49 protein-coding genes (1 of these 49 running past the window's edge) are annotated in these 57,671 nt (G+C 71.7%); 31 read left to right on the top strand and 18 right to left on the bottom strand.

The window, feature by feature from the left end:
- The 3 genes from FXF51_RS07695 to FXF51_RS07685 form a co-directional block, all read right to left on the bottom strand.
- On the bottom strand, positions 1-191 hold the start of the coding sequence (locus tag FXF51_RS07695) for a pyridoxal phosphate-dependent aminotransferase (RefSeq protein ID WP_148433575.1). The gene continues 1,369 nt to the left of window position 1, outside the view; 191 of the gene's 1,560 nt are visible here — the first part of the coding sequence; it begins with the start codon at positions 189-191; its stop codon lies beyond the left edge, outside the window.
- A gap of 23 nt (positions 192-214) precedes the next feature.
- Positions 215-1,027, bottom strand: a complete 813-nt coding sequence (locus FXF51_RS07690) for a TauD/TfdA family dioxygenase (RefSeq protein WP_187414244.1) — start codon at positions 1,025-1,027, stop codon at positions 215-217.
- Positions 1,028-1,119: 92 nt separating this feature from the next.
- Positions 1,120-2,073 (bottom strand): LLM class flavin-dependent oxidoreductase, encoded by a 954-nt coding sequence (locus FXF51_RS07685; protein WP_148433573.1) that lies wholly within the window; start codon positions 2,071-2,073, stop codon positions 1,120-1,122.
- Between the two features lie 90 nt (positions 2,074-2,163).
- Between FXF51_RS07685 and FXF51_RS07680 the strand changes: the two genes are divergently transcribed.
- The 5 genes from FXF51_RS07680 to FXF51_RS07660 are packed head-to-tail and all read left to right on the top strand — an operon-like array spanning position 2,164 to position 6,721.
- Positions 2,164-3,159, top strand: coding sequence for an aldose epimerase family protein (locus FXF51_RS07680; RefSeq protein WP_222871174.1), 996 nt, complete (start codon positions 2,164-2,166; stop codon positions 3,157-3,159).
- A 40-nt stretch (positions 3,160-3,199) separates the two neighbouring features.
- The gene (locus FXF51_RS07675) at positions 3,200-3,682 is read left to right on the top strand and encodes a cupin domain-containing protein (RefSeq protein ID WP_148433571.1); all 483 of its coding nucleotides are present in this window, start codon (positions 3,200-3,202) and stop codon (positions 3,680-3,682) included.
- Entirely contained in the window at positions 3,679-4,200 is a 522-nt protein-coding gene (locus FXF51_RS07670) for a hypothetical protein (RefSeq protein WP_148433570.1), read from the top strand. Before FXF51_RS07675 ends, FXF51_RS07670 begins: the two co-directional genes overlap by 4 nt.
- A gap of 11 nt (positions 4,201-4,211) precedes the next feature.
- Positions 4,212-5,417 carry a radical SAM protein gene (locus tag FXF51_RS07665; protein ID WP_148433569.1) on the top strand — a complete coding sequence of 402 codons (1,206 nt, stop codon included), beginning with the start codon at positions 4,212-4,214 and terminating at the stop codon, positions 5,415-5,417.
- Positions 5,414-6,721 carry a nucleotide disphospho-sugar-binding domain-containing protein gene (locus FXF51_RS07660; protein ID WP_148433568.1) on the top strand — a complete coding sequence of 436 codons (1,308 nt, stop codon included), beginning with the start codon at positions 5,414-5,416 and terminating at the stop codon, positions 6,719-6,721. The genes FXF51_RS07665 and FXF51_RS07660 overlap by 4 nt, the downstream gene beginning before the upstream one ends.
- Here FXF51_RS07660 and FXF51_RS07655 read toward each other — a convergent pair.
- Complete coding sequence (locus tag FXF51_RS07655; RefSeq protein ID WP_262379365.1) at positions 6,698-8,260, bottom strand: class I adenylate-forming enzyme family protein; 1,563 nt, start codon at positions 8,258-8,260, stop codon at positions 6,698-6,700. The two genes, FXF51_RS07660 and FXF51_RS07655, sit on opposite strands and share 24 nt — an antisense overlap.
- Between FXF51_RS07655 and FXF51_RS07650 the strand changes: the two genes are divergently transcribed.
- Both FXF51_RS07650 and lexA read left to right on the top strand, forming a co-directional pair.
- A complete protein-coding gene (locus FXF51_RS07650) occupies positions 8,255-8,557 on the top strand; it encodes a phosphopantetheine-binding protein (RefSeq protein ID WP_187414243.1) in 303 nt (100 codons plus the stop codon). The two genes, FXF51_RS07655 and FXF51_RS07650, sit on opposite strands and share 6 nt — an antisense overlap.
- A gap of 49 nt (positions 8,558-8,606) precedes the next feature.
- The gene (gene lexA / locus FXF51_RS07645) at positions 8,607-9,266 is read left to right on the top strand and encodes a transcriptional repressor LexA (RefSeq protein ID WP_148433566.1); all 660 of its coding nucleotides are present in this window, start codon (positions 8,607-8,609) and stop codon (positions 9,264-9,266) included.
- Here the strand turns inward: lexA and FXF51_RS07640 are convergent.
- The 5 genes from FXF51_RS07640 to FXF51_RS07620 form a co-directional block, all read right to left on the bottom strand.
- Entirely contained in the window at positions 9,197-11,107 is a 1,911-nt protein-coding gene (locus tag FXF51_RS07640) for a DUF2264 domain-containing protein (protein WP_148433565.1), read from the bottom strand. The genes lexA and FXF51_RS07640 overlap by 70 nt on opposite strands.
- The gene (locus FXF51_RS07635; RefSeq protein ID WP_222871171.1) at positions 11,104-13,413 is read right to left on the bottom strand and encodes a polysaccharide lyase 8 family protein; all 2,310 of its coding nucleotides are present in this window, start codon (positions 13,411-13,413) and stop codon (positions 11,104-11,106) included. The genes FXF51_RS07640 and FXF51_RS07635 overlap by 4 nt, the downstream gene beginning before the upstream one ends.
- Positions 13,410-14,687 (bottom strand): M60 family metallopeptidase, encoded by a 1,278-nt coding sequence (locus FXF51_RS07630; RefSeq protein WP_148433563.1) that lies wholly within the window; start codon positions 14,685-14,687, stop codon positions 13,410-13,412. The genes FXF51_RS07635 and FXF51_RS07630 overlap by 4 nt, the downstream gene beginning before the upstream one ends.
- Before the next feature lie 112 nt (positions 14,688-14,799).
- On the bottom strand, positions 14,800-15,855 hold the full coding sequence (locus FXF51_RS07625) for a LacI family DNA-binding transcriptional regulator (RefSeq protein WP_222871170.1): 1,056 nt from the start codon (positions 15,853-15,855) through the stop codon (positions 14,800-14,802).
- A 25-nt stretch (positions 15,856-15,880) separates the two neighbouring features.
- The gene (locus FXF51_RS07620; protein ID WP_148433562.1) at positions 15,881-16,855 is read right to left on the bottom strand and encodes a hydroxyacid dehydrogenase; all 975 of its coding nucleotides are present in this window, start codon (positions 16,853-16,855) and stop codon (positions 15,881-15,883) included.
- A 215-nt stretch (positions 16,856-17,070) separates the two neighbouring features.
- Between FXF51_RS07620 and FXF51_RS07615 the strand changes: the two genes are divergently transcribed.
- The 7 genes from FXF51_RS07615 to FXF51_RS07585 all read left to right on the top strand — a co-directional run bounded on the left by FXF51_RS07615 (position 17,071) and on the right by FXF51_RS07585 (position 28,491).
- Positions 17,071-18,051, top strand: coding sequence for an ABC transporter permease (locus FXF51_RS07615; protein WP_222871169.1), 981 nt, complete (start codon positions 17,071-17,073; stop codon positions 18,049-18,051).
- Positions 18,052-18,061: 10 nt separating this feature from the next.
- On the top strand, positions 18,062-18,937 hold the full coding sequence (locus FXF51_RS07610) for a carbohydrate ABC transporter permease (protein ID WP_222871168.1): 876 nt from the start codon (positions 18,062-18,064) through the stop codon (positions 18,935-18,937).
- A 28-nt stretch (positions 18,938-18,965) separates the two neighbouring features.
- On the top strand, positions 18,966-20,621 hold the full coding sequence (locus FXF51_RS07605; RefSeq protein WP_148433561.1) for an extracellular solute-binding protein: 1,656 nt from the start codon (positions 18,966-18,968) through the stop codon (positions 20,619-20,621).
- Between the two features lie 2 nt (positions 20,622-20,623).
- Complete coding sequence (locus FXF51_RS07600; protein WP_222871167.1) at positions 20,624-22,000, top strand: M1 family metallopeptidase; 1,377 nt, start codon at positions 20,624-20,626, stop codon at positions 21,998-22,000.
- A complete protein-coding gene (locus FXF51_RS07595) occupies positions 21,997-24,204 on the top strand; it encodes a right-handed parallel beta-helix repeat-containing protein (RefSeq protein WP_222871166.1) in 2,208 nt (735 codons plus the stop codon). The genes FXF51_RS07600 and FXF51_RS07595 overlap by 4 nt, the downstream gene beginning before the upstream one ends.
- A complete protein-coding gene (locus FXF51_RS07590) occupies positions 24,201-25,412 on the top strand; it encodes an alpha-L-fucosidase (protein WP_148433560.1) in 1,212 nt (403 codons plus the stop codon). The genes FXF51_RS07595 and FXF51_RS07590 overlap by 4 nt, the downstream gene beginning before the upstream one ends.
- Before the next feature lie 244 nt (positions 25,413-25,656).
- Positions 25,657-28,491, top strand: a complete 2,835-nt coding sequence (locus FXF51_RS07585) for an AfsR/SARP family transcriptional regulator (RefSeq protein ID WP_148433559.1) — start codon at positions 25,657-25,659, stop codon at positions 28,489-28,491.
- 44 nt (positions 28,492-28,535) lie between these two features.
- Here the strand turns inward: FXF51_RS07585 and FXF51_RS07580 are convergent, their stop codons facing one another.
- Positions 28,536-29,441 (bottom strand): hypothetical protein, encoded by a 906-nt coding sequence (locus tag FXF51_RS07580; protein ID WP_187414242.1) that lies wholly within the window; start codon positions 29,439-29,441, stop codon positions 28,536-28,538.
- 234 nt (positions 29,442-29,675) lie between these two features.
- Here FXF51_RS07580 and FXF51_RS07575 point away from each other — a divergent pair, with 234 nt between their 5' ends.
- The 3 genes from FXF51_RS07575 to FXF51_RS07565 all read left to right on the top strand — a co-directional run bounded on the left by FXF51_RS07575 (position 29,676) and on the right by FXF51_RS07565 (position 35,687).
- Positions 29,676-32,978: a glycosyl hydrolase family 95 catalytic domain-containing protein gene (locus FXF51_RS07575; protein ID WP_187414241.1), complete on the top strand. Its 3,303-nt coding sequence runs from the start codon at positions 29,676-29,678 to the stop codon at positions 32,976-32,978.
- Positions 32,979-33,101: 123 nt separating this feature from the next.
- A complete protein-coding gene (locus FXF51_RS07570) occupies positions 33,102-33,734 on the top strand; it encodes an acyl-homoserine-lactone synthase (protein WP_148433557.1) in 633 nt (210 codons plus the stop codon).
- A gap of 84 nt (positions 33,735-33,818) precedes the next feature.
- Positions 33,819-35,687 carry an ABC transporter ATP-binding protein gene (locus FXF51_RS07565; RefSeq protein ID WP_148433556.1) on the top strand — a complete coding sequence of 623 codons (1,869 nt, stop codon included), beginning with the start codon at positions 33,819-33,821 and terminating at the stop codon, positions 35,685-35,687.
- Here the strand turns inward: FXF51_RS07565 and FXF51_RS07560 are convergent.
- The 3 genes from FXF51_RS07560 to FXF51_RS07550 all read right to left on the bottom strand — a co-directional run bounded on the left by FXF51_RS07560 (position 35,676) and on the right by FXF51_RS07550 (position 37,915).
- Positions 35,676-36,824: a GDSL-type esterase/lipase family protein gene (locus FXF51_RS07560; RefSeq protein WP_148433555.1), complete on the bottom strand. Its 1,149-nt coding sequence runs from the start codon at positions 36,822-36,824 to the stop codon at positions 35,676-35,678. The genes FXF51_RS07565 and FXF51_RS07560 overlap by 12 nt on opposite strands.
- A gap of 30 nt (positions 36,825-36,854) precedes the next feature.
- Positions 36,855-37,427 (bottom strand): TetR/AcrR family transcriptional regulator, encoded by a 573-nt coding sequence (locus FXF51_RS07555; RefSeq protein WP_148433554.1) that lies wholly within the window; start codon positions 37,425-37,427, stop codon positions 36,855-36,857.
- A gap of 65 nt (positions 37,428-37,492) precedes the next feature.
- Positions 37,493-37,915 (bottom strand): hypothetical protein, encoded by a 423-nt coding sequence (locus FXF51_RS07550; protein ID WP_148433553.1) that lies wholly within the window; start codon positions 37,913-37,915, stop codon positions 37,493-37,495.
- A gap of 171 nt (positions 37,916-38,086) precedes the next feature.
- On the opposite strand from FXF51_RS07550, the gene sigJ reads away from it, so the two are divergent.
- Positions 38,087-38,980, top strand: coding sequence for an RNA polymerase sigma factor SigJ (sigJ, locus tag FXF51_RS07545; protein WP_262379347.1), 894 nt, complete (start codon positions 38,087-38,089; stop codon positions 38,978-38,980).
- Between the two features lie 41 nt (positions 38,981-39,021).
- Here the strand turns inward: sigJ and FXF51_RS07540 are convergent, their stop codons facing one another.
- Positions 39,022-40,293: a pectate lyase gene (locus FXF51_RS07540; protein ID WP_148433552.1), complete on the bottom strand. Its 1,272-nt coding sequence runs from the start codon at positions 40,291-40,293 to the stop codon at positions 39,022-39,024.
- Between the two features lie 257 nt (positions 40,294-40,550).
- On the opposite strand from FXF51_RS07540, the gene FXF51_RS07535 reads away from it, so the two are divergent.
- The 9 genes from FXF51_RS07535 (at position 40,551) to FXF51_RS07495 (ending at position 51,657) form a co-directional block, all read left to right on the top strand.
- Positions 40,551-41,327: a hypothetical protein gene (locus FXF51_RS07535; protein ID WP_148433551.1), complete on the top strand. Its 777-nt coding sequence runs from the start codon at positions 40,551-40,553 to the stop codon at positions 41,325-41,327.
- Positions 41,328-41,569: 242 nt separating this feature from the next.
- A complete protein-coding gene (locus tag FXF51_RS07530) occupies positions 41,570-41,911 on the top strand; it encodes a histone-like nucleoid-structuring protein Lsr2 (protein ID WP_148433550.1) in 342 nt (113 codons plus the stop codon).
- A gap of 114 nt (positions 41,912-42,025) precedes the next feature.
- Positions 42,026-43,246 carry a cytochrome P450 gene (locus FXF51_RS07525; RefSeq protein ID WP_148433549.1) on the top strand — a complete coding sequence of 407 codons (1,221 nt, stop codon included), beginning with the start codon at positions 42,026-42,028 and terminating at the stop codon, positions 43,244-43,246.
- A 102-nt stretch (positions 43,247-43,348) separates the two neighbouring features.
- The gene (locus tag FXF51_RS07520; protein ID WP_148433823.1) at positions 43,349-46,966 is read left to right on the top strand and encodes a nitrate reductase subunit alpha; all 3,618 of its coding nucleotides are present in this window, start codon (positions 43,349-43,351) and stop codon (positions 46,964-46,966) included.
- Positions 46,966-48,519 carry a nitrate reductase subunit beta gene (gene narH / locus FXF51_RS07515; protein ID WP_148433548.1) on the top strand — a complete coding sequence of 518 codons (1,554 nt, stop codon included), beginning with the start codon at positions 46,966-46,968 and terminating at the stop codon, positions 48,517-48,519. Before FXF51_RS07520 ends, narH begins: the two co-directional genes overlap by 1 nt.
- A 34-nt stretch (positions 48,520-48,553) precedes the next feature.
- Positions 48,554-49,351, top strand: coding sequence for a nitrate reductase molybdenum cofactor assembly chaperone (narJ, locus tag FXF51_RS07510; RefSeq protein ID WP_262379346.1), 798 nt, complete (start codon positions 48,554-48,556; stop codon positions 49,349-49,351).
- Complete coding sequence (gene narI / locus FXF51_RS07505; RefSeq protein WP_148433547.1) at positions 49,348-50,040, top strand: respiratory nitrate reductase subunit gamma; 693 nt, start codon at positions 49,348-49,350, stop codon at positions 50,038-50,040. The genes narJ and narI overlap by 4 nt, the downstream gene beginning before the upstream one ends.
- A gap of 43 nt (positions 50,041-50,083) precedes the next feature.
- Positions 50,084-50,446: a hypothetical protein gene (locus tag FXF51_RS07500; protein WP_187414240.1), complete on the top strand. Its 363-nt coding sequence runs from the start codon at positions 50,084-50,086 to the stop codon at positions 50,444-50,446.
- Positions 50,443-51,657: an MFS transporter gene (locus FXF51_RS07495; protein WP_148433545.1), complete on the top strand. Its 1,215-nt coding sequence runs from the start codon at positions 50,443-50,445 to the stop codon at positions 51,655-51,657. Before FXF51_RS07500 ends, FXF51_RS07495 begins: the two co-directional genes overlap by 4 nt.
- Before the next feature lie 47 nt (positions 51,658-51,704).
- On the opposite strand, the gene FXF51_RS07490 is transcribed toward FXF51_RS07495, so the two are convergent.
- Positions 51,705-53,108, bottom strand: coding sequence for a nitronate monooxygenase (locus FXF51_RS07490; protein WP_262379345.1), 1,404 nt, complete (start codon positions 53,106-53,108; stop codon positions 51,705-51,707).
- 351 nt (positions 53,109-53,459) lie between these two features.
- Positions 53,460-53,585 carry a hypothetical protein gene (locus tag FXF51_RS62430; RefSeq protein ID WP_262379344.1) on the bottom strand — a complete coding sequence of 42 codons (126 nt, stop codon included), beginning with the start codon at positions 53,583-53,585 and terminating at the stop codon, positions 53,460-53,462.
- A 179-nt stretch (positions 53,586-53,764) separates the two neighbouring features.
- Between FXF51_RS62430 and FXF51_RS07485 the strand changes: the two genes are divergently transcribed.
- The 3 genes from FXF51_RS07485 (at position 53,765) to FXF51_RS07475 (ending at position 55,948) form a co-directional block, all read left to right on the top strand.
- A complete protein-coding gene (locus tag FXF51_RS07485; protein ID WP_148433544.1) occupies positions 53,765-54,112 on the top strand; it encodes a DoxX family protein in 348 nt (115 codons plus the stop codon).
- Between the two features lie 112 nt (positions 54,113-54,224).
- Positions 54,225-54,662 carry a hypothetical protein gene (locus FXF51_RS07480; RefSeq protein ID WP_148433543.1) on the top strand — a complete coding sequence of 146 codons (438 nt, stop codon included), beginning with the start codon at positions 54,225-54,227 and terminating at the stop codon, positions 54,660-54,662.
- Positions 54,663-54,739: 77 nt separating this feature from the next.
- Positions 54,740-55,948: a low temperature requirement protein A gene (locus FXF51_RS07475; protein WP_148433542.1), complete on the top strand. Its 1,209-nt coding sequence runs from the start codon at positions 54,740-54,742 to the stop codon at positions 55,946-55,948.
- Between the two features lie 3 nt (positions 55,949-55,951).
- On the opposite strand, the gene FXF51_RS07470 is transcribed toward FXF51_RS07475, so the two are convergent.
- Positions 55,952-56,611: a cyclase family protein gene (locus FXF51_RS07470; RefSeq protein ID WP_148433541.1), complete on the bottom strand. Its 660-nt coding sequence runs from the start codon at positions 56,609-56,611 to the stop codon at positions 55,952-55,954.
- A gap of 30 nt (positions 56,612-56,641) precedes the next feature.
- The gene (locus tag FXF51_RS07465) at positions 56,642-57,385 is read right to left on the bottom strand and encodes an SDR family oxidoreductase (RefSeq protein ID WP_148433540.1); all 744 of its coding nucleotides are present in this window, start codon (positions 57,383-57,385) and stop codon (positions 56,642-56,644) included.
- A gap of 83 nt (positions 57,386-57,468) precedes the next feature.
- Between FXF51_RS07465 and FXF51_RS07460 the strand changes: the two genes are divergently transcribed.
- Positions 57,469-57,671 (top strand): Rrf2 family transcriptional regulator (locus FXF51_RS07460; protein ID WP_148433539.1); only part of this gene is annotated, 203 nt, incomplete at its 3' end.

The raw sequence follows: 57,671 nt of genomic DNA, 5'->3' as shown, positions 1-57,671 counted from the left end.
ACCCGGCCGAGCCACAGGTCGCGCAGCTCCAGCGGGTCCTCCGGATTGCGGGCGCGGGCGTAGACGTCGAGCATCCGGTCGTCGACGGCGGGCACGAAACCGTCGGCGAAGCCGTCGCGGCCGGCGAAGGAGACAGGCGCTCCGGGGACCGCGGGAAGGCGGGCCGGACGTACGGACTCGAATAACCGCATGGCGTGTCCTTGAGGCTCGGCGATCACATGATGCGCAGCCGCTTGAGATGGCGCGGGGCAGCGGAGGTCGCGGCCGCCGGCGGGCTCGCGGTACGCCCGTGGAAGAAGGAGGTGTTGTCGATCACGACGATCATGCCCCTGGCCCAGTGGACGCCTGTGGCGGACGTGCCGTACATGGCGGCCAGCAGGCGGAGCACGGCCCGGTTGACGTCGTCCGCGTCCTGCCCCAGATGGGTCCACTGCAGGGTCTGGGAGAGGAAGTCGCGGAAGGAGAAGACCGGCCGGCCGTCCACCGTGCGCAGGATGTGCGGGCCCTCGGCGCTGTGGCGGTACCGGGTCCGGCGCAGCGTCGCCGCGGCCTCGGGCCCGATCCGGCTCTCCACGGCGGCCATGGGCACCAGCACCGTCTGCGAGGCCGTCGGGTCGTGCCCGGGGGCGACGCACATCAGGACGATGTAGCGCGGTTGCTCGGCGGCCTTCCTGCCGCTGCTCTCCGTGTGCAGCGACAGGGAGTTCGTCGCGAACGGCTGGAGGGAGACGTCCGCGGTGGTGGCGTGCTCGCGGCGGAGGTTGAGGATGACCTCCTCCTCGACGTACGGCAGGACGGCCGGATCCTTCTCCGGCATCGCCTCGCCGAGCATCGCGCCGAAGGCCAGGAACTGCCGCGCGGGCAACGGCTCGTCCAGTTGCACGACGGCGCAGCCGGTCGAGGCCAGGCAACGCAAGGCGTCGTGGGCCGGGCCGCCGAGAAATGCGGCGGCCGTCGCGTGAATTATCGGTGTCGCGGGCGGCGGCAGAACGCCGCCGCCGTCGAGCAGCTTTTCTCTGGAGGTCACATGCTGGTCGGCAGAATTCTCTGTGAATGCACCATGATGCATAACTCACACTCCCCGTGAACCCGAGTGCATGCTATCCAGCCCGCCGCCCGCTAACTTCTTGTGGCGTGCGCTCTCTCCCGGAGTTCCGGCACGACGCGAGTTGCGAAAAGCTCGATCGTCTGCCAGTCGAGCGGCGGCCGGCAGCCGAGCAGGAAATCCCGCACGCCCGCCTCCGCATAGGGCAGCAGGCCGGCGACGCATTCTTCCGGGGTGCCGAAGGTGAGATATTCGGCGAGGTCGGGGGAGCCGGGCGGAAGCAGGGCGAGCCGCTCCGCGCGGCGCCGCCGGGCCTCCTCGGGGGTCGGCGCGAGCACCGCCCTGAACGTGATCGACTGGCGGATCTCCTCGGGCCGGCGGCCCTCCTCGGCGCAGTAGCCGGCCAGCAGGCCCACCTTGCGGCGGTAGCCGTCCAGGTCGCCGGCCAGGGTGTTCCAGACGTCGGCGTGCCTGGCCACGACGCGCAGCCTGCGCCGCTCGCCGCCGCCGCCGATCACCAGCGGCAGCCGCCGCTGGATAGGGCGCGGGCGCAGGTAGGCGTCGGTCAGCCGGTAGTGCTCGCCGTGGAAGGTGACCCGCTCGCCGTCCCACAGCCTGCGCAGGATCCCGCAGTATTCCTCCAGCATGGTCAGGCGGGTGCCTGAGTCGGGGAAGGGCAGGCCGAACTGCTCGTAGCCGAGGTCGGGGCCGCCCGCCCCGACGCCGAACTCCAGCCGGCCCGACGAGATGTGGTCGATGGTGGCGGCGGCCGCGGCGGCCACCGCAGGGTGCCGCCAGGTGACCGCGGACACCAGCAGGGCGCAGCGCACCCTGCTCGTCCTGGCGGCCAGCGCGGCCAGCAGCGCGGGGCCGTCGAAGCAGGGGCCGTCGGGCCCGCCGAGCGGCGGCCGGTAGTGGTCGAACAGCGAAACCCAGTCGAAGCCCAGTTCCTCCGCGCGCTGCCAGAGGCCGAGACACTCCTCGAAGGTGCTGTACTGCTGGCCGGAGTGAACGCCGAATCGGAGCATGACTCCCCATTGATCTCGTTCGGGCCGGGGTGGTCCAATGTGTCACACGCAGGTCCGGCAGGCCACGACCGGAGGTTCCACGTGCGAATCGTGCGCACGCCAGTCGGCAGGACGAACGGCGCGGACGTGCACGCGTACACGCTGGACGCGGGCAACGGCTTCGCCGCCACCGTGTGGACCTACGGCGCCACGCTGGTCGAGGTCCTCGTCCCGGACCGCGCGGGCCGGGTCGGCAACGTCGTGGTCCGGCTGCCCGACCTGGACTCCTACGCGGACCGCCGCCGCACCGCCTACGTCGGCGCCACCGTCGGGCGCTACTGCCGCTGCGTCTCCGGCGGCCGGTTCTCCCTCGACGGCGTGGAACACGAGCTGGACCGCAACGAGGGCGGGCACCACTTCCACGGCGGCACGCTGGGCTTCGACGGCCACGTCTGGGAGGCCGACGCGGAGACGCGCGGCGACCGGCTCGTCCTGCGCCTGACGCTGGAGAGCCCCGACGGCGATCAGGGCTACCCCGGCGACGTGACGGCCGAGGCGCGCTACGAGCTCGGCCCCGACGGGCGGCTGGTCTTCGCGTTCGGCGCGGTCACCACGGCGCCCACCATCGTCGGCCTCACCAACCACGCCTTCTGGAACCTGTCCGGCGGCTCGGAGCCGGTCGACGGCCACCGGCTGGCGCTCAACTCCCGCCGCACCGTCGCCTTCGACGACGACCTCGTCCCGCTGCCCGGCCCGCCGCGCGACATCACCGGCACCGCGCTCGACTACACCAGGCCCAGGGACCTGGCCGGGGCGCGGCTCGACGACTTCTTCGTGCTGGACGACCCCGCCTGGGCGGCCGAGCTGTCCCACGAGGCCAGCGGCAGGACCATGTGGGTGACCACCGACCAGCCCGGCGTCGGCGTCTACTCGGCCGACCATTTCCACCGGCCCAGGGCCGGGCTCTGCCTGGAGGCGGGCGCCTGGCCCGACGCGCCCAACAGGCCCGACTTCCCCTCGGTCCGCCTCGACCCCGGGCAGCGGTACGTGCACCGCACCGTGCATGAGTTCCCCACCGCCAGGAGCCGTTCGGAGAGAGCACGATAGCGGTTGTCGGCGGCCGGACAGGCCGACTAGCGTCCGGCTCATGTTACTAACGGGGAATACTCCCATCGAACTGGGAGGAAACCAGGTACGATTCGATCCCGACACGCACATTCGAAATGTCTACGACCGCCCCCAGAGCTTTCTCTACGACTCCGACGGCGTCGTACTGAAAGGAATTCGCGGAACGGCCGGCGCGGCCGAGCTGATCGAGCGGGGCGTGGAAGTCGGAGCCGATCGCATCACCATGGAAAGCGGCGCCGAATTCGAGCTGCACACGCATCCGGGCGCGCACATCCTGTACGTGCTCAGTTCACGCGGCTATATCCACGTGGACGGCGTCGACTACGAGATGGTCGCCGGTGACACGGTTTTCGTGCCGGCCGACTACGCGCACGGGGTGAAGACCAACCACGCGGTACGCGAGCCGCTGGAGCTGCTCTCGTTCGGCGTGCCGCACCTGCCGATCGACTCCACGCAGCGGATGACGGTCGTGAAGCCGGCCATGGCGGCGGACCGGGCATGACCCGGCCGGGCGGCGCGGCCTGGACGTGGGAGGACGGCCAGGACGCGGCCGAGCTGCACGAGCTCCTCGTCCTGTGCGACGCCCACCAGGCCGCGCGATCGGGGACGGCCGCCCCCGCCAGGCGGGTCGAGACGACCGAGGCCCTGGTGTCGCGCGGCTGCGTGCACGTGCTCAGGCACGGCGGCAAGGCGGTCGCGTCGTTCACCCTCAGCGGGTCGCCCCCGTCGGGGCTGGACACGGCCGCCTTCCCCGCCGCCCGCGACCCCGTCTACCTGAGCAGGCTGGCGGTCCTGCCCGAGCTGCTGGCCGGAGGCTCCTTCGCGGGCGTGCGCTGCGTCAGGAAGGCGATCAGGCTGGCCGGCGACGCGGGGGCCGACGTGCTGCGCGCGGAGGCCAACCCCGACCTCACCGACACCAGGACCATGCTGCTGGGCCTCGGCTTCGAGCAGCAGGGCCCGGTCCACGCCGATGAGAGCGGCAGGCGCTACGTCTACCTCCAGAAGTTCCTACGGCAGTGAGGAACGCTTCGATGAACACCTATGTGGCGCCGGACCTGGTGGCCGAGCTCGCCGCCGGCGGCCGGCCCGTCGTGCTCTTCGGCGCGGGCGACATCGGCGTGCTCGCGCACGAGGCGCTGACCCGGCTCGGCGTGCCGGTCACCTGCTTCGCCGACGGCCGGCAGAGCAAGCAGGGGCAGACCCTGCGCGGCCTGGACATCAGGGCGCCGGAACGGCTGACCGAGCTCCCCGCCGACTCGCACATCTTCCTGTGCGGCAACTACCTGCACACCATGACCGCGCGGCTGCGCGCCATGGGCTTCACCGAGATCCACGACTGCGTCGCGCTGCTCGACGGGTTCGACTTCCGCGGCTCCGACACGGGCATGGACCTGGTGCTGATCGAACGCAAGATCGCGCTGCACAAGCAGGAGTGCATGAAGGCCGGGGAATCGGCCGACGACCCGCTCGTCCTGAAGTACCTGGACGTCGTGGTGACCGAGGCGTGCTCGATGAAGTGCCAGGACTGCTCCAACCTGATGCAGTACTACACCAAGCCCCGGCACAGCGACCTCGACCTCCTGGACAGCGCGGTGGACCGCATCGTCGAGGCCATCGACGGGATCTACGAGTTCCGGGTGCTGGGCGGCGAGCCGTTCGTCAACCCGCGCGTGCACCGGGTGATCAGCAAGCTGACCGGTTACGAGCAGGTGCAGAAGGTGGTGATCTACACCAACGCCACCATCGTCCCGCGCGGCGACAACCTCGACTGCCTGCGCCACGACAAGGTCATCGTGGAGATCACCAACTACGGCGCGCACTCCAGGAAGCACGACGAGCTGGTCGCGACGCTCAAGGAGAACGGCGTCACCCACCTGTCGAAGATCCCCGTCTGGACCGACTCCGGGCGCATCAGGTTCGTCGAGCGCGGCGACGCCGAGCTCGACGACATGTTCCGCAACTGCTGCGTCAACGACGTGCTGACCCTGCTCAACGGCAAGCTCTACCGCTGCCCGTTCTCCGCCAACGGCACCAACCTGGGCGCCATCCCGGAGGATCCGGCCGACGTGGTGGACCTGACGTCCGGCAGGTCGGGGGCCGCCCTGCGGGCCGACATCCGGCGCCTGTACGGCAGGACGACGCACCTGCGGGCGTGCGGCTACTGCAACGGCCGCGACTACCGCACGCCCAGGATCGAAGCCGCCATCCAGATCCGCAAACCGCTTCCCCTCGTATGAGCCCGGGGGCGAGCGGCGTCAGGGTCGCGGTCTTCCCCATCGACGCCGTCGGCCACGTCAACCCGCTGCTGCCCATCGTGCAGGCCCTCGCCGCCCATCCGGCGGTCGCGGAGGTGCGCAGCTTCGGGGCGGGCTCGCTCGGGCGGGCCTTCACCGCGGCGGGCGCGTGCCACGTTCCCGTCGAGACCCCGGCGGCCCTCCCGCCGCCGCCTGGAGTGTCGGAGCTGGCGTACAAGAGCTTCGTCCTGCCGCTCGCGGTCACCGAGCGGATGACGGCGCGCGTCGCGGAGTTCCGTCCAGACGTCGTGCTGTACGACGTGTTCTGCGTGCACGGGCTGGTCGCCGCGCGGGTCTTCGGCCTGCCGTCGGCGTCGCTGGTCACCTTCCCCGGGTACGGCGCGCTCGGCGAACAGTTCGTGCTCCAGCACGACGGCGGCCGGCTCGCCCCGGCCAACCGGCGCTATCAGGAGCTGTACGGCCTGGACCCGCTGGGCGAGGGGTTCCTGCCCGTGCTCTTCCCGTCGCCGGACCTGTCGATCGTGACGGCGATCGAGTCGCTGTCCAGGCAGCCGGACCCGGCGACGGCGCCACGGCTGCACGCCGCGCTGTCGCGCCACGACGGGACCTGCGCGTTCGTCGGCCCGTCGGTGGGCGAGATCAGAATCGGCTCAGGGCCCTCCGGCCAGGGCTTCCCCTACGAGGTCCTGGACGCGGCGCGGCGGGCGGGCCGCTCGATCGTGCTGTTCTCCCTCGGCACCGTGCTGACCGGCTTCAGGCTCCACTCGCCGGTCGGCGGGGCGCCGAGCGGGCGCGCGTACCTGACGGCCCTGCTTCGCCACCTGGTCCGCGCGCTCGGCGACCGCGACGACGTGCTCGTCGTGGCCGCGACCGGCTCCGCGCTCGCCGCCGAGCCGAAGTGGCCGGACAACTTCGTGGTACGGCCCTTTCTCCCGCAACGGGAGCTCCTGGACGGCTACGCCGACGCGTTCATCACCCACCACGGCACGAACTCCACCACCGAAAGCATCCTCGCGGGCGTCCCGATGATCTCGGTGCCCGGCGCCGGCGACCAGCTCCCGAACGCCGAGATCGCCATCGCGGGCGGGGCGGCGGTGGCGCTCTGGGACCCGCACGACGTCTACGCCACGCTGACCGCCGACCGGCTGGCCAGGGCCGTGCGGCAGGTGCTGGACGAGCCGTCGTACCGGCAGGCGTGCCTGACCCTCAGGGACCGGATGACCGCGGCGGGCGGCGCGCCGCGCGCCGCCCGGCTCGTGGCGTCACTCGCCAGGAGCCGGTTGTGACGCGGCGAGCAGGCGGGCCAGCTCGGGCCGCCGGATCTTGCCCGTCGCGGTCCTGGGGATCGCGTCGAGGCGGACCACCCGGTTCGGGACCACACTCTGGGCGAAGGCGGCGAGCAGATGCGGACGCACGTTGACCGTCTCGGGCGCGTCCCCCGTGTGGACGACCGCGGCGACGATCTCCTCCCCGAGGAAGCGGTGCGGGGTCGCCACGCAGGCGGCGTCCCTGACGTACGGCACCGACCGCAGCACCTTCTCCATCTCCTCCAGCGACACGGACTCGCCGCCCACCTTGGCGATGTTCTTCAACCGCCCGGTGACGAAGAAGAAGGCCCGGCCCGAATCGTCGCGCAGCTCGAAGCCGAGGTCCTGCGAGTGGAACCAGCCGCCCTCGAACGCCTCCCGCGTCGCCTCCGGGTTGCCCGCGTAGCCGTTCATGACGTTGTGGCCGCGCATGCAGATCTCCCCGACCTCGCCGGGGGCGGCCCGCTCGCCGTCCTTGGTCAGCACGGCCACCTCGTTGCCGTGCACCGCCACCCCGATCGACGGGACGTCCGCCCCGGTCACGAAGCGCGCGACGTCCTCCTCCGGCAGGCCGGGCGGCATGGTGGTGGAGAAGTTGGTGGTCTCGGTGAGCCCGTACCCCTGGAGGACGCGGGCGCCGAGCCGCTCCCGGACGGCGCGGGCGGTCGCGGCCGGCAGCGGGGCCGCGGCGGAGACGAAGTACTCGAACCCGGCGGGCAGCGAGGGGCGCCGCCACGTGGCCGTCAGCGTCTCCAGGATGCTCGGCACCACGCTGGCGATGCGCGGACGACACTCCTCGATGAGGCGCGGATAGGCGAACGGGTCGAACCTGTCGGCGAGGATGACGTGCGCGCCCGCCATGAACGTTGCCATCAGCGAGAAGTGCACCCCGTTGACGTGGTGCACCGGCAGGCAGCCGAGCAGCCGGTCGCCCGCGGCCAGCCCGTGGTGGCGGCGGACCGCCTCGGCGTTGGACACCACGTTGCGATGCGACTGGGCCACCAGCTTCGAGGCGGCGGTGGAGCCCGACGTGCCGAAGTAGAACACGTCACCGTCAGCGTTCGTCCTGGACTTCTCGACCGGCCCGGCGTCGGGCAGGTCGTACGGCTCGGGGATCGGGATCGCCCCGGCGTAGGCGTCCTCGGGCACGGCGGCGGATCTCAGGACGGCCGTCACGCCGAGCGCCTCCGCCTGCTCGCGCAGCCGCGCCTCCGGGTCGGCCGGGCTGAGGAACAGCACACGATATCCCGCGCGCACCGCGGCGAAAATCGTCAGCACCGACGTCAGCTCGTTCCGCGGAATGAGGCCGACCGTTTCGCGGGCGCCCAGCTCGTTTTTCAGCCAGTACGCGAGACGGCGGCTGCAGTCGTCGAGCCGCCGAAAGGAAAGCGTCATCCGCTCACCCGCCACGGCCGGTTCGCCGGTGATGTACGGGGCGTCGGGGCGGGCCCGGAGATGCTCGTCGAAAAAGTCGGTGAAGCATGCGCGCGCAGGCGCGGAGGAGGGGTAACGATGCACGTCGGCCACGGATCATCAGCCCTTGTCGGAAGTGATCGATCGACCGAGGATAACACTGTGGATGAGCTTCATGAAATAGTCACGAGTCTTATCGAGAAAACTCTGGGAATGGGCGTCGGAGAGCTCGATCCGGACACCGAACTGAACGCCGCCGGGCTCACCTCCCTGCGCATGGTGGAATTGATGACGGAGCTGGAGGAGCGCCTTTCCATCGAATTCCCGGACGAAATGATCGAGCCGGGAACGTTCCGCAGCGCCCGGTCGCTGACCGGCGCGGTGCGCCGCCTCGTCCCCTGAGCGCGGTCGGTCACCCCGGCGGGCCCGCGATGGCCCTAGCATTTCGCAGGTGACCAGCTACGACGATCATGACGCCTTCGAGTACGCGGACTTCTCGGCCCTGCCGCAGCGCCAGCAGCGCATCCTGGCCACGATCCGGGACTGGGTGGCGAGGTACGGCTACCCTCCGAGCACCCGCGAGCTGGGCCGCGCCGTCGGGCTGCGCTCGCCCTCGTCGGTGTCGAAGCACCTGAGGAGCCTGGAGGAGCAGGGCCTGCTGCGCCGGGGCACGACGATGACCAGGTCGATCGACGTGCGCCCGTTCCTGCGGCCGGCGGAGCGGGAGCGGCCCGCCGACCTGGTGAGCGTGCCCGTCGTCGGTGACATCGCGGCCGGCAGCCCCATCCTGGCCGAGGAGCACCTGGACGAGGCGCTGACCCTGCCGCGCGACCTCACCGGCCGCGGCACGGTGTTCGGCCTGCGGGTCCGGGGCGACTCGATGATCGACGCCGCGATCTGCGACGGCGACATCGTGGTGGTCCGGCAGCAGCCCGAGGCGCACTCGGGGCAGATCGTCGCCGCGATGATCGACGGCGAGGCCACGGTCAAGGTGTACCGGCGGCGCGGCGGGCACGTCCACCTCGAACCCCGCAACCCCGCCTACGACGTCATCGACGGCGACGAGGCCGTGGTGCTGGGCATCGTGGTGTCAGTCCTGCGCAGCGTCTGAGGCAGCGTCTGAGGCAGCGTGACGGTGGTGCCGCCGGGGAAGGTGACGGTGACCGCGTCGTCCGAGACCCGCACCGTGACGGCCTCGCGCAACGCGCCAGGGTGCACCTCGTCGCCGGACAGCACCACGAGGGAGACGTGCAGCCCGGGCGTGCCGGAGTGCAGGCAGGGGATCGCCGAATGCGGCCCGAACGCGTTCGACTCGACCTCCCGCGCCACGCTCACCTCGTCCCACCCGTGCAGGCCGATCACGGCGGAGGTGAGGCCGTCGGCGCGGCGGGCCAGCGCCCAGCCCTTGCCGGTGACCGTGGCGGGCGGATCGGCGTCGGCGAGGGCGTAGCCGCCCTCGCGCACCGCGTGGCCCTGCCCGTCCGCGACCTCGTGCACCCGCACCTCCCACGGCCCGCACACGGCCGAGGTCGTCGTGATCACGGCTCCCGTCCCGGTCTCGTACGAGGAGGCGGCGGTGTCGCCGCCGCAGGACAGGGCCCGGATGGCGGTGCGGCGCGAGGGGACGCCGTCCGGCGCGAGGAGGGCGAGGTGGTTGTCGAGGGTATGCGGCCAGGCGTGCTCGGCCGACTCAGGCCCCGTGCGCGTGGAGTAGGCGAGCTTGGCGTAGTGCGGGTCGTCGGGCGGCGCGCCGTGGTCGCTGCCGTGGTTCAGCAGCCGGACGATCCCGTCGTGACGGGTGCCGTGCAGGAGCAGCCCGGTGGCCGGGACGGCGGCGGTCACGTCGTGCTCGTCGATGGGCAGCGGCTGCTCGCGCTCGGTCCACACGGGGTGGTCCGGCGGCAGCAGCAGCCCGAGGAACGCCTTCGAGGCCCAGTACGGCGACGCCGGCCCCGAGTAGGCCTGCGTCGCGGGCAGGAACCGCTCGTACCAGCCGAGGGAGAGCAGCCCGTCGGGCGAGGGGACGCCGCGTTCCGCGAAGTGGCGCACGACGGAGGAGGCCAGCTTGCGCGTCTGCCCGGGGCTGAGCGGGGTGGCGTCGGCGAGCGCGCCCAGCCAGACGGGCGCGACGGCGGCGAAGCGGTAGGTGAGCGAGCGGCCCTGGTGGATGGGCGCGCCGTCGGAGCCGAAGAAATGCTGATATGTCTGGAGAAAATCGTGCAGCCGCCCCCGGTAGGTCTTGGCCCGCTCGGCGTCCCCCGACATGCGGGTCCACAACACCGGATACAGGTGCAGCGCCCAGCCGCAGTAGTAGTCGAAGTTCCTGGAGCCGCCGTCGGTGTACCAGCCGTCGCCGACGTACCAGTCCTCGATCCGCTCCAGGCCGCGGTCGATCTCCCGCTGCTCGTACGGCCCGCCGACGGACTTGAGGAACTCCTCCGTCACCGTCTGGAACAACATCCAGTTGTTGTCCCAGGTCCGCTTGCCGACGAACCCGCCGAGCCAGCCGACCACCCGCTCCCGCACGCCGTCGTCGAGCCGGTCCCACAGCCACGGCCGGGTCTCGTGCAGGCCGATCGCGATCGACGCGGCCTCCACCAGTTGCTGCGAGCAGTCGGTCAGCACCGGCCAGGACTCGCCGCTCGACGGGTCGGTGCCCGAGGCGAGCCCTCTGGCGTACCGTTCGACGAGGTGCGGCACGTTCCCGTCCGCGCCCGCGATGCGGAACGCCGCGGCCAGGAACGTCCGCGCGAACCCCTCCAGGCCGTCCAGCACCACCCCCGACCAGCTCGCCCGCCCCGGCAGCCGGTACTGCGCCAGCCCGGGGGAGGCGTACGGCGTGACGGACTCCAGCAGGTGGTCGGCCAGGGACTCCCAGTGGGCGCGGGTCCAGCCGGTGCGCGAGGAGAGCACGCGGTCGGACGGCGGGAGCGGAAGGTAGGGAGGGATCATGTTCGGCCTTTCCGGCCCGTGGCCAGTACGGCGGTGTGCGTGCGGCCGGCCGAGCCGGTCAGGTCCACCGTGACCTGGGGGCGCTCGCCCGTCGTCACGGTGACCGTATCGTCGGCCTCGATCAGGTGGTGCGCCGGGTGGGGGAGAGCGATCGTGGCGGTGGTGGTGGCGCGGCCCGGGTCGGACACCGCGACCGTGATCCGTCCGGCCGCCCGCCGGATCAGCACCGCGCAAGGAACCGACGCCGAGATCCCGCCTGCTTCCTGGGGCGTCCAGAAGATCGCCGCGATCAGCTCGCCGCCGCCCGCCGAGCGCCCTCGCGCCCGTACGGCCTGCGCGCCGCCCGTGTTGGCGAGGATCTCGACCCCGTCGAAGCCCTCGGTCCGCTCCCGGGTGGCGAGGGGCAGCACGATGTAGGCGTAGGCGGCGTCCGACGGGTCGGCCCCGTGGTCGAACCAGAGGGTGGTGTAGTCGCGGGCCACCGGATCGGCGGTCCCCTTGGTGCTCGGCCCGTCGTTGATCTCCAGCCAGGCGCCGGTGCGGCGTTCCCTGAGCGTGCGCGGCACGGACCCCGAGGGGAAGACGTAACCGGCGACACCGCCGAGGTGGGCCCAGCCGTCGCCGACGGTCAGGGCGGCGGCGGTGGCGCGGTTCTCGACCACGGTCTCGATGGGGCGGCCGTCCAAGCTGGTGATGCCCGCGCCCAGGCAGACGACCGCGTCGTCCAGGCACACCCAGGCCTTCCTGGCGGTCAGCGTGGTGCCCGGCGCCGCCAGGTCGAGCCCCGCCACGCCGTACCCGTCGGCGGCGGCGCCGCCGGCCCAGGCGTTGCCCGGCCGGAACGTGCCCGTGCCGCCGGAGGAGACGGCGGGGTCGCGGCGGCGGGTGTCCACGGTGGTGCCGGCCAGCCGGTGGGAGTCGACCGTCGGCCAGTAGTCGTCGCTGTAGTGGCCAAGGTCGAGGTGCAGGTAGGTGGCGCCGTCGCCCTGGTACCAGGCGCGGTAGTTCTCGCCGTTGCCGCACTCGTACATCGCGATCCGCCGCGACGACAGGCTGATCGCGTACGACCAGGACGGGCGGCGGTGCACGACCCTGTCCATGGCGGCGAACACGCGGTGGCCGCGCGGGCGCGGCGCCGCGGTCACCGTGCCGTCGGACAGCAGCGCGGCGGCCCTGGCGGTGGCGGCGACGTCCGCGGCGTCGAGGAAGCGGCCCCGCCGGATCCACCCCTTGGCCAGTCGCCTGAACCGGGTGGCGTAGGGCTCGCCGGCGCCCGCGGCCAGGTGCAGGATCGCGTCCACGGCGTCGCGCCCGGCGTCGTGGTCGCGGTTGAACTGCCGGGACACGGCCCGGCCGCGCACGCTGTCCATCATCAGGCCCTCGTGGATCCACGGGGCATAGGCGTTCTCGACCGCGTCGAGCACGACGCGCACGGCCGGATCGGTGACCTGCCACGCGCTGCCGCCGAGCAGCCCCAGGACGGTGGCGAGCGACTGGAGCAGCACCACCCCGTACGACCCGGTGTAGGCGACCACGTCGTGCTGGACGAACGACCCGTCGGCGTAGAACCCGTCGCCCGAGGTGACGTGGCCGAACAGGGTGTGCCTGCCCGCGTCGCGCGTGTCGGACAGGCCGTCGCGGGCCAGCGCGAGCCTGCCGGAGTCGGCGCCGACGATGCCGCGCAGGGCCACGATGAGCGCCTTGTCGGCCCGGTTGGCGCCGGTCTCCGCGAAGTCGGTGAGGTTGGTCCTGCGGTCGGGGTTCGGGCAGAAGCGGTCCACGGCGCGGATCCAGGCCGCCCGCTGCTCGGCGGTGGTCGCGTCGTACATGACGACGGCCGTGTCCATCAGGGCGCGCGGGGCGCCGATCTCCCAGTGCCACCAGTTGCCGGTCTCGCGCCTGCTCTCGTTGTAGGCGCGTTCGTGGAGGAAGTCGAGGCCGCCGAGGATGTCCTGGGCAGCGGACGCGTTCCCGTGGGTGGTGGTGCCGGGGCTGGCCCAGGCGACGGCGAGGGTGCGCAGGCGCTGGTAGCTGCCCGCGATGTCGTCTGACACGCCGGTGAGGGGCAGGTCGGGCCAGAGGTGCGTGCGGCCGGCGGACAGGTTCATGCCCGTCCGGTACGCCTGCGCGGCGGCGTCCAGCCGGGAGAGGGGAGCGGCGAAGACGGGGTCGCCCGGGTCGATGGGGCCGCCCGTGATCAGGGCGGCGGCCTTGGCGCGCAGCTCGGCGAAGGGGTCCTGGCCGGGTGGCACGCTCAGGAGCGGCGCCGCGGCCAGGCCGCCGATGAACGCACGCCGGCTGGTCACGGCTCGACCAGGCGGGTCAGGTCCGTGCTGGGCTGCGGCAGACCGAGCGCGGCCACCTGCGCGAGGTACTCGTCCATGATCGGCGCCCCCCAACGCTGCCAGAAGGCGGTCAGGTCGGCGCGGGCGATCCTGGAGGTGTAGAGCGCGAGGTAGCCCCAGCGCTTGGCCGACTCGGTGTAGTCGGAGGCGGGCCGCTCGGCGCGCACCAGGCGGTGCAGCCGGGGGTGGAAGTCCTCGCCGAAGGCCAGTTCGAGCTGCCGGAACGGGACGAGCTTCTCGTAGGCGCCCAGCTTGAGGTAGTCGGCGGCGGGGAGCTTGGCCAGGGCGGAGGCGAAGGCGCCGTTCGTGACGAGGTTGGACGGCCGGCCGAGGGTGCGCTGGGCGGCCAGGGCGTAGATGTTGACGGTGACCTCGGTGAGGTCGTTCGGCTTGTAGGCCATCTGCTGGTGCTGGTGGCCGAGCTCGTGGTAGACGCCCCAGCCCCTGGTGCGCAGGCCGTCCACGGTGATGAGGCGGTCGAGGTAGGTGCGCGGGTAGGCGGTCCAGCCGTGCGTGGCGTACGCCCCGGCGCCCGCCGGCATCCGGGGGGCCTCGACGAGGTGGAAGGGCAGCGGGGAACGTTCCGATCGGGAGAGCCCGGAGATCGCGGCGTGCGAGGCGATGATGGTTTCCAGGAGCCGGAGCAGGGCGGCGTGGTCCTGGTCGCGCCAGGCGAGCGCGCCGTCGCGGGTGACCGTCACGATGGCGCGCCCGGACACCAGCTCGACCTGGGGCGCGCCGGTGAGCGTGTCGAGCTGCCGCTGGAAGTCGTCCGCGCTGGTCTCGCCCAGCCTGAACGTGGGGACGCGCACCCCGCCGGAGCGGAACCTGACCCTGGCGCGCTGCCCGTCACCGATGAGCGACAGGTAGACCAGGCCTCCGCCGGGGTCCGTGACGGTGTTGAGGCCGGCGGTCAGCGGGTAGGCGCGCGGGTTCTTGTACGCGACGTCGGCGTGGGTGTCGGGCGCCCCGACGTGCAGGGTGGGCAGGAGCCCGTCGGGCGCGGCCACCTCGACGGTCAGCGGGGCGCCGGCGGGCAGGTGCACGCCGGTGGGGTGGAAGTCGGTGGTCCTGAGCGCCTGCTGGAGCCGGAGGCGCTCGTCCTCCGCGCCGGGCCTGGCCCTGAGGGCGAAGGTGCGAGAAGGAGCGGTGGTGGCGAGGGCGGGCCTGGCGAGCAAGAGGGCCGCGCCCGCGCCGCCCGCGACAAGGAGGGATCTGCGACTGAGGGGGGTCATGGGAGGGAGTTTGTAAGCGCTTTCTATGACGGTCAAGGGCTTACCGGATCTTTCTACGGCTTTCTGCCCCGCTTCTACCGGCGGGTTCGTCCCGCTGAGGGGTAAGCGCTTGCTATCGCAAAGGGGCGACCGACGCCCGGACCACGATGTGCGTGCCCACCACGGCCGTCGTCTGCACGGGGGAGAGGTAGTCGTTGTCCTCCGTGACGTCCAGCCCGACGCGCACCGCCTGGCGCCCCATCTCCTCCAGCGGGATGCGCACCGTGGTGAGCTGGGGCCGCAGCTCCTGCGCGATGGGCACGTCGTCGTACCCCACCACCGACATCCCCTCGGGCACGGACACCCCGGCCAGCTCCAGTGCCTGCATCGCGCCCGCCGCGACGGTGTCGTTGGCGCAGAACACGGCGGTGAAGTCGAGCGGCTCGGCCAGCAGCGCCCGCATCCTGTCGTAGCCGAACCTGCGGTTGAGCTGGCCGGTGTGGATGAGGGCCTTGTCCTGGGGCAGGCCGCGGAAGCGCAGCGCGCGCCGGTGCCCGGCGAGCCGGGCGATGGTGGTGGACAGGTGCGGCGGCCCGCCCAGGAAGACGATCCGCCGGTGCCCCTGCGTGATCAGGTAGTCGGTGATGGCGAAGGCGCCGCCCTCGTTGTCGTACTCGACGGTCCTGGTCGGCACGTCCTCGCCGAGGGAGGGGCGCCCGCACAGCACGAGCGTGGAGCCGCTGGCGTGCAGCGCGCGCGCCCTGCGCGCGACCTGCGCGGCGTAGGAGCGGTCCTCGTAGGCGCCGCCGACCAGGATCACCGCGTCGGCGCGCTGCTCGTGCAGCAGGTCGATCAGCGCCAGCTCCTGCTCGTGGCTGCCGTGCGTGCAGGAGACCATGCACAGCCTGCCGTGCTTGGTGGCCTCACGCTCGACCCCCCGGGCGATGTAGGCGTAGAAGGGGTCGATCAGGTCGCTGATGATGATGCCGACGGTCCTGTTGGTGGCTCCCGCCAGGGCTCTGGCGTGCGCGTTGGCGACGTACCCGAGGTCGGCGATGGCCTGCTCGACCCGCTGCCTGGTCGCGGCCGAGACGGGGTAGTTGCCGTTGATCACCCGGGAGACGGTGGCGCTGGAGACCCCGGCGCGCGCCGCCACATCGGCCATGGTCGCCAGGCTCTGCTCGGTCACGTCCCCTCCTTTCCGTGGCTGACGATCATGCCATCCGGTCGAGCTCGGCACGACGGATCTCGTGGAGCAGCGGCTCGCCGGCGGTGTACCGGGCGATCTCCGCGAGCGTCGACTCGGCCAGCCGCGTCAGCTCGTTGCCCTGGGCACCGGCGAGGTGCGGGGTGACGAACGCGTTGGGCAGGTCGAACAGCGGATGACCGGCCGGCAGCGGCTCCGGGTCGCTGACATCAAGTATCGCGTCCAGCCGGCCGCTGCGTACCTCCTTGACCAGTGCCTCGGTGTCGATCAGCCCGCCGCGCGCGGTGTTGACGACCACCGCGCCGTCCCTGAGCAGCGACAGCCTCCTGGCGTCCAGCATCCGGTACGTCTCGCGCGTCTCCGGCGCGTGCAGGCTGACCACGTGCGACCGTTCGGCCAGCGTGTCGAGGTCCACGGCGGCGCCGCCGAGCGCGGCGATCTCCTCGGCCCCGGCGTACGGGTCGTACACCAGCACCTCGGCGTCGAGCCCGCGCAGCAGCTCCATGACCCTGCGCCCGATCCGGGACAGCCCGATCAGCCCGACCGTGATGCCGCGGGTGCCGAGCCAGGGCAGGCCGCTGAAGTCGCGCCGGTCCCCCGACTCGCGGTAGCGGTGGGCGAGGGTGAAGGCGCGCTTGGCGCCGAAGACGATGGCGGCGTAGGCGAACTCGGCGACGGGCACCGCGTTGGCGTCGGCGGCGCTGGTCACCCGCACGCCGCGGTCGAGCACCTCGGGGTCGAGGAAGGTCTTCACGGTGCCGGCGGCGTGCGCGATGAGGCGCAGGCCGGGCGCCCGGTCGAGCAGGTCGGCGCCGATCCTCGGGCAGCCCCAGCCGGTGACGAGGACCTCCGCGCGGGCCATCGCGCGCAGCGCTCCGGCCGAGCTGGTCTCGTGCAGCACCTGGTCGTGCACCTCGGCCAGGTCGGCGAGCCTGCGCAGCGTCGCCTGCCCGAACACCTCCTCCCGGACTCCTGGCGCCATCGCGAGGACGGCACGGGGCCTGAGCGGGGCTTGCGGAGGTTTCACCGGCAGCCTCTCTGATAGTAAGCGCGTTCTATGCATCGAGGTCGCACGTTAGGACTTCACCTGCGGAAAGGTCAAGCAGAGACAGGATAAATCGGACGATTTTCCGGTGTAGGTCTTGACGGAAGCGAAAGCGCTTACTAATTTCCTCGCCAACCGGAAGGACCCAGCGCATGACCGCTACCCTCGACGCTCCCCCGACCGCGTCCGCCTCCGAGCGGCGACAGGCGCCACGCAAGCCGCCGCTGTGGCGCCGCGTCTGGCGTGACCGGGTGATGCTCCTGCTGGCGCTGCCCGGGCTGCTCTATTTCCTGGTCTTCCACTACGGGCCGCTGTTCGGCTACGTGGTCGCCTTCAAGGACTATCAGCCCTACATCGGGTTCGTGGACAGCCCCTGGGTGGGGCTGCGGAACTTCGCCAGTGTCTTCGGCGACCCGGGCGTCTGGAACGCCCTGGGCAACACGCTCAAGATCACCCTGACCCAGCTCGTGCTGTTCTTCCCCGCCCCCATCGCGCTCGCGCTGCTGCTCAACAGCGTGCTCAACGACAAGGTGCGCAGGTTCGTGCAGAGCGTGGTCTACCTCCCGCACTTCATCGGCTGGGTGATCATCGTCTCGGTGTTCCAGCAGATCCTCGGCGGCGCGGGCGCGCTGCCGACGTTCCTGGAGAGCGTCGGGCTGCCGCGCTACGACATGATGACCGACCCGGACGTCTTCCCGCTGCTGGTGACGTTGCAGGTGATCTGGAAGGACGCGGGCTGGGCCACGATCATCTTCCTGGCCGCGCTGCTCTCCATCGACCAGGGCCTGTACGAGGCGGCGGCCATGGACGGAGCGGGCAGATGGCGCCGCCTCTGGCACGTCACGCTGCCCGGCATCACCCCGATCATCATCCTGCTGCTCATCCTCAACCTCGGCAGCATCCTGTCGGTCGGCTTCGAGCAGATCCTGCTCCAGCGCGACAACGTCGGCCCCGACGCGGGGGAGGTGCTGGACACCTTCGTCTACTTCAACGGCGTCAAGGACGGCCAGTGGGGCGCCGCCGCCGCGGTCGGCCTGGTCAAGACCATCGTCGGCACCGCGCTGGTGCTCGGCGCGAACAAGGTGGCCCATCTGTTCGGCCACGAGGGGGTGTACCGAGGTGCCGACAAGTAGCCGCTCCGACATGCGGCCGGCCTGGATGGAGCGGCCTTCGACGCCGGGCCTCGTCGTCAAGGGGGTGATCCTCACCGCCGTCGTCCTGCTGGTCGCCTACCCGTTCGTCGGCGTGATCGGCACCAGCCTCTCGACGGAGAGCGACATCGCCAGGAGCGGCGGGTTCGTCCTGTTCCCGACCTCACCGAGCCTGTCGGCCTACTCGACGATCTTCAACGGCGGCACCGTCACGCGGGCCCTGCTGGTCAGCGTGCTGGTGACGGTGGTCGGCACCTGCGCCAGCATGCTGGCGACGATCGGCATGGCGTACGGGCTGAGCCGCCGCGAGGTGACAGGCTCCCGCTGGATCCTGCTGGTCGCCCTGCTCACCATGCTCTTCAACCCGGGCCTGATCGCCAACTTCCTGCTCGTCAAGCAGGTCGGGCTGATCGACTCCTTCGGCGCGCTGATCCTGCCCAGCCTGGTCAGCGCGTTCAACCTGGTCGTGCTCCGCTCGTTCTTCATGGGCCTGCCGCGCGAGCTGCTGGAGAGCGCGCGCATCGACGGAGCCGGTGACTTCGGCATCCTCGTCAGGATCGTGCTGCCGCTGTCGAAGGCGGTGCTCGCGGTCATCTCCCTCTTCTACGCCGTCGGCTACTGGAACGCCTTCTTCAACGCCCTGCTCTACCTCAACGACTCGGACAAGTTCCCGCTCCCGCTCATCCTGCGCACCTTCGTCCTCCAGGGCAGGACGCTGGAGGCCCTGGCCGCCGCCGAGGCGCCCGCGCCGGTGCAGGCGATCCAGATGGCCGTGCTCGTGGTGGCGATCGTGCCGATCCTGCTCGTCTACCCCTTCCTCCAGCGCTACTTCACCAAGGGTGTGCTCACCGGCGCCATCAAGGGCTGAACCCCCCGACCTCCAAGGAAAGCTCCCCATGAGAGAACTCGTGTCCCGCCGTGGCTTCCTGCGCCTCGGCGCCGCCGCGGCCGCCTCCACCGTGCTGGCGGGCTGCGGCGACGGCTCGCCCGCCCCGGCCGCCAAGGCCCAGGGCCTGAGCATCAAGCTGCCTGCCCACACGCCGCTGACCGGCGCGCTCAAGCCCGACCTGCCCGGCAACGCCACCGGCGTGCCCGATGGGTACTTCACCTACCCCAAGGAGCTGTTCAAGGCGGTGGCCAAGCCGCCCATGTCGGGCGGCACCGTGAGCATCGCCGTGCAGACGTTCTCGCCTCCCCCGCCCGGCAGGGGCGACAACCCCGCCTGGCAGGAGGTCGAGAAGCGGCTCGGCGGGACCGCCGACATGCAGCCGGTCACCTCCGACGACTGGCCGACCAAGTTCAACACGATGGTCGCCGGCGGCACGCTGCCCGACCTGTTCACCTACGTCTCCACCCAGGGCGTGAACAACCTGCCCGCCTTCGTCGCCAGCCAGTGCACCGACCTGACGCCCCTGCTCGGCGGCGACGCGGTCAAGGCGTACCCGAACCTGGCGGCGATCCCGCAGGTGTTCTGGAAGCAGGGCATCGTCGGCGGCAAGCTGTACGGCATCCCCGTGCCGCGCAACATGGTCGGCGGCCTCGGTTTCTACCGGGCCGACATGTTCGCGCAGGCAGGCGTCACCGACCTGGCGCAGATCACCGACCTGGACCGGCTGTCCGAGTTGCTCAAGGAGGTCACCAGGCCCAAGGACAACCAGTACGGAGTGGTCGCCTACACCGGAGGGCTGTACGGCCTGTCGATCTTCTCGCAGCTCTTCGGCACACCCAACCTCTGGCGGCTGGAGAACGGCAAGCTCGTCCACCAGATCGAGACCGAAGAGTACAAGGCCACCGTCGAGTACGTGCGCAAGCTGCGCGAGGCAGGCGTCATCTACCCCGGCTCCGAGGGCTTCGACGGCCTCAAGCGCAAGAACGAGTTCAACGCGGGCCGCGCCGCGCTCGTCTACGACGGCCTGCCCGCCTACCTCGGCCCCACCGGCTACCTGCAGACCTCGAAGAAGATCGACCCGAAGGCCGACCCCAGGCCGATGATCCCGATCGGCCAGGCCGCCAAGGCACACCTCAACAACATCGTCGTCTCGATCACCATGATGAGGAAGAGCGACGAGACCCGCGCCAAGGAGCTGCTGCGGGTGGCCGACTTCTTCGCCTCGCCGTTCGGCAGCGAGGAGTACACGCTGTTCAACTACGGCGTCGAGGGCGCCGACCACACGCGCGACGACAAGGGCAACCCCGTGCTGACCGAGCAGGGCAGCAGGGACACCACAGTGCCGTGGAAGATGCTCGCCGCGCCCACCCAGGCGCTGTTCGACTCCTCCTCGGCGGACGCCGTGAAGATCATGCACGACGCGATCAGCAAGATGATCGCCGTCGGCGTCGAGGACCCGACCGTCGGGTTGTACTCGCCCGCCAACGAGAACAGCTACGAGTCGCTCTACACGATGCGCATCGACCGTGTCACCTCCATCATCGCGGGTCGCGCTCCCCTCAGCGACCTCGACAACGTGATCAAGGAGTGGCGGGCGAAGGGCGGGGACAAGGTCCGCGCCGAGTTCGAGGAAGCGCTCAAGCAGACACCGAAGGCAGGCTGACCGTGAAGAAGCACCTTCTCTTACTCGCCGCCGCCGCGCTGCTCAGCACGGCCGCCGCTGTTCCGGCCACCCCGTCGCCCGGCTCGCCGGGGCTGGGCGACCCGCTCTTCCCGACCCTCGGCAACGGCGGCTACGACGTGCGCCACTACGACGTCTCCTTCGACTTCACCCCGGTCACCTACGACTTCTCCGGCACGGTCGCGTTCACCGCGAAAGCCACCCAGGCGCTGTCGTCGTTCAACCTGGACACCGACGGGCACGTCATCGAGTCGGTCACCGTCAACGGCGAGCCCGCCGCCTGGTCGCTGTCCCCCGGCCAGAGCGGGCAGGAGCTGACCGTCACCCCGGCCGCGCCGCTGCGCGAGCACGTGCCGTTCAAGGCCGAGGTGCGCTTCCACGGCAACGGCAAGGCGCCGCGTGCCGGGCTGACCGGCTGGCGCTTCGGCCCCGACGGCGGGTTCGCCGCCGCCGCCCAGTCGAGCAGGGCCGACACGTTCTTCCCCGTCAACGACCACCCCTCCGACAAGGCCACCTGGACCTTCCGCGTCACCGCGCCGGAGGGGTACGTCGCCACCGCCAACGGCGAGCTCGCGAGCAGGCGCGGGAACGTGTGGCGGTTCGAGGAGCGCGAGCCGATGGCGTCGGAGCTGATCGGCCTGGCCGTGGTGAAGGGCACCTACCTGTACGGCGAAGGCCCGCACGGCCTGCCGTTGCGCCACGTCGTCCCGCAGGGCCAGGAGGAGCGCTACGGCCCGATCGCCGCCGAGACCGGCGCGCAGATCGCCTGGGCGGAGGCGAGGTTCGGCCGCTTCCCCTTCTCCACCTACGGCATCCACATCTACCCGGGTTACAGCGACGCGCTGGAGAACCAGACGCTGTCGCTGTTCGGCACCGGCTGGTTCGACAAGCCCACGTACTCCAACACGATGGTGCACGAGCTGGTACACCAGTGGTTCGGCGACTCCGTCACGCCCGCCACCTGGCAGGACGCCTGGCTGAACGAGGGCCCGGCCGTCTACTACGCCGCCCTGTGGGCCGAGGAGCACGGCGGCCAGCCGATGGTGGAGCGGATGCGCACCGTGTACGGCAAGCTCGACGCGGTCCGCGCCAAGGACGGCCCGCCCGGCAAGCCCAAGGCGCTGGGCGGCTACAACATCTACGACGGCGGCGCCCTCGTCCTGTACGCGCTGCGCACCGAGGTCGGCGACGCCGCCTTCGACCGGATCATGCGCAGGTGGGTGCAGCGGTACAAGGACGGCAACGCCTCCACCGAGGACTTCATCGCCCACGCCGCCGCCACCACGCGCCGGCCCGGCCTGGACCCCTTCCTCCGCGCCTGGCTCTACGGCGCCCAGAACCCCCCGCTGGAGGGCCTGTGAACGGCACGATCGCGCTGGTTCTCCTGCTGTCCATGACCCCGGCGGCTGCACCGGGCCCGAAGGTCTACCACGCCGCTCCCGACGGCCGCTCCGCCGCCTGCAGCCGCCCGAACCCGTGCTCGCTGGAGACCGCCAGGGACAAGGTGCGCCAGGCCGTCGCGGGCGGGATGGACCGCGACGTGGAGGTCCGGCTCGCCGGTGGCCGATACGCGCTGACGGAACCCCTGGTCCTGGACGAGCGGGACTCCGGATTCGAGGGCCACACGGTGACCTGGACCGCCGCGCCCGGGGCCAGGCCGATCCTGACCGGCGGCGTGCCCATCACCGGCTGGCGACGGCAGGGCCGCTTCCAGGTGGCTTCCGTGCCCGAAGGCGTGGAACCGCGCCAGCTCTTCGTCGGCGGCGCCCGCGCCACCCGCGCCCGCGGCGCCTCGTGCCCGGCCTCCGTGTGCGACGCGACCACGACCGGGATGACCGGCGCGGTCGCGAGCGGCGTGGCGGGCTGGCAGGACGCGCCGGAGGCCGAGGCGGTCATCAAGGTCAGGTGGCGCAACTACCGCTGCCGGATCGACCGCGTGGACGGCGACGTGATCTCCTTCGCCCAGCCGTGCTGGACGAACTCCGCGAGCGGCACCGGCCGCACCGGCCCCGCCTGGGACACCACGACCGTCGACTCCTCCCGCTACAGCGGCGTCGCCTTCTTCGAGAACGCCCGCGAGCTGCTCGATGAGCCGGGCGAGTTCGTCTACGACCGTACGGACCGGACCATCACGTACCTGCCCAGAGCGGGCGAGAACCTCGCCGACGCCGTCGTTCCCTCGACGGAGACGCTGCTGCGGATCGACGGCGCGAGCCGCGTCAAAATCGCGGGCCTGGGCTTCCAGCACGCCGCTTATCACCAGCCCGGCACCGACGAGGGCTACGCGGGCACCCAGGCGGGGCTCACGCTGACCGGCGCCACCGGCCCCGAGGACCACGCGGGCCGCTACTACACCAAGCCCGCCGCGGCCGTCGTCGTGAACGGCGGCAGTGACGTGACGATCACCGGGGCCGCCTTCGCGCACCTCGGCGGCGCGGGCGTGATCCTGCAAGCCGGCACCAGGGACTCGGCGGTCACCGGCTCGACGTTCACCGACCTGTCGTCCGGCGCGGTCTACGTCGGCGACACCGAGCCCAACCCGCCGGCCGAGCTGCGTGGCGAGCGCAACACCGTGGCCCGCAACACGATCACCCTGGCCGGCAGGGAGTTCACCGACGCGGTCGGGATCTGGGCCGGCTACGAGACGGGCCTGCGCGTGGACCACAACACGCTGGAGCGGCTGCCGTACTCCGGCATCTCCGTCGGCTGGGGCTGGAACCAGCCCGTCGCGCAGAGCCCCGGCATGCGCGACAACCAGGTGACGAACAACCGGATCGTGGACGCCATGATGGTCGCCGACCAGCAGCACGACGGCGGCGCCATCTACACGCAGGGGCCACAGCCCGGCACGGTGATCTCCGGCAACTACGTCAACCGGTCCGCGTACGGCAACACCGAGCGCGACGGCAACGGCGTCTACCTGGACGAGCAGAGCTCCCACATCAGGGTCGAGGGCAACGTCATCACCCGGGTCGGCTACAAGTGGATCTCCAACTGGGCCGGCTACGGGATCGAGAACCTCGCCACGGGCAACTGGACCGACACCACCGCGCCCGCCCTTTCGGGGCGCGGCTCCCAGCAGGTGGACAACTTCACGGCGCTGGAGCTGCTGCCCGAGGCCGCGCTGCGCGTCGCCGCCGCGGCCGGTGCCAGGCCAGGCGAGGTGGAGCAGCTCGTACCCGACCTCGCCAGGACGGGTAGCGCCACCCAGTCCGCCACCGAGGGGACGGCGAGCGCCGCCAACGCCATTGACGGCTCCACCGTCACCGACAGCAGGACCACCTCGGCGGCGGGCTCGTGGTGGCAGGTGGACCTCGGCGAGGTGCGCGCGATCGGCGCGGTCGAGCTCTGGAACGACGCGAGCATGACCACGGCCGACGTCCAGGTGCTGGTCTCGCGCACGCCGGACTTCGCCGAGGCGACCGTGCTGCCGCTGCCGGGCAAGGTGCTGCGCCCGTCGCCGGTCACGGTGGACGCCGAGGGCCGGTACGTACGGATACAGCGCACCGGAACGGGACGGATCGGGCTCGCCGGAGTCGCGGTCCATGAGAGGGACAGGACATGAGCTGGTTCACCGAGGCCCGATTCGGGCTGTTCATCCACTGGGGGATCTACGCCGCCGCCGCGCGGCACGAATGGGTGCGCTCGTACGAGCGGCTCACCGAGGAGCAGTACCGCCGCTACTTCGAGCACTTCGACCCCGATCTCTACGATCCCCGGGTCTGGGCGGAGGAGGCGGTCGGCGCGGGGATGAAGTACGCCGTGGTGACCAGCAAGCACCACGACGGGTTCTGCCTGTGGGACTCGGACCTGACCGGCTACAAGGCTCGGCGCGACCTGCTCGCCCCGATGCTCGACGCGTTCAGGGAGCGGGGCCTGCGCACCGGTCTGTACTACTCGCTGCTCGACTGGCACCACCCGGACTTCCCCAACGACCTCTACCACCCGCAGCGGGACGAGGACCTGGGCGAGCGCGACATGACGAAATATGCGGACTATATGCACGGCCAGGTCCGCGAGCTGCTCACCCGCTACGGCGACATCGACACGATGTGGTTTGACTTCTCCTACGAGGGCCGCGGCTTCGGCGCCAAGGGCCCGCGCGAATGGCGCTCCGAGGAGCTGGAGCGGATGGTCCGCGAGCTGCGGCCCGGCATCCTCGTCAACAACCGGCTCGGCCTCGGCACCGGCGACTTCACCACCCCCGAGCAGGTCATGCCGCCCGGCGGGGTGCCCGGCCACACCGCGTGGGAGTCCTGCCAGACGCTCAACGGAAGCTGGGGCTACCACCGCGACAACCAGGACTGGAAGCCGGTGGACCTGCTGATCAAGATGCTCGTCGACACCGTCTCCAAGGGCGGCAACATGCTGCTCAACGTGGGCCCGAACGCGCGCGGCGAGTTCGAGCCGCGGGCCGTCGAACGGCTGCGCGGCATCGGGCGGTGGATGCGCCTGCACTCCCGCTCCATCCACGGCGCGGGCGCCTCGGCGTACGAGCCGCCGCAGGACTGCCGCTACACCCAGCGCGGCGACCGCCTCTACCTGCACCTGCTGTCGTGGCCGATGAAGTACGTGCACCTCGCCGGGCTCGGCGGCAGGGTGAAGTACGCCCAGTTCCTGCACGACGCCTCCGAGGTGCCCATGATCACGATCGATCCCGCGGAGCCGTTCCACCACTACCTGCGCGGCCTGCCGGACGACACGCTGACACTGCAGCTCCCCATCACCCGCCCGGACGTCACGGTCCCGGTGGTGGAGCTGTTCCTGGCCTGAGCCTCAGGCGACGCCACGTCGCCGCCCTGCCCAGGCTGCTGAGCAGGCGCGACTCACAGCCGTAACAAACGGGCCGAAAAGCCGCCGATCCCGAGGGGCGGAACGGGCCACGCCGCCCCTCGGGCGTCCCCTATGATGCTTGCCCTGATCAGCTGATGCCTGCGCGAGCGGGATTCGCGTTCTCGCCGTTCCCCGCGAGGCGCCGGTCCCGGCAGAGGAGACGAGCGCGTCGCCGTGGTACCCCATGAATGATCCTGAGCTGCGGTTCTCGGTGCTCGGCCCCGTACGGGCGTGGCGCGACGGCGCCGAGGTGGACGTCGGCTCGCCGCAGCAGCGGCTGGTCCTGGCGGTGCTGGCGGTGGCCGGCGGCAGGGTGGTCGCCCAGGACCAGTTGCTCGACGCGATCTGGGGCGAGGCGCGCCCGCGCAGCGCCATCGGCACCCTGCGCACCTACGTCTCCCGGCTGCGCTCCGCGCTCGGCCCGGAAGCGATCTCCTCCGTCGGCAGCGGCTACGCGCTCACCGCCGGCGCCTGCGACCTCGCCGTCCTGGACGAGCTGGCACGTGAGGGACGGCACGGCGAGGCGCTGGCGCTGTGGCAGGGGGAGCCGCTGACCGGCCTGGACGGCGGGTACGCGCACGCCCAGCGGGCGCGGCTGGCGGAGCGGCGGCTCACGCTGCTGGAACGCAGGCTCGGCGAGGACGTCGAGCAGGGCAGGCACGCGGAGGTCGTCGCCGAGCTCACCTCGCTCTGCGCGGAGCACCCGGTCAGGGAACGCCTGGCCGGCCTGCTGATGCTGGCGCTGTACCGCTCCGGCAGGCAGGCCGAGGCGATCGGCGTGTTCACCGACCTCAGGAAGCTGCTGGCCGAGGAGCTGGGCGTCGACCCGTCACCGGAGCTGGCGGAGCTGTACCGGCGGATCATCTCCGCCGACCCCGCGCTCGGCGCCGAACCGGAGGGCACGGGCAAGGCCGCGACCCCCGTGCCGCGCCAGCTTCCCGCCGACATGACGGACTTCACCGGCAGGGAGCCGGACGTCGAGCAGGTGACGCGGGCCCTCCAGGAGGGCAACGGCTCGGCGCTGGTCATCTCGGCCGTGGCGGGCGCCGGCGGCATGGGCAAGACCACGCTGGCCGTGCACGTGGCGCACCGGCTGGCCGCCGCCTACCCCGACGGCCAGCTCTTCGTGGACCTCCAGGGCGCGGGCCCGCGCCCGCTGACGCCGGAGGCCGTGCTGGGCGGGTTCCTGCGCGCGCTGGGCGCCGACATGGCGGCGCTGCCCGAGGAGCTGGACGAGCGGGCCGCGCTCTACCGCTCGCTGCTGGCGGAGCGGCGGGTGCTGGTGCTGCTCGACAACGCGGCGAGCGCGGGACAGGTGCGCCCGCTGCTGCCGGGCACCGCCGGATGCGCGGTGCTGGTGACCAGCCGGGCCAGGCTGTCGGCGCTCTCCGGCGCGCGCCACCTCGGCCTGGAGGCGATGCGCCCGGAGGAGGCGCTGGAGCTGCTGGCCAAGGTCGTGGGGCAGGAGCGGGTGGCCGCCGAGCGGGAGGCGGCGCAGGAGCTGATGCGGGCCTGCGGGTACCTGCCGCTGGCGATCAGGATCGTGGCCTCGCGGCTGGCGGCGCGCCCCGGCTGGAGCCTGGCCAGGCTGCTCGGCCGGATGGCCGACGAGCGCCGCCGCCTGGCCGAGTTACGCGTGGACGACCTGGCCGTGGAGGCCACGTTCGCCCTCGGCTACGACCAGCTCGACGAGGCGCACGCGGCGGCGTTCCGGCTGCTGGCGGTGCCCAACGCGGCCGACCTGCCCGCCCCCGCGGCGGCGGCCGTGCTGGGCGTCACGGAGGCCGAGGCGGAGGAGCTCTGCGAGGCGCTGGTGAACGTGCACCTGATGGAGTCGCCCGCGCCCGGCCGCTACCGCCACCACGACCTGCTCAAGCTCTACGCCCGCTCCCGCCTGGACGGCGAGGAGCCCAGACGCCAGGCCCTCGACCGGCTGCTCGGCCACTACCTGGCGGCCATGGCCTGGCTCGTGGACGTGATGTACCCCGGCGACCCGGTGCTCGACCACGTCACGACGTCCGCGCCCCGGCCGTCGTTCGCCGACCTCCACGCCGCCATCGCGTGGGGGCAGGCCGAGGAGGAGGGCATGCTCGGCTGCCTCCACCAGATCGCCGACACCCCTGGCACGGCGCTGCACGACGCGGTGTCGCTGCTCGACATGATGACCCTCGTCTTCGACTTCGAGTCCAGCCCGAGCGGCTACGAGCGGGTCGTCGAGCGGCTCGTGGCCGCGGCGGCGGAGCGCGGCGAATGGACCGCCGAGGCGCACGCCCGCCGCAAGCGCGGCGAGATCCTCTACGCCCGCAGGGACACCGAGGCGGCCGAGGCCGAGGCCAGAGCCGTGCGCGACCGCGCCGACGCCCGCCCGGCGGACCACGCCTGCGCGGTCAACGTCCTCGCCATGCTCGCCCACGACAGGCGCGCCTACGACGAGGCGATCGCAATGTACAACGAGACCCTCGGCACCTGGCGCACCCTCGGCCACCGCTCCGAGGAGGCCATCCTCATGGGCAACCTGGCGCTCGTGCTGGCCGAGGCCGGCCGGGGCGAGGAAGGGGTGGAGGTCGGGGAGCGGGCCGTCGCCATCACCCGCGAGCTGGGCGGCGGCCGGCCCAACCCGCAGATCCTCTACCAGCTCGCCGTCGCACTCGGCGCCGCCGGCCGCCACCAGGAGGCGCTCACCCGCTTCGGCGCGGGCCGCGCCGAGTTCCAGCGGCTCAGGCAGCACGCGTGGGAGGGGCTGACCCTGCGCAGGATGGCCGAGACCTACCTCCTCATGGGGCGGCCCGACCGGGCCGTGGACCATGCCGAGGAGTCGCTGGTCATGCTGCACGAGACCGACCAGGGGTGGATGCGCGGCAAGGCGCTCGCCGTGCTCGGCCGGGCGCTGCACGGCCTCGGCCGGCGCAGCCGGGCCACGGCCTGCCTGACGGGCGCGCTCGCGATCATGGAGCGGCAGGGCTCGCCCGACGCCGACGACGTCCGCACCCTCCTGGCCACCCTCGACCCCCCGGCCTGACCCCGCCCCGTGCCGTGCTCAGCCGCGTCGCGCGGCGTGCCGTCCTACTGCTGCTCGGCGAGCGACCCGCAGGTGAAGCCCTTCTCCCGCTCGGGGTCGAGCTGGATGGAGGCCAGGTTGGTCGTCTCCATGGGACGCCGGAAGGTCTCGTACTTGTCGCAGTCGTAGAAGACGTACGTCCCGTCACTCTCACCCAGCAACATCATCCACCGCCCGTCGTACAGCGGCTTGTCGTCCTCGGCGTTCTTGATGATCGTCCACTGGTCCTGGAAGCCGACATACCCGAGCAGGTCGTTGGCCTGCCCGGTCTCCTGCACCTCGAACGCGCCCTGCACCATCGCCAGGATCAGCAGGAAGCCCAGCCCGACCCCGGTGAGGGCGCCGAGCAGGACCTTGGTGGCGGCGCGCCCGACGGGCTTGCGGCGCAGCAGCCGGAACGGCACCAGGAACGTCAGCACGCCGAGCCCCACGGCCACGACGACCATGACGGCCAGGTCGAGGTCGCCGAAGAGGGTGAACAGCCCCCAGTACGTGGCGCCGCACCACAGCGCGGCGATCAGCGCGGCGATCCACGGCCGCCGCCGGATCCCCTCGATGAGCCTGCCGAGCGCGCCCCGGGTCAGCCTGTCGAGGATCCAGAACGCGCCGATGGCGAGCCCGAGGGTGGGGATGAGGATCAGCAGCATCAGGATGAGCGTGCCCATCAACCGGCCCAGCAGGACGGACTGGTCGATGCCCGCCTGCTGGGGGCTGATGCCGAAGACCTGGTACATCGCCTCTACGCCGAGGTAGAGCACCGCATAGAGCGTCACGCCGATCGGGACGATGACGGAGCCGATGCGTTCGAGCAGGTAGAGAACCCCGCCGTTGCCTTCTTCGCCGGGCGGGGCGTCGCTCTCGGGGAGCGTATGGGGAGCGGTGCGTTCTGCCGCGACCTGGTCAGTGGACATGGCGCACGAAGATAGGGCCTGCGTGTCGACGGATCGTTGACGGATGCTCGACGCCCTCGATGATCGGATGGATGCGTCCGTGCCGCATAGTCGCTGTACCATCCAGCTTTCCTGAAGAAACATCGGATGAGAAGACTTGTTACATCCGGATTTCGGTGCTATCTCCTAGGATTAAGGCTCCTGTGATCGGAGGATTCCGTGCCGCACCCCCCGCGACGACGCTTCAGCAGCGCCTTGATCGTCGTCTTCACTCTCGCCGCGGGCCTGTCCGCCCCGCTCAGCGCGAACGCCGCCACGGCCGAGACACCCGATGACTTATCCCTCTGGTACGACAAGCCCGCCACCGACTGGGAGACCCAGGCCCTGCCCATCGGCAACGGCCCCCTCGGCGGGATGGTGTTCGGCGGCGTGGCCACCGAACAGCTCCAGTTCAACGAGAAGACATTGTGGACCGGCGGGCCGGGTGTGTCCGGCTACGACTTCGGCAACTGGAAGGCGCCCCGGCCGGGCGCCATCGCCGAGGTCCAGCAGCAGATCGACCGCGACGGCAGGATGGCGCCGGACGACGTGGCCGCCAAGCTCGGCCAGCCCAAGACGGGCTTCGGCGCGTACCAGACGTTCGGCGACCTGTTTCTCGACTTCGGCCCTGAGGCCTCCGCCGCCGCCACCGAGTACCGGCGCGAGCTGAGCCTGCGCGAGGCCGTCGCCCGGGTCGGCTACACCGCCGGCGGCGTGCGCTACTCACGCGAGTACTTCGCCAGCAACCCCGGCAACGTGATCGTCGGCAAGATCTCGGCAGACCAGGGCGGCAAGGTGTCGTTCACGCTGCGGCACACCTCGCCGCGCGACGACAAGACCGTCACCGCCTCCGGCGGGCGCCTCACCATCCGGGGACAGTTGCGCGACAACAAGATGCGGTTCGAGGCCCAGGTACAGGTGATCACCGAGGGCGGCACCCGTACCGACTCGGGGGACAGGATCACCGTCACCGGCGCGGACAGCGCCGTGTTCGTGCTGTCGGCCGGCACCGACTACGCCGGCACCTACCCCGCCTACCGGGGCGAGGACCCGCACGCCAAGGTCACCGCCGCCGTGGACGCCGCCGCAGGGCAGGGCTACGAGCAGCTCAGGCGCGCGCACGTGGCCGACTACCGCGAGCTGTTCGACCGGGTGAAGCTGGACCTCGGCGGCTCGCCCCCGGCGATCCCCACCGACCAGCTCCGCAAGAGCTACACCGGCGGCGACTCCGCCGCCGACAGGGCGCTGGAGTCGCTGTTCTTCGCCTACGGCCGCTACCTGCTCATCTCCTCCTCCCGCGAGAACGACCTGCTGCCCGCCAACCTGCAAGGCGTGTGGAACAACGTCACCAACCCGCCCTGGTCGGCCGACTACCACGTCAACATCAACCTCCAGATGAACTACTGGCCGGCCGAGCAGACCAACCTGCACGAGACCACCACGCCCTACGACCGCTACATCGCCTCGCTGGTCGCGCCCGGCCGCAAGACCGCCCAGGAGATGTACGGCGCCCGCGGCTGGGTGGTCAACAACGAGACCAACCCGTTCGGCTTCACCGGCGTGCACAACTGGGCCACGGCCTTCTGGTTCCCCGAGGCCGCCGCCTGGACCACCCAGCACCTGTACGACACCTACCGCTTCAGCGGCGACGAGAAGTACCTGCGCGAGACCGCGTACCCGGTGATCAGGGGCGCTGCGGAGTTCTGGCTCGACTTCCTGCGCACCGACCCGCGCGACGGCAAGCTCGTCGTCTCGCCCAGCTACTCGCCCGAGCACGGCGACTTCTCGGCGGGCGCGTCCATGTCGCAGCAGATCGTCCGCGAGGTGTTCACCAACGCGCTGGCGGCGGCGAAGAAGCTGAACGCGGACGCGGACTTCCAGGCCGAGGTGAGCGCGGCGCTGGCCAAGCTCGACCCGGGCCTGCGCGTCGGCTCCTGGGGCCAGCTCCAGGAGTGGAAGAGCGACTGGGACTCCAAGACCGACACCCACCGGCACGTCTCCCACCTGTACGCCCTGCACCCGGGCAACCAGATCCTGCCCGGCACCCCGGAGGCCGAGGCGGCCAAGGTGTCGCTGACCGCGCGCGGCGACGGCGGCACCGGCTGGTCCAAGGCCTGGAAGATCAACTTCTGGGCGCGGCTGCTGGACGGCGACCACGCGCACAAGATGCTCGCCGAGCAGCTCAAGGGCTCCACGCTGGACAACCTGTGGGACACCCACCCGCCGTTCCAGATCGACGGCAACTTCGGCGCCACCTCCGGCATCGCCGAGATGCTGCTGCAGAGCCAGCACGACGTCGTGCACGTGCTGCCCGCCCTGCCGTCCACCTGGAAGGACGGCTCGGTCAAGGGCCTGCGCGCCCGCGGTGACGTCACCGTGGACGCCGCCTGGAAGGACGGCGCCCCCGACACGATCACCGTCCGGCCCGGCCGGACCGGGCCGATCAAGGTCAGGTCGTCGTTCGTCGCCGGCCGCTACCGCGTCCACGACGAGCAGGGGCACGAGGTCGGCCCGCGCCGCGACGGCGACACGCTGAGCTGGAACGCCCGCGCGGGCAAGGCGTACACCATCCAGAACGAGGCCGCCGTCGCCCTGCGGACGCCCGGCACCGCCATGCCGGGCACGCCGTTCGAGGCGAAGCTCACCGTCACCGCCACCCGCCGCAGGTCGGTGCCCGCCTCCGACGTGACGCTCACCGCGCCGGACGGCTGGACCGTCGAGCCGGCGACCCGGCACCTGGCGGGCGTGGCGCCCGGCCGGACGCGCACCGCCACCTTCACCGTCACGCCAGGGCCCGCCGACGGGACGCGGCGGGCGGTGCTGTCCGCGTCGGTCACCGGCGATTCCTGGAAGAGCGGGGCCACCGCCGTGCTCGCCCTGGAGCCGTGCGCGCCCGCGCCGTCCGGCTCCGTCCTGGTCGCCTGGGACCCGAAGGAGGGCGGCACGGTCGCGGACAGCTCGGGCAACGGCCGGGACGCCACCGTCGCGGGCGGCGCCGCCGCCTACGACGGCACCGCGCCGACGGGCAGCGGGCTGACGCTCGACGGCAACACGTACCTGACCACCGCCGACACCGCGCTCGGCGTCGTGCGGGAGGCCACGTTCGCCGCCGAGGTCAAGATCGCGGGCAGCGGGTACCGGCGGCTGTTCGACTCCCAGCCGTCCGGCGACCCCGGCACCGACGGCGTGCTCATCGACGTCACCCCGGCAGGGAAGGTGCGCTTCATCGGCGCGGGCGCGAACGTCACCCTGAACGCCACCCTGCCCGCCGGCCGCTGGATCGACCTCGTGGTCACCCTCGACCGCGCCGGCGGGCTGGCCCTCTACGTGGACGGCGAGCGCCTGGCGACCGGCCAGGTCACCGCCGACGGCATCACCGGCTGCACCGCCCGGCCGCTGCGCTTCGGCGCCGACCAGGGTGGCGGCCAGCGGCTGACCGGCGGTGTGGACCGCGCCGCCGTCCTGGCCAGGACGCTGACCGCCGAAGAGGTGAGGACCTGGAAGGAGCTGGCCTTCTGACGCCGTGAACCCGCCGGGCGGAGAGGATCTTTCCGCCCGGCCCGTCGTCCAGGCAACCCGGTCGCGCGAACAACAGGCAACGGTGATCGGCCAGGGGGCCGACAGGGGTTCGCGGGGGTGCGCTTGAACGAGGCGACGGGGAAGAAGTGCACGCGGGCGGTCGCGGTCGGCCGGGCGGGCGAGCTGCCGGAATGGCTGCTCGACGGCATGTTCCGGCTCCGCCACGAGGTGTTCTACGAGCGCCTGCGCTGGGACGTGGCCAGCCTGCACGGCAAGGAACGGGACTTCTACGACGACTGCCAGCCGGTCTACGTGATCGCCTACGAGGACGGCTGCCGGCAGGTGACAGGGTGCTGCCGGCTGCTGCCGACCCACGGCCCGTACATGCTGCGCGACGTCTTCTCCGCGGCGTTGCGCGGCGGCCAGGCCCCGCGCGACCCGGCGGTCTGGGAGCTCAGCCGGCTGGCCACCCGCCCCGGCAGGTCCCGCGCGCTGACGGCCGGGTTCGGGTCGCTGGCCAGGGCGCTGCTGTGGGAGGCGTTCCGCTGGGTGGACCGGCACGGCGACACGATCGTCGCGGTGTCCAGCGTGGCCGTGGAGCGCAGCGTGCACGCCATGGGCGTGCCCACCACCCGGCTGGGCGACGGCCGGGCGACGCGGGTCGGCAAGGTGCTCTGCTCCGCCTACACCACCACGACCAGGGACTTCCTGGAGAACGCGCCCCCTCCGGCCGGGGAGGATGACCGCTGCCCCTGACCGGACGGGAAAAAATCAGTCGCTCCTCGCGTACGGACTGCGGCAGCATGACGACGGCGGGTGTCTGGCGTTCGGGGAGGGCGGATGACTGTGCTCGGAACACGACAAGGCTCCGGAGACACTCCGTCCCCGCGCAAGGCCGCGATCATGCTGGTGCTGCGCCACTACTCCGGCGAGCTGAAGCGCCAGTGGCGGGTCGCCGCGCCCGCGCTGACGCTGCCCGCGCTGGGCAACGTCTGCCTGTTCTACCTGGCGCCGCTCGCGGTGGCGGGGCTCGTTGGGCACCTGGCCGGCGGCGGTGACGGTGAGGTCGGCGCGCTGCTGCCGTACGTGCTCGCCTTCGGCGGCCTGCTGCTGGCGGGCGAGGTGTTCTGGCGGGTGGGGCTGCACTTCCTCAACCGCACGGACGCCCGCGGCATCGAGCGGCTCGGCGTGGTCGGCATGGACGAGCTGCTCGTCAAGGACGCCGCGTTCTTCCACGACAACTTCGCCGGGTCGCTGACCAAGCGGGTGCTGGGCTTCTCCAGCAGGTTCGAGGACTTCGTCGACACGATGACGTTCTCCATCATGGCCAAGCTGGTGCCGCTCACGTTCGCCTCAGTCGTGCTGTGGCGCTACGACCCGCTGCTGGTCATCGTGCTGCTGGGGCTGATCCTGGTCACCGGCTTCCTCGTCGCGCCGCTCATCCGCCGCCGCCAGGCGCTGGTGGACGAGCGCGAGGCGGCCAAGGTGCTGGTGTCGGGCCACGTGGCCGACGTGCTGTCGAACATGGACACGGTACGCGCGTTCGCCGCCGAGGACCGCGAGGCCACCGAGCACCGCGCCAGGATCGCCGAGCAGGCGAGGCTGTCGCTGCGCTCGTGGGACTACGGCAACCTGCGCGTCGACACCGTGGTCGCGCCGATGTCGGTCATCACCAGCGCTGTCGGCCTGCTCCTGGCCGTGGCGCTGCGCGGCGGGCTGGGGGTGGAGGCCATCGTGGTGACCTTCACCTACTACACGAACACGATCAGCATCATGTTCGAGTTCAACCAGATCTACCGGCGGCTGGAGAGCGTGCTCACGGAGGCCGCGCAGTTCACCGAGCTGCTGCTCGACCCGCCGACCGTGGTGGACCCGTCCGACCCGCAGCCGCTGCGGCCCGCCGACGCGAGCGTGCGCTTCGACCGGGTGCGCTTCGCCTACGGCGACGGCCCGCCCCTGTTCGACCGGCTCGACCTCGACATCCGCAGCGGCACGAGGATCGGGCTGGTCGGCCAGTCGGGCGGCGGCAAGAGCACGCTCACCCGGCTGCTGCTGCGGCTCATGGACATCGACGGCGGCCGCATCCTCATCGGCGGTCAGGACATCGCCCGCCTGCGCCAGGCCGACCTGCGCAGCCTCATCGCGTACGTGCCGCAGGAGCCGGCCATGTTCCACCGGTCGATCCGCGACAACATCGCCTTCGCCCGGCCGGACGCCACCGACGCCGAGATCTTCCAGGCGGCGCGGGCGGCGCACGTCACGGAGTTCGCCGAGTCGCTGCCGAAGGGCTTCGGCACGCTGGTGGGGGAGCGCGGCGTCAAGCTGTCCGGCGGGCAGCGGCAGCGCATCGCGCTGGCCCGCGCCATCCTGCGCGACGCCCCGATCCTGCTGCTGGACGAGGCGACCAGCGCCCTCGACTCCGAGAGCGAGATCCTCGTCCAGGAGGCGTTGTGGCGGCTGATGCAGGGGCGCACCGCGCTGGTGGTCGCCCACCGGCTGAGCACGGTCGTCCGGATGGACCGGCTGGTCGTGCTCAACAAGGGGCGCATCGTCGAGCAGGGCACCCACAGCGAGCTGCTCCAGGCGCAGGGCCCGTACGCCCGGCTCTGGCGGCACCAGTCGGGCGGGTTCCTGATCGACGACGACGACGCCTCGGAGGACGGGCAGGAGCTGGCGGGCGCCCGCGACGGCCATGTCCTAGAAGGATGAGAAGGCCGACAGCTTGGCGAAGCGCTCGCCGATGAGGCGGTGGGTGGCGGCGTCCGGGTGAAGCCCGTCGGGCAGCGGCAGCTCGGCGTGGTCGGCCTCGCCGTAGAGCTCGCGGCCGTCGAGGTAGCGCAGGTTCGGGTCCTCGGCCCGGCGCTGCTCGACGATGCGGGCCAGCTCGTCGCGGATGACGCCCAGCGTCAGCTTGCCGGCGGCCCGCTCGGCCGGGTCGCCGGTGGCGCGGAAGCGCAGCCGGCCGGTGCTGAGCGCGGTGAGGTCGAACGCGGCAGGGCCGGGGGTGTCCTCGTGGATGGGGCAGTGGATCGCCGACACGACCAGCAGCGGCGTGCTCGGGTGCCCCTCGCGGATGGTGTCGAGGAAGCCGTGCACCGCCGGGCCGAACGCGCGCAGCCGCATCAGGTCGGCGTTGACCAGGTTGATGCCGATCTTGACGCTGATCAGGTCGGCGGGCGCGTCGCGGATGGCGCGGGCGGTGAACGGGTCGAGCAGCGCGCTGCCGCCCAGGCCGAGATTGATCAGCTCCAGCCCGGCGAGTGAGGCGGCCAGAGCGGGCCACGTGGTGCTGGGGCTCGCCGCGTCGGAGCCGTGGCTGATGGAGCTGCCGTGGTGCAGCCACACCCGGCGCCCGCGGTCCGGCAGGGGCTCGATCGGGGCGTCCGTGCGCAGCGCGACGAGCTGGGTGGTCTCGTTGTGCGGCAGCCACAGCTCGACGTCCTTGGCCTGTGCGGGCAGGCCGGTGAAGCGTACGGTGCCGATGGGGCCCGGCCGGTGCTCGCCGGCGCCGGTGGCCAGGTCGACGGTCACCGTGTCGCCGTCGCTCAGGCTGGCCTGGCCGGTCAGGCGGCCGTCGACGATCAGGTCGTACACGCCGTCGGGGCGCGGCGGCGCGCCGGGATAGACCCGCTTGGTGGGCAGCGCGTCCAGCTCGACGGCGGTGGCCGTGGTGCGGAAGGCCAGCCGCACGCCGGAGGGCTGCGACTCGGCCATGGCGAGCTGGCCGTCGGCGCACTGCGCGCGGGCTCGCGCGGGCAGCCGGTGCGGCAGCAGGCCGCGCTCGGTGCGCTCCAGGTCGAGGGCGCCGCGGACGAGGGCCGTGGTGATGGGTGTGGTGATGAGCATGGTGTCAGCCGATCGCTTCAAGGTGGGGCGTCAGTGCGTGGCAGGCCAGTTGCGCAGGAGGGCGTCGAGCGCGTCCATGGTGCGTGACCAGGTCTGCTGGGTGTCGGGCGCGCTGTGGTCGAACCCGCCGCCCATCTCCAGGCTGACGTAGCCGTGGAAGAGGCTGCCCAGCAGCCGCACGGCGTGCGTCTGGTCGGGCTCGGCGAGGTCGTAGCCGCGCAGGATCGCCCGCGTCATCCGCGCGTGCCGCACCCCGGCGCTGGCGGCGGCCGTCTCCGGGTCGAGCCTGAGCTGGGCGGCGGCGTAGCGGCCGGGGTGCTGGTGGGCGTAGTCGCGGTAGACGTTCGCGAAGGCGATCAGCGCGTCCTTGCCCGCCCGCCCGGCCAGCGCCTCGGCGGCGCGGTCGGCCATCTCCTCCAGAGCCAGCAGGGCGATCCTGGTCTTGAGGTCGTGCGAGCTCTTCAGGTGCGCGTACAGGCTGGCGACCTTGACGTCGAACCGCCTGGCCACGGCCGAGACCGTCACCTGCTCGAACCCGACCTCGTCGGCCAGCTCCGCGCCGGCCCGCACCAGGCGCTCCGTGGTCAACCCAACCCGTGCCATAACCCTTCCTCCGTTTGCCGTAAGGCATTATGCATATTCCTAAAGCCTTTAGGCAAACGGAGCGCTCAGCGGGGCACCACCGTCCGCAGCTCGCTGAACAGCCGCAACGTCACCCGGCGCGGGCGCAGCAGCGGGACGCCCGGCAGGCGCAGCCCCCAGGAGGAGAACGCCGTCTCCAGGACGATCTTCTCGTAGGGCCGCTCGCCCGGAATCTCCCGGCACAGCACGGACACGGCCCTGCACACCTCCTGCTGCCCGTACCGCAGCCAGGCCCGGCCCTCGCGGTCCAGGTCGGCGGCCTCCCACCACAGGTCGCGCGGCTCACCCCGGCGGGAGCGCAGCGGCAGCCGCAGCGCGAAGCCCGCCAGCTCGCCGCCAGGGCGAAGGTAGAAGGCGCCGTCGAGTTCGGGAAACGTGTAGAGGGGCTCATCGGACGGGCCCGCCGAGAGCGTCGCCTCGGTGGCGTCCATGGCGATCCGCCAGGCCATGATTCACCTCGCTGTCACTCAGGTACCTCTAAGACGTCCTGGGGGTCGCGTTTGTGACACTTGTGGGGGGTTCCTATGATGCGGATCACATCTTCGCCATCCGTGTCACAGTCGGCGGCCCCGGAGCCCTCTTAATCGCGGATTCGACAGGACCGGCACCGGGGAGCGGGGATGGAACGGACGCAGATGCGGGAGAGCAGGGCCTCCGAGGTGTTCGCCGGCCATCGGGAGCTGCTGTTCTCCATCGTCTACAACATGATCGGCACGGTCGGCGACACCGAGGACGTGCTCCAGGAGACCTGGCTGGCCTGGTCGGCCAAGGACCTGGACGGCATCGAGCACCACCGCGCCTACCTGGTGCGCATCGCGGTCAACCAGGCGCTCGCCCACCAGAGCGCGCTGCGCAGGCGCAAGGAGACCTACCTGGGCCCGTGGCTGCCCGAGCCGCTGGCCACCGACGCGGCCGAGCCCTTCGTGCGGGCGGAGTCGGTGTCGATCGCGATGCTGGTGGTGCTGGAGACGCTCACCCCGCTGGAGCGGGCGGTGTTCGTGCTGCACGAGGTGTTCGCCTACCGGCACACCGAGATCGCCACGATGCTCGACCGCAGCCCGGCCGCGGTCCGGCAGATCGCGCACCGGGCCCGCGAGCACGTGCAGGCGAGACGGCCCAGGGCGCGCATCGACCGGCGCACGCATCAGGCGGTCACCGAGCGGTTCGTCGAGGCCGCGTTCGGCGGCGACCTGGGCGCGCTGATGGAGATGCTCGCGCCCGACGTCACGCTGTGGCCCGACGGCGGCGGCAAGTCGCCGGTGGGCGGGCCGCGCCCGATCCGCGGCCGGGACAAGGTGGCCAGGACGATCGTCGCGGGCACCCGCCACAACGAGGACGTGGAGCTGCGCTACCGGCAGGTCAACGGCGAGCCGTCCGTCGTGCTGTTCGCCGAGGACGGGCCGCTCGCCGTGATGGTGCTGGACCTGGCCGCCGACGGCGAGCACGTGCGCGACGTCTACGTCGTCAGCAACCCCGACAAGCTCGCCACCATCCCGGACGACCGGTCCGAGTGAGAAGGGGGAGCCCCCGGAGATCGGCCGGGGGCTCCGGGGTTCTACCGCCAGGTGATGTCGGACGGGGAGTAGAGGCAGTTCACCCCGTCGGCGCCCTCACCGATCTTGGTGGGCTCGCTGCCCTTCGGCACGCCCTTGTACTTCTCGCAGATCACCGCGCTGCCGTACACCGTGATCCGGCTGAAGCGCGCGGTGTCGCCCCAGTTGGTGTTGATGCCGGCCAGCACCTTGGTGGAGCGGGCGGTCACGCCGTCCATCACCACGTTGCGCTTGTAGGAGGAGGAGCAGTTGCCGCAGGCCCGGTAGAGCTTGCCGGAGCTGTGCACCTGGAAGTTCTTGATGGTCACCGTGCCGGCGCCGTTGTGCTGGAAGACCTTGTCGGAGCCGGACTTGGCGCCGCCGCCGTCCACCAGGTAGGTCGCGGAGGAGCTGGAGCTCATGAACGTGGCCGCGTCCTCGCCGACGTCGTTCCACCACACGTTGCGGATGGTGCACGAGCCGAGGCAGTGGATGCCGTCGCCGGCCGGGGCGTCGATGATGACGTTCTGGATCGTGCCGCCGTTGGCGACCTCGAACATCGGGTCCTGGCTCTCGCTCTGGCCGCCGTCGCCGATGCCGTAGTAGCTCTTCATGCCACCGTCGAAGTTGGTGACCTGCTGCGTGTCGGCGAGCTTGACGCTGCCGGTGGCGCTCGGCCAGGCGCCGCTGCCGTCCCCGCCGCCGCTGGTCGGGGTGATGGTCGGCGTCGGCGTCGGCGTGGTGGTCGGGTCGGGTCCTGAGCCGCCGGCGGGCCGCAGCGTCCACTGCTTGGTGGCGACCGAGTCGCAGGAGTTCTGCTGCAGGACGGCGCCGGAGGAGGTGGAGTTGTCCTTGACGTTGAGGCACTTGCCGCCGTTGCCGTTGACCACCCGGTACGCCGACCCGGACGCGGTGAGCTGCCAGGTCTGCGAGCTGCCCCCGGTGCAGCTCTCCTGCTGGACGGCCTTGCCGGCGGAGGTGGACGCGTCGCGCACGCCGGCGCACTTGCCGCTGTGCTGCGCCTTGATCGTGTAGCTGCTCCCGGAGGCGGTGAGCGTGAAGACCTGCCCCGCGCCGCCCGAGCACGCGTTCTGCACGAGCTGGACGCCGTCGCCGGTGCTCTGGTTCGGTACGGCGGCGCACAGTCCGCTTCCCGCGTTGACGAGCGTGTAGTTGCCGTTGGAGGGAGCGGCCGAGGCGGGGCCGTTGAGCGCGACCACCAGTCCTCCGGTCGCGAGGAGGCCGGTGGCCAGCACGACCGCCAGCCTTCTACCGATACGTTCGTTTTCGCGCACGCCGAACTCCGTTTCGAGACAAGGAATGGGTAAGCGCTTTCCCGAAGTGAGGGCGAGTCAACCACAGCCGGATCGCGATCGGGAAGCGTCATCCTGCAACCGGTTGCACATCTGGCCTGCACTGCTGCAACGCTCCAGGACTCCGCGCAGGTCGGTGGCCGGAGGACCGGTGGCCGCGAGGATGAAAGTTTCATGGGCGGGCCCGGCGGCGGCGCACCAGAATGGAATCAGGACCGGGCCGACGTGAGGCGGTGGCGATGAGGTTGCTGCGGCGGATCAAGTCCGACGTGCGGGCGCGCCAGAACATCGAGACCTACACGATGGCCTTCATCCTGCTCCTCTTCGCCGTCGTCTCGGTGATCAGCGACGTCGTGTCCGAGGAGGTCAAGTGGGCTGCCGTGCTGGCCGGCATCGGCGTGCTCCTCTACCGCGCCACCCTGCCTGAGCAGCCGCGCGGCGGCAGGGACGTGCTCGGCGACCGCGCCGACTTCGACGACACCCCCGTGCCCAGCCTCTTCGACGGGGTCCGCGACGTGCGCATCTTCGCGCCCTCCGCCGCCAACCTGCTCTCCCCGTACGTGTGCGAGACCCTGCGCACCAGCGTGCTGCGGCACCCGGACGCCCGGGTGCGCGTCGTGGTGCTCGACCTCGACCGGCAGGACGCCATCGGGATCGCCCGCGAGCAGCTAGACGAGTCGGACGACCACCAGATCCAGACCCTGCCCGTCGCGCTCGGCGCGGTCCTGGAACGGCTCGGGCGAATGGCCGGCTGGAAGACGCCGGGAAAGGTGGAGTACCGGCTGTTCCCCTACAACCCCGGTTTCAGCCTCGTCCTCACCGACCCCGAGGCCTGGCAGGGCCGCGCCATCGTCGAATTGCACGGGGCGGGCCGGTCGACTTTCGCGCGTATGCACGTCGACCTCACCCGCGAGCGGCACGAGCGCTGGTACGCCTATTGGGTCGAGCAGTTCGACTATCTCTGGGAAACGGCGCGGCAGGTAGAGCCCACGGCGCGCGTCCCGGAAGACTCCTGACGCGGGCCGGGCCCTTGCCGGAAAGCCCTATGCAGCAAGGGAATCTTTGAATTCGACTTCAATGCGGGGCCGCGGATGGTCTCGGAAGAGCATCTGTCTCCTTCCATCATGCGCAAGTCACGTCCTGGTGCGGGGCGGGTTCGCTAAAGTCGTTTGCGCAGGTATCAGCCCCCTCGGTGATGCACGATGTGCTGAAGCGGGCTACAGTACCTGCAGCCCGTGACGTTAATTGGAGCACCCTTATGGCGAAGCGTATTGTTGAGTCCTTTATCGATGACATCGACGGCAGTGAGGCCGAGGGCACGACAAGGTTCGCGCTCGACGGAGTGACCTACGAGATCGATCTGTCGGGCACGAACAGGGAGAAGCTGGAGAAGGCTCTGGCGCCCTATATCACCAAGGCCCGCGCCGTCCGCGCCGACCGCGTGCTGCGCGGCCGTCGCACCGGCGCCCTGTCCTCGCGCGCCGTCAGCCGTGAGAAGGCCACCGAGATCCGGCGCTGGGCCAAGGCCCAGGGCCTGCCGGTCAGCGAGCGGGGCCGTATCGCCTCCACCGTCGTGGAGCAGTACGAAGCCGCTCACTAGAGGTTCCGGGCGGTGGGCGGCGAATCCGTTCTCATCGAGTCAGGACGATTGTCAGCAATTGATGATCTTTCTATATTCGAAGAGGCCGGACTCCCCAGTCGGAGGACAATGGTGATGGCTGACGCGATCCCCGATTTCCCGTTCGACCGCCCCACCGCTCTGGAACCGCCGCCGCAGCTCGCCGAGTTGCGCGAGAGCTGCCCGGTGGCGCACGTACGGCTGCCGAGCGGCGACGTGGCCGCCATGGTGACGAGGTACGACGACGCCCGCGCCGTGATGGCCGACCCGCGCTTCAGCCGCGACCTCGCCAGGGAGGGCGCCGCCAGGCTGGCCACCACCGAGGACGGCGGGCTCTTCAACCGCCGCAGGGCCAGCGCCACCGAGATCCGCGAGGGCCGGGGGCACATGCGCTGGCGGCGGCTGCTCAGCGGCTGGTTCACGCTGCGCAGGATGGACCTGTGGCGGCCCAGGGTCCAGGCGATGACCGACGACCTGCTCGACGCCATGCTCGCCAAGGGCTCCCCGGGGAACCTGTCGGCCGGTCTGGCGCTGCCGCTGCCCGTACGCGTCATCTGCGCGCTGGTCGGCGCGCCGGCCGTGGACCAGGACAGGCTCGCGCACTGGTCGCGCGTCATGCTGACGCTGACCCGCTACACCCAGGCCGAGGTCGACCAGGCCTACCGCGAGTTCAACGCCTACGTCTCCGGCCTGATCGACCGCAACCGTGCCGACCCGGGCGACGACCTGCTCAGCGAGCTGACCCAGATCACCGACGCCGAGGACGGCAGGCTCAGCAGGCAGGAGCTCATCGCCACCGTGCGGGCGCTGCTGCTGGCGGGCCACGAGACGACCTCCAACATGATCGCCATCATGGCGGCCATGCTGCTGGCCGACAGGAGCCGCTACGAGGACGTCGTGGACGACCCCGACCTGATCCCCGGCACCGTCGAGGAGGTGCTGCGCCTGGACAGCACGCTGTCGGTGCTCGGCGGGGTGCCCAGGTTCGCCACCGAGGACGTCGAGCTGAGCGAGTCCATGGTGCCGGCGGGCAGCACGGTGATCCCGCACATCCCGGCCGCCAACCGCGACAGGGCCAAGTTCGCCGACCCCGACAGGTTCGACCCGCGCCGCGAGAACAGCGCGCAGCACCTGACGTTCGGCGCGGGCCCGCACTACTGCCTCGGGCAGCCGCTGGCCAGGCTGGAGCTGCAGGTGGTGCTCGGCACGCTGGCCGGCCGCCTGCCCGGCCTGGGCCTTCGTGACCACCCCGACGACCTGCGCCTGCGCACCGGCATGATCTCGGGCGGCCTTCAGGACCTCTGGGTGACCTGGTAGCCCATGGTCCATCGGACCTCTCACTAGGGACTTTGGTCCCTGCCCCGCGCCGGGGATCGGTTCGAAACTGATTCCGTGAGTGATATCGACGCGATCCCCGGCATGGGGCCGTTGCTTGCCGCCAGGAAGTTCTTCACCAAGGCTGAGGTGTCGGCCGACGGCCGCACCCTGCACCAGATCGACCCGGGCGCGTGGGACCGCTTCTACCGCGACCGATGGGCCCACGACAAGGTCGTGCGCTCCACCCACGGGGTGAACTGCACGGGCTCGTGCTCGTGGCAGGTCTTCGTCAAGGACGGCCTGATCACCTGGGAGCACCAGGCGACCGACTACCCGTCGGTGGGCCCGGGATCGCCCGAGTACGAGCCGCGCGGCTGCCCCCGTGGCGCCTCGTTCTCCTGGTACACCTACTCGCCGTCCCGCGTGCGGTATCCGTACGTGCGCGGGGTGCTGCTGGAGATGTGGCGTGAGGCCCGCGAGCGGCTGGGCGACCCCGTGCTGGCGTGGGCGGAGCTGACCGGCGACCCGGAGCGGGCACGGGCCTACAAGCGGGCGCGCGGCAAGGGCGGGTTCGTGCGGTCGAGCTGGGACGAGGTCCAGGAGCTGATGGCCGCCGCGCACGTGCACACGATCAAGCGGTACGGGCCCGACCGGGTCGTGGGGTTCTCGCCGATCCCCGCCATGTCGATGGCCTCGTTCGCGGCCGGCACCCGGTTCCTGTCGATGATCGGCGGCACGCTGCTGTCCTTCTACGACTGGTACGCCGACCTGCCGATCGCCTCGCCGCAGGTGTGGGGCGACCAGACGGACGTGCCCGAGGCCGCCGACTGGTGGAACTCCCGGTACCTGATCATGTGGGGCTCCAACATCCCGGTCACCAGGACGCCGGACGCGCACTTCATGACCGAGGCCCGCTACCAGGGCACCAAGGTCGTCGCGGTCAGCCCTGACTACGCCGACAACGTCAAGTTCGCCGACGACTGGCTGTCCCCGCATCCGGGCACCGACGGCGCGCTGGCCATGGCGATGGGGCACGTGGTGCTGTCGGAGTTCTTCCGCGACCGCCAGGTCCCCTACTTCACCGACTACGTCCGGAAATATACGGACCTGCCGTTCCTGGTCACCCTGGAGCCGCGCGGTGACGCGTACGTGCCGCGCCGCTTCCTGACCGCCGCCGACCTCGGCTCGCGGAGCGAGAACGCGCAGTTCAAGACCGTCTTCCTGGACGCCGTGAGCGGCGCGCCCGTCGTGCCCAACGGCTCGCTCGGCTTCCGCTGGGGCGAAGAGGGAGAGGGCCGCTGGAACCTCGACCTGGGCGGCGCCGAACCCACGCTCACGCTGCCCGGCGGGCGCGCGGTCGAGGTGGACCTGCCGCGCTTCGACGAAGGGGAGACCGAGGGCGGCTCCGTCATGCGGCGCGGCGTGCCCGTCACCGAGGTGGGCGGCAAGCTCGTCACCACCGTGTTCGACCTGCTCATGGCCCAGTACGGGGTGGCGCGCGAAGGGCTGCCAGGACAGTGGCCCACGGGGTACGACGACGCGGCGCAGCCGTACACGCCGGCCTGGGCCGAGGAGATCACCTCGGTGCCGGCGGCCACGACCGCCAGGATCGCCCGCGAGTTCGCCCGCAACGCCGAGGTCACCCAGGGCCGCTCGATGATCGCGATGGGCGCCGGCACGAACCACTGGTTCCACTCCGACCAGGTCTACCGCGCGTTCCTGACCCTGACCACGCTGACCGGCTGCCAGGGCGTCAACGGCGGCGGCTGGGCGCACTACGTCGGCCAGGAGAAGGTCCGCCCGCTCACCGGCTTCCAGCACCTGGCCTTCGCCTTCGACTGGCAGCGGCCGACCCGGCACATGGCCGGCACCGCGTTCTGGTATCTGGCCACCGACCAGTGGCGCTACGAGAAGATCGGGGCGGACGAGCTGGCCAGCCCGCTGGGCGAGGGCCTGTTCGAAGGCCGGTCGTTCGCCGACTGCAACGCGCAGGCCGCCCGGCTGGGCTGGCTGCCCTCGCACCCGACCTTCGACCGCAACCCGCTCGTGCTCGCCGACGAGGCCGAGGCCAGGGGGGTCCCGGTCGCCGAGCACGTGGTGGACGAGCTGACGGCGGGCCGCCTGCGCTTCGCCGCCGAGGACCCTGGCGACCCGGCCAACTTCCCGCGCGTGCTCACCGTCTGGCGGGCCAACCTGCTCGGCTCGTCCGGCAAGGGCAACGAGTACTTCCTGCGTCACCTGCTCGGCACCGATGCCGAGACCCGCAACGAGGAGGGCGCCCGCCCGGCCGAGGTGACCTGGCGCGAGGAGCCTGCCGAGGGCAAGCTCGACCTGCTCACCACGATCGACTTCCGGATGACCTCGACGGCGCTGTTCGCCGACGTCGTGCTGCCCGCCGCCACCTGGTACGAGAAGCACGACCTGTCCAGCACCGACATGCATCCGTTCGTGCACGCCTTCAACCCGGCCATCGCTCCGCCCTGGCAGGCCCGTTCCGACTACGACGCCTTCCTCGGCCTGGCCGACGCCTTCTCGAAGCTGGCCGCCACGCACCTCGGCACCCGTACCGACGTGCTGGCCGTGCCGCTCACCCACGACACCCCCGACGAGCTGGCCCAGCCCGGCGGGCGGGTGCTCGACTGGAAGCACGGCGAGTGCGAGCCGATCCCCGGCAGGACCATGCCGAAGATCGTCACCATCGAGCGCGACTACGCGGCCGTCGCCCAGCGCATGCGCGGCATCGGCCCGCTGTTCGGCAAGCTCGGGCTGACCACCAAGGGCATCACCTACCAGGTCGGGCCCGAGCTGGTGCACCTGCGCGACAAGAACGGCGTCACCCCAGAGGGCCGTGTCTCGCTGGAGAGCGCCGACCGCATGTGCGAGGCCATCCTCGCGCTGTCCGGCACCACCAACGGCCGCCTGTCCACCCAGGGCTTCGAGACGCTGGAACGGCGCACCGGGACCAGGCTGGCCGACCTGGCAGCCGAGCACGAGGGCAAGCGCATCACGTTCGCCGACACGCAGTCCAGGCCGCAGCCGGTGATCACCTCGCCCGAGTGGTCGGGCTCGGAGACCGGCGGGCGCCGCTACTCCGCGTTCGTGATCAACGTCGAACGCGACAAGCCGTGGCACACGCTCACCGGCCGGCAGCACTTCTTCCTCGACCACGACTGGATCATCGAGCTGGGGGAGCAGCTCCCCGCCTACCGGCCGCCGCTCAACCTGCCGCGCCACTACGGCGAGCAGGGCGACGGGGACGCCGCCGAGGTGACCGTCCGCTACCTGACCCCGCACTCCAAGTGGTCCATCCACTCCGAGTACCAGGACAACGCGTACATGCTGGCGCTGTCGCGCGGCGGGCCCACCATCTGGATGAGCGTCGAGGACGCCACCCGGATCGGGGTGGCCGACAACGACTGGATCGAGGCGTACAACCGCAACGGCGTGGTCGTCGCCAGAGCCGTCGTCTCCCACCGCATGCCCGCCGGGACCGTGTACATGTACCACGCCAAGGACCGCAACGTGAACGTGCCGCTCACCGAGCGGTCGGGCCGGCGCGGCGGCGTGCACAACTCGCTCACCCGCCTGATGCTCAAACCCAGCCACCTCATCGGCGGGTACGCGCAGTTCACCTACGCCTTCAACTACTACGGGCCGACCGGCAACCAGCGCGACGAGATCACCGTGATCCGCCGCCGCGCCCAGGAGGTGACCTACTGATGAGGGTCATGGCACAGGTGGCCATGGTGATGAACCTGGACAAGTGCATCGGCTGCCACACCTGCTCCGTCACCTGCAAGCAGACCTGGACCAACCGCGACGGCGTCGAGTACGTCTGGTTCAACAACGTCGAGACCAAGCCGGGCGTCGGCTACCCCAAGCGCTACGAGGACCAGGAACGCTGGCGCGGCGGCTGGCAGCTCGACCGGCGCGGCCGGCTCAAGCTCCGCTCGGGCGGCCGGATCAAGCGGCTGGTCAACCTGTTCTCCAACCCCGACCTGCCCGACCTGGACGACTACTACGAGCCCGTCACCTACGACTACGACACGCTGCTCAACGCCCCCGCCGGCCCGCACACCCCGGTGATCCGCCCCAAGTCGGCCATCACCGGCCAGGACACGTCCATCACCTGGGGCTCGAACTGGGAGGACGACCTGGGCGGCGCGCCCGAGCACGCCCCCGCCGACCCCAACCTGGCCGCCATGGCGGAGAAGGTGAAGCTGGAGTTCGACAAGACGTTCATGTTCCACCTGCCGCGCATCTGCGAGCACTGCCTCAACCCCGCCTGCGTGGCCGCCTGCCCGTCGGGCGCGATGTACAAGCGGGAGGAGGACGGCATCGTCCTCGTGGACCAGGACCGGTGCCGCGGCTGGCGCATGTGCGTGTCGGCGTGCCCGTACAAGAAGGTGTACGTCAACCACGACACCGGCAAGGCCGAGAAGTGCACCTTCTGCTTCCCGCGCATCGAGGCCGGGCAGCCCACCGTGTGCGCCGAGACGTGCGTCGGCCGGCTGCGCTACATCGGGCTCGTCCTGTACGACGCCGACGCCGTGCTCGGCGCGGCCCGCGTCGAGGACCCGCGCGACCTGCTGGAGGCCCAGCGCCAGGTCTTCCTCGACCCCGACGACCCGGCCGTCATCGCCGCCGCCCGCGCCGCCGGCATCAGCGAGGACTGGATCGTCGCCGCCCGCCGCTCGCCCGTCTACCGGCTGGCCATGCGCTACCGGGTGGCGCTGCCGCTGCATCCCGAGTACCGGACGCTGCCCATGGTCTGGTACATCCCGCCCCTGTCGCCCGTGCTCGACGCCGTCACCGGCGTGGGCGCGGACGCCGACGACCCCGACAACATCTTCCACGCCATCACCGACCTGCGCATCCCCCTCGACTACCTGGCGAGCCTGTTCGCGGCAGGGGACACCGAGGTGGTGGCCGGGGTGCTGATGAAGCTGTCGGCCATGCGCGCGTACATGCGGGCCAGGACCATCGACGGCAGCCGGCCCGCCGGACTGCTGGAGCCGGTCGGCATGACGGCGTCCGACATGGAGGAGATGTACCGGTTGCTGGCCATCGCCAAGTACGAGGAGCGCTACATCGTGCCCGCCGCCCACCGCGAGGACGCCGCCGCCCTCGCCGGGCTGCCGGACGGGTGCAGCCTCGACGGGGACGGCGGGCCCGGCATGGGCGGCGTCCCGCCGACCGGGCTGACCCTGAGGCGCTCGGACGGGCGTACCGCGCTGAAGCTCTTCACCGGTGGCACGGGAGGTGCGGCGTGAAAGCACTCACCAGGCCCGCGACGGGAGGTGCGGCGTGAAGGCACTCACCAGGCCCGCACGCGCCGGACGGCGCGCCAGGCCGCCGCAGGACCGGGCCGCGTTCATGCGACTGGTGTCGCTGCTCCTGCAGTACCCCGACGCCGGCCTGCTCGCCGCCCGCGACGCGCTGTGCCGCGCCGCCGCCGCGCTGCCCGCCTCGCCGGGACGCGACCCCCTGATCGCCTTCACCGAGTGGTACCGGGAGTGTGCGGCCATGCCGCTGGCCCGGTCCTACGTCGAGACCTTCGACCTGCGCCGCAAGTCCAGCCTCTACCTCACCTACTACCTGCACGGGGACACCCGGCGGCGCGGGATGGCGCTGCTCACGCTCAAGCAGCGTTACCGGGTGGCCGGGCTCGTGCCGCCCGAGGGGGAGTTGCCCGACTTCCTGCCGGTGGTCTGCGAGTTCGCCGCGCTGGCCGGGGCCGTCACCGGTGAGGCGCCGCTGCGGCAGCACCGTCAGGGGCTGGAGCTGATCCGGTCGGCGCTGCGCTCCGGCGGGTCGGCGTACGCGCTGGTGCTGGACGCGCTCTGCGCCGAGCTGCCTGAGCTGTCCGCGGCCGACCGCGCCGCCGTCGCCGACCTCGCCCTGGCGGGGCCGCCCGCCGAGGAGGTCGGCCTCGCCCCGTACGGCCCGCCCCTCGCCCCGTACGGCCCGCCTCTCGCCCCGCACGGCCCGCCCTTCGCCTCGCACGGCCCGTCCTTCGCCCCGTACGGCCCGTCCCTCGACGCGTCCGGCCCGCCCCTCGACTCGTACGATCCGCCGTTCGACGGAAGGGAGGTACGGCCGTGAGCGTCGCGCTCTGGGTCGTGATCCCGTACATCGCCTTGACGATCTTCGTCGTGGGCCACGTCTGGCGCTGGCGGGTCGACCAGTTCGGCTGGACCACCCGGACCACCCAGCTGCTGGAGAGCCGCCTGCTCCGGCTCGGCTCGCCGCTGTTCCACCTCGGCGCGTTCGCCGCCATCGCCGGACACGCCCTCGGCCTCCTCGTGCCGAAGACCTGGACCGCCGCGATCGGCATCGACGAGCACCTCTACCACCTCGTGTCGGTGAGCGCCGGCACCGTGGCAGGGCTGATGGTCGTCGCCGGGCTCGGCCTGCTGCTGGCCCGCCGCCTCACCAGCCCTCGCGTCCGGCGCACCACCACGACCGCCGACAAGGTGCTGTTCGCCGTCCTGGCCGTGGTCGTGGTGCTCGGCGTGAGCGCGACCATCGGCGAGAACCTGCTCGGCGGCGGCTACGACTACCGCGCCAGCATCGCCGTCTGGTTCCGCGGCGTGCTCACCTTCCGCCCGGATCCCGCGCTGATGAGGGACGTGCCGCTGGTCTTCCAGCTCCACGCCCTGTCGGCCTGGCTGCTGGCCGCCATCTGGCCGTTCACCCGGCTCGTGCACGTCTGGTCGGCGCCCATCGCCTACCTGTGGCGGCCGTACATCGTCTACCGGCGGCGGGCCGTGCCGACGGGGGCCGGGAAATGAGCGCGGCTCGCAGCCTCGGCGCGGCGCCGCTCGCCACCACCGGATGAGGGCCGCTGGGATGCTGCCCGCCCCGTACGACGCGCTGTTGCGCGCCTACACCGCCGCCCTGGCCCGCTCCCACCTCGCCCCCTCCAGCAGGGCCGTCTACCTGCGCCGCGCCCGCGCCTACCTGTCGTGGATCGCGGCAGCCGTGGCGGACGGCCACCTGCCGGGGGAGCCGCTGGCCGACATGACGGCGGCCGTCCGCACCGCCACCGCCTACCACCAGTCCCTGAGCGGCACCACCACCGCCACGGCCGTGCTCGCCGCCGTGGAGGACTTCCACGCCCGGCTCAGGCTGGGCGGCACCGGCGTCCCCCGTGGGCCGGCGCCGCGACCTTACGCAATACCTGTGAGGAAGACATGAGGAACACCTCGCCCACCGGCCACCGCCCGGTGCTGATGCTCGCCCTCGCCACGCTGGGCTTCGCGGTGAACTTCTGGGCCTGGGCGCTGCTCAGCCCGCTCGGCCCCCGCTTGAAGGAACTCCTCGGCCTGTCGGCCGCCCAGCAGGCGCTGCTGGTGGCCGTGCCCGTGATCGTCGGCTCGATCGGCCGCATCCCCGTGGGCGCGCTCACCGACCGGTTCGGCGGACGCGTGATGTTCCCGTTGATCTCCGCCGCGACCATCGTGCCCGTGTTGTTCATCGGAGTGGCGGGGCAGACGTCGTTCGCCGCGCTGCTGGTGGGCGGCTTCTTCCTGGGCATCGCCGGGACGGTCTTCGCCGTCGGCGTGCCGTTCGTGAACGCCTGGTTCCCGCCGCGGCGGCGCGGCCTCGCAGTCGGCGTCTTCGGCGCGGGCATGGGAGGCACCGCCATCAGCGCCCTGACCACGGTGAGCCTGGTCAAGGCGGGCGGGGCGGCCACCCCGTTCCTGATCACCGCCGTCGTCCTGGCCTGCTACGCCGCCGTCGCCTGGCTGGTCATGCGGGACGCGCCCGGCCGCACGGTGGCGACCGAGCCGCTCACCGCGCGCATGTCCGCCGCGCTGCGGCTGCCGATCACCTGGCAGGCCTGCGTGTTGTACGCGGTGGCGTTCGGCGGGTACGTCGCCTTCTCCGTCTACCTGCCCGCCTACCTGCAGACCGGCTACGGCCTCGAACAGAGCGACGCCGCCAACCGGATGGCCGGGTTCGTGGTGCTGGCGGTGCTGCTGCGGCCGATCGGCGGCTGGCTGTCGGACCGCGTCGGCCCGGTGCCCGTGCTGGCGGGCGCGTTCGCGACGATCGCCGTGATGGCGGGGGCGCAGGCGCTCACGCCGGGGCTGATGCCGCTCGGCACGATCGCGTTCCTCACCATGGCCGCCGCGCTCGGCGCGGGCAGCGGCGCCACGTTCGCGCTGGTCGCCCAGGTCGCGCCGGGCGACAAGGTGGGGTCCGTCACCGGGTTGGTGGGGGCCGCGGGCGGGCTCGGGGGGTTCGTGCCGCCGCTGCTCATGGGGTTCATCTACGGGGAGCTGGGGTCGTACGGGCTGGGGCTGGCGCTGCTGTCGGTCACGGCCGTGATCACCCTGGTTCTGACGGTGACCGTGATCCGGGCGTCGGCCACCCGCCGCGCCGCCGAGGTCCCGGCCGCCTGACAAGCCTGATCCCGGTCCGCCTTCTCTCGCAGACCGGGATCAGTCGTTCACAGGTGGGCGCCCAGCAGGATGTGCGCCACCACGTCGGCCGCCGAGTAGTCGTCGGGCAGGCCGTCGAGGAAGCCCAGGTCCTGGCCCAGCGTCAGCAACGGCGGCTCGGCGTACCCGCCGGGGCGGTGCTGGCCGAGCCCGATCGCCGCCAGCAGGCCGTTGCACAGGCAGCGCCGCCCGTCCGTCTCCTCCGCCGGGCGGCCCTTGCGCACGTACACGTCCACCGGTTCGGCGGCGCAGCGGTAGCCGACCGAGCCGTCCGCCTTCTCGTACGGGGTGCGCAGGTATCCCAGGTCGCACAGGCGGGGCCTGGCCTCGTACACGTCCTGCTCCGAGAGCGTCCCCGGCACGGCGGCGACCTTGAACGGGAAGCCGGTGGGCGAGGCCCGCGGGTCGTTGCGGACGAGGCCGGCCCGCTTGCGCAGCCGGCGGCGCAGCGCGGGGTCGAGCCCCGACTCGCGGCACAGCGCGAACGCCGAGCCCACCTGGATGCCCTCCGCGCCCGCCGCCAGCGCCCGCTCCAGCCCCGCGGGCGTGCCGTAGCCGCCGGCCAGCCAGAACGGCAGCCCGAGCGCGGCCGTCTTGGCGAGGTCGGCCTCGTCGCGCGGCCCGTACACCGGCTCGCCCGCCGCGTCGACGGCCAGGCGGCCGCGTGGGGGCGCACTGTGGCCGCCCGCCACCGGCGTCTCGATGACGAACCCGTCGGGGCGGGTCAGCGGTTTGCGGGCCAGGTACGCGGCCAGCACGTGCGACGACACGATCGCCAGGAAGCGTGGACGGGGCAGTGGCGGGAGCCGTCGGCCGAGCAGGGCCACCGGGTCGATCCCGGCCGTGTGCCCCTCGCCGTCAGCCACCGTGATGGAGATCCGCCCCGGACGGTGTCCGGCCAGGGCGTCGAGCAGGCGCGGGATCTCCACAGGAATCCCCGCCCCCATCAGCACGTGATCCACCCCCGCCAGCATCGCCCCGTAGAGGGCCGCAGGCGTGGCGAGCTGGATCTTCTCCAGGTAGTTGATCCCGACCGGCCCGGAATGCCCCTCCTTGGCGAGGAACACCTCGGCGAAGTTGGCCACCACGGTGAGCTCGTCCAGATCCCGGCCACCCCGCAGCCCCAGCCGCGGCACCGGCCGATACGGCCTGCCTTCCCCGATGCCCCCGGGCACGTAGTAGCGGCCGAGCACCCGTTCGGCGAGCTCGGGCACGGGGAAGCCCGCCAGCGCCCGGCGCAGGTGCCCGCCGGGGTCGCCGCGTTGCAGCCGCCTGGCCAGGGTGACGTCCAGCGCCGTCCCCGACACCACGCCGAGCTGCCCGGTCACGGCGACGGCGCGCGCCAGCCGCCACCCGGAGACCCCCACCCCCATGCCGCCCTGGATCAGCACGGGGCGGGCGGGCTCAGTCACGCCGGCCCTCCACGACCACGTGCACGGGCCGCCGCGGCGGCCCGTAGCCGAACCTGGGCAGCATTTGCACGTACCCGAACGGCCCTGGCCGGTCGCCGCGGGTGCTGCGGCGGGTGCAGGCCGAGCGGCTGGCTGAACAGGAAGGCCGCGACGCCGTGCGCGGTGGTCGGGGGGACATCAGTAGACATGCACCCAAGATTCTCGTGGTCCGCCACGGCTGAGGCAGGGACCAAAGTCCCTCAGACCAGGTCCGATGGACCCGTCCCCCGCCACCACGACCACCACGACCTGCTCAAACGCCGCACATCGGGCAGTCTGCCGGCGGTTCCCGATCTTCGATCGCGCGTTCGATCAGGGGATGAGCGCGGCGATCAGCCCGTACTCGATGGCGGTGGCGGCGGAGGCCGCCGCCTGCGCGGCGACCACGGCGAGCAGAGCGACGGCGAGCATGACGATGACCTTGATGGCGTTACGCATGGGACGTCCCTTCGGTCGGCCGGTTCCACAGTCTCTTCGAACGACGGAGAAAAAAAGATGAGCCGGGCGGTCACACTTTCCCGGCGGGCGGGGTCAACGCGATGAAGGCAACCAAGCCGCACACCAACCGCGCGGCACCCGCACGAAATCGCCACTGAATCGCATCTGGGGAGCATCCGATGAGCACCGCCTACACCATCGTCACCGTCCTCGCCGCCCTCTGGGTGGGCTTCTCGGCCGTCTCGGTCTTCATCCGCGCCAAGTGGGTCGTGGAGCCCCTGGCCGAGTACGGCGTCGCCAGCCGCTGGTGGCCGTGGCTCGGCACCGCCAAGGCCGCGGGAGCGCTCGGCCTCCTCGTGGGGCTGTTCGTGCCGGTGATCGGCGTCCTGGCCACGATCGGGCTGGCCGTCTACTTCACGGGCGCCGTCGTCACCGTGGCCAGGGCCCGCTCGTACGGCCACATCCCGTTCCCTCTGATGTACCTGGCACCGGTGATCGGCGCGTTCGTGCTCGGGCTGGCGGCCTGAGCGTCCCGGCGCCGGCCCCGCTCGTGAACCGGCCGCCCGGCGTGGCGTCACCCGCAGCGGCACCGTCGGCGGTGACAATGAGAAAAGCCTGGTCACGGCATGGGGAGGGCGGATGCGGGCCATCATCGGCATGGCGGCGGCAGCCGTCCTCACCACCGTGACGGCGGCCCCCGCCCATGCGGGCACGCCGCCGTGGCGCAAGCTCACGTCCTTCTTCGTCATGCCGCACGCGCCCCACCAGAACGACGTCGTCCGGGTGCTCCTGCACTGCCCGGAAGAGGCGAACCACGCGATCGTCGGCTCCACCGCGTTCACGCTCAAGGGCTCCTGGCGCATCTACCGCGAGGTCGGCCTGGGCCTCACGGGGCGCGGCTTCGCCAGGGACGGCGTCATCATCTCCCGCTACGCGCCTCCCGGGCATCACGACGTGCACCTGAAGTGCGTCAAGGTGACGATCGACAAGGCCACCCACCTCAGGAAGGTCAAGGTGCTCAGCCGCGCCTCGGCCCCGCTCCTCGTCCGAGAGTTCCACGTCAAGCAGTACTTCTGACGCGGCCTGAGAGCGCCGCTCCTCGTCCCTATAGCCTTCGGGTCGGCAATTCACGCCAAAGGGAAGGAGCACCGGCAATGGCCGACCAGGGGGAGCAGCCCCGACGCCCGAGGCTGCTGGGAGGAGCGCGCCCCACCGGCGAGCACCACAGGGCGACGACCTTCGAGCTCTTCTTCGACCTGGTCTTCGTCTTCGCGGCCACGCGCGTCACCGCTTTCATGGCGCACGAGCACAGCGCCCACGGCGTGCTGCAGGGCCTGTTATTGCTGGCCATGCTGTGGTGGACGTGGGAGGCGTACACGTGGCTGGGCAACCAGGCGCGGGCGGACGAGGGCGTGCTGCGCGGCGGGACCGCGGTGGCGACGGCGGCGGTGTTCGTGGTGGCGCTGGCCGTCCCCGAGTCGTGGCACGACGTGCCGGGCGGGTTGTTCGGGCCGCTGGTGCTGGTGTGCGCGTACCTGCTCGTCCGGGTCGTGCATCTGACGTTGTACGCCATCGCGGCGGGCGGCGACGCGGCGTTGCGCCGCCAGATCCTGTTGTCGTGGGCGTCGCTGCTGGCCGGGGCGCCGTTCCTGGTGGTGGGGGCGTTGCTGGGCGGGTGGGCGCAGACGGCGCTGTTCGCCGGGGCGCTGCTCGTCGACTGGATCGGCACCTACGTGACCTCCCGCCAAGGCAACTGGCGGGTGCACAGCGCGGCCCACTGGAGCGAACGGCACGGCCTGTTCGTCCTGCTGGCGATCGGCGAGTCGGTGGCCGCGATCGGCGTGGGCGCGGGCGCGCACGGTCTCAGCACCCCGGTGCTGGCGGCGGCCGTGCTCGGGATCGGGGTCGCCGTCTGCCTGTGGTGGCTGTACTTCGACACGGTCGCGCTCGCGGCCGAGCACCGGCTCGCCCGCACCACCGGCGTCGCCCGGGTGAAGATGGTCGTCGAGGCCTACACCTACGGGCACTTCCCGATCGTGACCGGCATCATCGTGACCGCGCTGGGCGTCGAGGGCGTGCTGGCCCACGCCGGTGACAGCACGCCGCTGGGCGGGTTCTACGCGCCGGCGCTCTTCGGCGGGGCCGCGCTCTACCTGGGCGGGCACGTGCTGTTCGGCAACCGGTTGCACGCCACCGTGAAGGTGCCCAGGCTCGTCACGGTGGCGGTGCTGCTGGTGGCGCTGCCGGGCGCGATGGCCGTGCCGCCGCTGGTCGCGCTCGGCGGGCTGGTGCTGGTCCTGGCCGGGCTGATCGCCTTCGAGACCAGACAGTACGCCGAGCAGCGCCGCGAGCTGCGCCAATAGGGTTCAGTCCCGGAGAACCGCGTACGCCCGTACCGTGAAGGTGCCCATGCCCTTGACGGCGGGCGGCGCGGCGTGGAACTCGAACGACCGCCCCGACAGCCGCTCCAGCCCGGTCAGGTGCTCCACCACCGGGATGCCGGCGGCGAGCAGCTTCGTGTGGGCCGGGCGGGTGGGGTCGCCGACGTCGTCGATGTTCACCGAGTCGATGCCCACGAGGGCGGCCCCCTGCTCGGCCAGCCATTCGACGGCGTCCGAGGTGAGGAACGGGTGCGACGCGTGGCCGTACCGCTCGGTGCGCCAGTGCCGGTCCCAGCCGGTGTGCACCAGTACGGCCTTGCCTCGCACCTCGTGCTTGTCGAACGCCTCCCGCCCGATCGCCCTCGGCTCCCCGGCGGACACCAGCACCCCGTCGAGGCCCGCCAGCCTCGACAGGGGCAGCTCGCTCAGGTCGAGGCCGTCGGGGTAGCGGTGGAACGGCGCGTCGAGGTAGGTGCCGGTGTTCGCGACCATGCCGATGCGGCCGATCTGGAACTCCGTGCCGGGGGCGTACACGCCGCGCGAGGCCTCCCTGGAGAGGTGGTCGGCGATCTCGGGGCCGGGCAGCCCGGGATAGGTGACCATGCCGTGCTCGACGACATGCGACAGATCCACCAATGCGCTCATCTCAGCCCTCCGTGCTCTGAAGCACCCAGATTAGCGCTGCCCGTCGAGCCACTCCTCGAAGGTGGTCGGCGCGAGGCGGGCGCCCTCGCCAGGCAGCAGCACGTCGCCGGCCATCTCCGGGCCGAACAGCCCCGACCATGACGGCACCAGCTTCACCTCGTGCCCGCGCGCCTGGTTGGTGCGCCGGGCCATGTCCACCAGGTCCTGCGGCTCGGGCCCTGCGACGTCGGCGTAGCGGCCCTTCGGCTCGCCGGCAACGATCTCGGCCAGCACGTCCGCCACGTCGGCGGGCGCGATCGGCTGCACGAGCAGCGGCGCGATGATGGCCACGCCGTCGTGCTCGGTCCAGCTCGCCACCATCGCGGCGAAGTCGTGGAACTGGGTGGCCGGCACGATCGTCCACGGCACCGGGCCCGCCTCCACCAGGCGTTCCTGCTCGCGCTTGGCCGCGTAGTGGGAGTTGCCCCGGATCCGGTGCACGCCCGCGATCGACAGCAGCACGTGGTGGCGCACGCCGGCCCGTTCCCCGGCGGCGAGCAGGTTGCGCGTGGTGGCGGCGAAGTAGGCCACCGTCTCCTCCAGGGAGCCTTCCGGGCCGTTGACCGTGTCCACCACCGCGTCCACGCCGGTGAGCGCGGCGTCGAGGCCCTCGCCGGTCACGAGGTCCACACCGAGTGAGCGGCTGACGCGCACCACGTCGTGGCCGTCCCGCTCCAGGGCGGCGGTGGTCAGGGCCCCGATGTTCCCGGTGGCGCCGGCGACGGCGATCCGCATGACGTTCTCCTTCTCGATCTCCTGTGGCTCCGACCGTATCTCGGACTAAACGGATCCGCAATGTCCGCGATATGATGTCGATCGTGAAGCTGCCTGTGAGCACCGAGTGGTTGTTGCACTGCGCGACGTCGCTGGCCCAGCTCGAACCCGGGGTCACCGCGTCCGCGGCGCAGCTCGCCGACTATTACGACCTGCCCGCCCCCTACCTGGCCAAGCAACTCCAGGCGCTGGTCAGGGCCGGGGTGCTGGCGGCGACCACGGGGCCGAGGGGCGGGTTCCGGCTCGC

The sequence above is a fragment of the Nonomuraea sp. PA05 genome (assembly GCF_008086045.1).
Classification (GTDB): Bacteria; Actinomycetota; Actinomycetes; order Streptosporangiales; family Streptosporangiaceae; genus Nonomuraea; species Nonomuraea monospora.
This window is presented reverse-complemented; position numbering and strand designations above follow the sequence as displayed.

Coding starts and splice junctions, on each gene's coding strand:
- FXF51_RS07685 (WP_148433573.1), bottom strand. CDS start 2,073: ATGCTCCGATTCGGCGTTCACTCCGGCCAGCAGTACAGCACCTTCGAG.
- FXF51_RS07675 (WP_148433571.1), top strand. CDS start 3,200: ATGTTACTAACGGGGAATACTCCCATCGAACTGGGAGGAAACCAGGTA.
- FXF51_RS07670 (WP_148433570.1), top strand. CDS start 3,679: ATGACCCGGCCGGGCGGCGCGGCCTGGACGTGGGAGGACGGCCAGGAC.
- FXF51_RS07665 (WP_148433569.1), top strand. CDS start 4,212: ATGAACACCTATGTGGCGCCGGACCTGGTGGCCGAGCTCGCCGCCGGC.
- FXF51_RS07660 (WP_148433568.1), top strand. CDS start 5,414: ATGAGCCCGGGGGCGAGCGGCGTCAGGGTCGCGGTCTTCCCCATCGAC.
- FXF51_RS07650 (WP_187414243.1), top strand. CDS start 8,255: ATGCACGTCGGCCACGGATCATCAGCCCTTGTCGGAAGTGATCGATCG.
- FXF51_RS07640 (WP_148433565.1), bottom strand. CDS start 11,107: ATGATCCCTCCCTACCTTCCGCTCCCGCCGTCCGACCGCGTGCTCTCC.
- FXF51_RS07630 (WP_148433563.1), bottom strand. CDS start 14,687: ATGACCCCCCTCAGTCGCAGATCCCTCCTTGTCGCGGGCGGCGCGGGC.
- FXF51_RS07620 (WP_148433562.1), bottom strand. CDS start 16,855: ATGGCGCCAGGAGTCCGGGAGGAGGTGTTCGGGCAGGCGACGCTGCGC.
- FXF51_RS07615 (WP_222871169.1), top strand. CDS start 17,071: ATGACCGCTACCCTCGACGCTCCCCCGACCGCGTCCGCCTCCGAGCGG.
- FXF51_RS07610 (WP_222871168.1), top strand. CDS start 18,062: ATGCGGCCGGCCTGGATGGAGCGGCCTTCGACGCCGGGCCTCGTCGTC.
- FXF51_RS07605 (WP_148433561.1), top strand. CDS start 18,966: ATGAGAGAACTCGTGTCCCGCCGTGGCTTCCTGCGCCTCGGCGCCGCC.
- FXF51_RS07590 (WP_148433560.1), top strand. CDS start 24,201: ATGAGCTGGTTCACCGAGGCCCGATTCGGGCTGTTCATCCACTGGGGG.
- FXF51_RS07585 (WP_148433559.1), top strand. CDS start 25,657: ATGAATGATCCTGAGCTGCGGTTCTCGGTGCTCGGCCCCGTACGGGCG.
- FXF51_RS07580 (WP_187414242.1), bottom strand. CDS start 29,441: ATGTCCACTGACCAGGTCGCGGCAGAACGCACCGCTCCCCATACGCTC.
- FXF51_RS07565 (WP_148433556.1), top strand. CDS start 33,819: ATGACTGTGCTCGGAACACGACAAGGCTCCGGAGACACTCCGTCCCCG.
- FXF51_RS07560 (WP_148433555.1), bottom strand. CDS start 36,824: ATGCTCATCACCACACCCATCACCACGGCCCTCGTCCGCGGCGCCCTC.
- FXF51_RS07555 (WP_148433554.1), bottom strand. CDS start 37,427: ATGGCACGGGTTGGGTTGACCACGGAGCGCCTGGTGCGGGCCGGCGCG.
- FXF51_RS07550 (WP_148433553.1), bottom strand. CDS start 37,915: ATGGCCTGGCGGATCGCCATGGACGCCACCGAGGCGACGCTCTCGGCG.
- sigJ (WP_262379347.1), top strand. CDS start 38,087: ATGGAACGGACGCAGATGCGGGAGAGCAGGGCCTCCGAGGTGTTCGCC.
- FXF51_RS07535 (WP_148433551.1), top strand. CDS start 40,551: ATGAGGTTGCTGCGGCGGATCAAGTCCGACGTGCGGGCGCGCCAGAAC.
- FXF51_RS07530 (WP_148433550.1), top strand. CDS start 41,570: ATGGCGAAGCGTATTGTTGAGTCCTTTATCGATGACATCGACGGCAGT.
- FXF51_RS07525 (WP_148433549.1), top strand. CDS start 42,026: ATGGCTGACGCGATCCCCGATTTCCCGTTCGACCGCCCCACCGCTCTG.
- FXF51_RS07520 (WP_148433823.1), top strand. CDS start 43,349: ATGGGGCCGTTGCTTGCCGCCAGGAAGTTCTTCACCAAGGCTGAGGTG.
- narH (WP_148433548.1), top strand. CDS start 46,966: ATGAGGGTCATGGCACAGGTGGCCATGGTGATGAACCTGGACAAGTGC.
- FXF51_RS07500 (WP_187414240.1), top strand. CDS start 50,084: ATGAGGGCCGCTGGGATGCTGCCCGCCCCGTACGACGCGCTGTTGCGC.
- FXF51_RS07495 (WP_148433545.1), top strand. CDS start 50,443: ATGAGGAACACCTCGCCCACCGGCCACCGCCCGGTGCTGATGCTCGCC.
- FXF51_RS62430 (WP_262379344.1), bottom strand. CDS start 53,585: ATGCGTAACGCCATCAAGGTCATCGTCATGCTCGCCGTCGCTCTGCTC.
- FXF51_RS07485 (WP_148433544.1), top strand. CDS start 53,765: ATGAGCACCGCCTACACCATCGTCACCGTCCTCGCCGCCCTCTGGGTG.
- FXF51_RS07480 (WP_148433543.1), top strand. CDS start 54,225: ATGCGGGCCATCATCGGCATGGCGGCGGCAGCCGTCCTCACCACCGTG.
- FXF51_RS07475 (WP_148433542.1), top strand. CDS start 54,740: ATGGCCGACCAGGGGGAGCAGCCCCGACGCCCGAGGCTGCTGGGAGGA.
- FXF51_RS07470 (WP_148433541.1), bottom strand. CDS start 56,611: ATGAGCGCATTGGTGGATCTGTCGCATGTCGTCGAGCACGGCATGGTC.
- FXF51_RS07465 (WP_148433540.1), bottom strand. CDS start 57,385: ATGCGGATCGCCGTCGCCGGCGCCACCGGGAACATCGGGGCCCTGACC.